44 protein-coding genes are annotated in these 57,671 nt (G+C 32.9%); 28 read left to right on the top strand and 16 right to left on the bottom strand.

Translation table 11 applies throughout. From position 1 onward, the window contains the following. Window positions 1–195: 195 nt before the first annotated feature. Together LI_RS06980 and LI_RS06975 are read left to right on the top strand one after the other, a co-directional pair. Window positions 196–1,710 (top strand): autotransporter outer membrane beta-barrel domain-containing protein, encoded by a 1,515-nt coding sequence (locus LI_RS06980; RefSeq protein ID WP_223604248.1) that lies wholly within the window; start codon window positions 196–198, stop codon window positions 1,708–1,710. A gap of 398 nt (window positions 1,711–2,108) precedes the next feature. Continuing rightward, complete coding sequence (locus LI_RS06975; RefSeq protein ID WP_223604249.1) at window positions 2,109–4,160, top strand: autotransporter outer membrane beta-barrel domain-containing protein; 2,052 nt, start codon at window positions 2,109–2,111, stop codon at window positions 4,158–4,160. A 301-nt stretch (window positions 4,161–4,461) separates the two neighbouring features. Here LI_RS06975 and LI_RS06970 read toward each other — a convergent pair whose 3' ends face one another. Together LI_RS06970 and LI_RS06965 are read right to left on the bottom strand one after the other, a co-directional pair. Then, on the bottom strand, window positions 4,462–5,583 hold the full coding sequence (locus LI_RS06970; protein ID WP_015353854.1) for a glycosyltransferase: 1,122 nt from the start codon (window positions 5,581–5,583) through the stop codon (window positions 4,462–4,464). Window positions 5,584–6,056: 473 nt separating this feature from the next. Next, window positions 6,057–10,880 carry an autotransporter outer membrane beta-barrel domain-containing protein gene (locus tag LI_RS06965; RefSeq protein WP_011527356.1) on the bottom strand — a complete coding sequence of 1,608 codons (4,824 nt, stop codon included), beginning with the start codon at window positions 10,878–10,880 and terminating at the stop codon, window positions 6,057–6,059. Window positions 10,881–11,811: 931 nt separating this feature from the next. Between LI_RS06965 and LI_RS06960 the strand changes: the two genes are divergently transcribed. Genes LI_RS06960 through terL form a run of 6 tightly spaced genes read left to right on the top strand, consistent with a single transcriptional unit; the run spans window position 11,812 to window position 15,818 of the window. Continuing rightward, a complete protein-coding gene (locus LI_RS06960) occupies window positions 11,812–12,429 on the top strand; it encodes a transglycosylase SLT domain-containing protein (RefSeq protein ID WP_011527355.1) in 618 nt (205 codons plus the stop codon). Beyond that, window positions 12,416–13,144, top strand: coding sequence for a hypothetical protein (locus LI_RS06955; protein WP_223604251.1), 729 nt, complete (start codon window positions 12,416–12,418; stop codon window positions 13,142–13,144). Before LI_RS06960 ends, LI_RS06955 begins: the two co-directional genes overlap by 14 nt. Next, on the top strand, window positions 13,141–13,437 hold the full coding sequence (locus tag LI_RS06950; RefSeq protein ID WP_041817121.1) for a hypothetical protein: 297 nt from the start codon (window positions 13,141–13,143) through the stop codon (window positions 13,435–13,437). Before LI_RS06955 ends, LI_RS06950 begins: the two co-directional genes overlap by 4 nt. A 17-nt stretch (window positions 13,438–13,454) precedes the next feature. Continuing rightward, complete coding sequence (locus LI_RS06945; RefSeq protein ID WP_011527353.1) at window positions 13,455–13,961, top strand: DUF1804 family protein; 507 nt, start codon at window positions 13,455–13,457, stop codon at window positions 13,959–13,961. Beyond that, window positions 13,958–14,788, top strand: coding sequence for a hypothetical protein (locus LI_RS07660; RefSeq protein ID WP_011527352.1), 831 nt, complete (start codon window positions 13,958–13,960; stop codon window positions 14,786–14,788). Before LI_RS06945 ends, LI_RS07660 begins: the two co-directional genes overlap by 4 nt. Further along, a complete protein-coding gene (gene terL / locus LI_RS06940) occupies window positions 14,757–15,818 on the top strand; it encodes a phage terminase large subunit (protein WP_050812179.1) in 1,062 nt (353 codons plus the stop codon). The genes LI_RS07660 and terL overlap by 32 nt, the downstream gene beginning before the upstream one ends. A 192-nt stretch (window positions 15,819–16,010) precedes the next feature. Here the strand turns inward: terL and LI_RS06935 are convergent, their stop codons facing one another. The 6 genes from LI_RS06935 to LI_RS06910 form a co-directional block, all read right to left on the bottom strand. Beyond that, the gene (locus LI_RS06935; protein WP_011527350.1) at window positions 16,011–16,292 is read right to left on the bottom strand and encodes a helix-turn-helix domain-containing protein; all 282 of its coding nucleotides are present in this window, start codon (window positions 16,290–16,292) and stop codon (window positions 16,011–16,013) included. A gap of 341 nt (window positions 16,293–16,633) precedes the next feature. Further along, window positions 16,634–18,109, bottom strand: a complete 1,476-nt coding sequence (locus LI_RS06930; RefSeq protein WP_015353852.1) for an MBOAT family O-acyltransferase — start codon at window positions 18,107–18,109, stop codon at window positions 16,634–16,636. Beyond that, window positions 18,109–19,722 carry an alginate O-acetyltransferase AlgX-related protein gene (locus tag LI_RS06925; protein ID WP_011527348.1) on the bottom strand — a complete coding sequence of 538 codons (1,614 nt, stop codon included), beginning with the start codon at window positions 19,720–19,722 and terminating at the stop codon, window positions 18,109–18,111. The genes LI_RS06930 and LI_RS06925 overlap by 1 nt, the downstream gene beginning before the upstream one ends. 182 nt (window positions 19,723–19,904) lie before the next feature. After that, window positions 19,905–20,207, bottom strand: coding sequence for a hypothetical protein (locus LI_RS06920; protein ID WP_041817120.1), 303 nt, complete (start codon window positions 20,205–20,207; stop codon window positions 19,905–19,907). A 70-nt stretch (window positions 20,208–20,277) separates the two neighbouring features. Then, window positions 20,278–21,501, bottom strand: coding sequence for an alginate O-acetyltransferase AlgX-related protein (locus LI_RS06915; RefSeq protein WP_011527347.1), 1,224 nt, complete (start codon window positions 21,499–21,501; stop codon window positions 20,278–20,280). A 343-nt stretch (window positions 21,502–21,844) separates the two neighbouring features. Beyond that, the gene (locus tag LI_RS06910; protein WP_011527346.1) at window positions 21,845–23,467 is read right to left on the bottom strand and encodes a hypothetical protein; all 1,623 of its coding nucleotides are present in this window, start codon (window positions 23,465–23,467) and stop codon (window positions 21,845–21,847) included. 440 nt (window positions 23,468–23,907) lie between these two features. Here LI_RS06910 and LI_RS06905 point away from each other — a divergent pair, with 440 nt between their 5' ends. The 18 genes from LI_RS06905 to LI_RS06830 all read left to right on the top strand — a co-directional run bounded on the left by LI_RS06905 (window position 23,908) and on the right by LI_RS06830 (window position 46,379). Then, window positions 23,908–24,753: a hypothetical protein gene (locus LI_RS06905; RefSeq protein ID WP_011527345.1), complete on the top strand. Its 846-nt coding sequence runs from the start codon at window positions 23,908–23,910 to the stop codon at window positions 24,751–24,753. After that, on the top strand, window positions 24,753–25,292 hold the full coding sequence (locus tag LI_RS06900) for a hypothetical protein (RefSeq protein WP_011527344.1): 540 nt from the start codon (window positions 24,753–24,755) through the stop codon (window positions 25,290–25,292). The genes LI_RS06905 and LI_RS06900 overlap by 1 nt, the downstream gene beginning before the upstream one ends. Window positions 25,293–25,769: 477 nt before the next feature. After that, a complete protein-coding gene (locus tag LI_RS06895) occupies window positions 25,770–26,504 on the top strand; it encodes a glycosyltransferase family 2 protein (RefSeq protein ID WP_011527343.1) in 735 nt (244 codons plus the stop codon). Window positions 26,505–26,549: 45 nt separating this feature from the next. Further along, window positions 26,550–27,515 (top strand): NAD-dependent epimerase/dehydratase family protein, encoded by a 966-nt coding sequence (locus LI_RS06890; RefSeq protein ID WP_011527342.1) that lies wholly within the window; start codon window positions 26,550–26,552, stop codon window positions 27,513–27,515. A 358-nt stretch (window positions 27,516–27,873) separates the two neighbouring features. Continuing rightward, window positions 27,874–28,482 (top strand): hypothetical protein, encoded by a 609-nt coding sequence (locus LI_RS07655; protein ID WP_011527341.1) that lies wholly within the window; start codon window positions 27,874–27,876, stop codon window positions 28,480–28,482. Between the two features lie 232 nt (window positions 28,483–28,714). Then, window positions 28,715–29,512 (top strand): hypothetical protein, encoded by a 798-nt coding sequence (locus LI_RS07650; protein ID WP_011527340.1) that lies wholly within the window; start codon window positions 28,715–28,717, stop codon window positions 29,510–29,512. Continuing rightward, window positions 29,485–30,954 (top strand): hypothetical protein, encoded by a 1,470-nt coding sequence (locus tag LI_RS07645; protein ID WP_011527339.1) that lies wholly within the window; start codon window positions 29,485–29,487, stop codon window positions 30,952–30,954. Before LI_RS07650 ends, LI_RS07645 begins: the two co-directional genes overlap by 28 nt. A gap of 319 nt (window positions 30,955–31,273) precedes the next feature. Continuing rightward, window positions 31,274–34,558 carry a hypothetical protein gene (locus LI_RS06880; RefSeq protein WP_011527338.1) on the top strand — a complete coding sequence of 1,095 codons (3,285 nt, stop codon included), beginning with the start codon at window positions 31,274–31,276 and terminating at the stop codon, window positions 34,556–34,558. A gap of 189 nt (window positions 34,559–34,747) precedes the next feature. Beyond that, window positions 34,748–35,347 (top strand): SIS domain-containing protein, encoded by a 600-nt coding sequence (locus LI_RS06875; RefSeq protein WP_011527337.1) that lies wholly within the window; start codon window positions 34,748–34,750, stop codon window positions 35,345–35,347. Beyond that, window positions 35,329–35,934, top strand: coding sequence for a D-glycero-alpha-D-manno-heptose-1,7-bisphosphate 7-phosphatase (locus LI_RS06870; RefSeq protein WP_011527336.1), 606 nt, complete (start codon window positions 35,329–35,331; stop codon window positions 35,932–35,934). The genes LI_RS06875 and LI_RS06870 overlap by 19 nt, the downstream gene beginning before the upstream one ends. 84 nt (window positions 35,935–36,018) lie before the next feature. Further along, a complete protein-coding gene (locus tag LI_RS06865; RefSeq protein ID WP_011527335.1) occupies window positions 36,019–36,738 on the top strand; it encodes a transaldolase in 720 nt (239 codons plus the stop codon). Next, on the top strand, window positions 36,716–37,699 hold the full coding sequence (locus LI_RS06860) for a lysylphosphatidylglycerol synthase transmembrane domain-containing protein (RefSeq protein ID WP_011527334.1): 984 nt from the start codon (window positions 36,716–36,718) through the stop codon (window positions 37,697–37,699). Before LI_RS06865 ends, LI_RS06860 begins: the two co-directional genes overlap by 23 nt. A gap of 100 nt (window positions 37,700–37,799) precedes the next feature. After that, entirely contained in the window at window positions 37,800–39,104 is a 1,305-nt protein-coding gene (locus LI_RS06855) for a UDP-glucose dehydrogenase family protein (protein WP_011527333.1), read from the top strand. 133 nt (window positions 39,105–39,237) lie between these two features. Next, complete coding sequence (locus LI_RS06850; RefSeq protein ID WP_011527332.1) at window positions 39,238–40,119, top strand: SDR family NAD(P)-dependent oxidoreductase; 882 nt, start codon at window positions 39,238–39,240, stop codon at window positions 40,117–40,119. After that, window positions 40,116–41,105, top strand: a complete 990-nt coding sequence (locus LI_RS06845) for a Gfo/Idh/MocA family protein (RefSeq protein ID WP_011527331.1) — start codon at window positions 40,116–40,118, stop codon at window positions 41,103–41,105. The genes LI_RS06850 and LI_RS06845 overlap by 4 nt, the downstream gene beginning before the upstream one ends. A gap of 309 nt (window positions 41,106–41,414) precedes the next feature. Further along, window positions 41,415–42,395, top strand: coding sequence for a GHMP family kinase ATP-binding protein (locus LI_RS06840; protein ID WP_011527330.1), 981 nt, complete (start codon window positions 41,415–41,417; stop codon window positions 42,393–42,395). Further along, entirely contained in the window at window positions 42,395–43,099 is a 705-nt protein-coding gene (locus LI_RS06835; RefSeq protein ID WP_011527329.1) for a nucleotidyltransferase family protein, read from the top strand. The genes LI_RS06840 and LI_RS06835 overlap by 1 nt, the downstream gene beginning before the upstream one ends. Before the next feature lie 10 nt (window positions 43,100–43,109). Further along, complete coding sequence (locus tag LI_RS06830; protein WP_011527328.1) at window positions 43,110–46,379, top strand: hypothetical protein; 3,270 nt, start codon at window positions 43,110–43,112, stop codon at window positions 46,377–46,379. 96 nt (window positions 46,380–46,475) lie between these two features. On the opposite strand, the gene LI_RS06825 is transcribed toward LI_RS06830, so the two are convergent. From LI_RS06825 to LI_RS06795, 7 genes are all read right to left on the bottom strand, one after another. After that, the gene (locus LI_RS06825) at window positions 46,476–47,207 is read right to left on the bottom strand and encodes a class I SAM-dependent methyltransferase (protein WP_011527327.1); all 732 of its coding nucleotides are present in this window, start codon (window positions 47,205–47,207) and stop codon (window positions 46,476–46,478) included. Between the two features lie 259 nt (window positions 47,208–47,466). Then, on the bottom strand, window positions 47,467–49,836 hold the full coding sequence (locus tag LI_RS06820) for a glycoside hydrolase family 99-like domain-containing protein (protein WP_011527326.1): 2,370 nt from the start codon (window positions 49,834–49,836) through the stop codon (window positions 47,467–47,469). Window positions 49,837–49,951: 115 nt separating this feature from the next. After that, window positions 49,952–50,839, bottom strand: coding sequence for a glycosyltransferase family 2 protein (locus LI_RS06815; RefSeq protein ID WP_011527325.1), 888 nt, complete (start codon window positions 50,837–50,839; stop codon window positions 49,952–49,954). Window positions 50,840–51,027: 188 nt separating this feature from the next. Then, window positions 51,028–51,831, bottom strand: a complete 804-nt coding sequence (locus LI_RS06810) for an ABC transporter permease (protein WP_011527324.1) — start codon at window positions 51,829–51,831, stop codon at window positions 51,028–51,030. A 183-nt stretch (window positions 51,832–52,014) separates the two neighbouring features. Then, on the bottom strand, window positions 52,015–52,557 hold the full coding sequence (gene rfbC, locus LI_RS06805) for a dTDP-4-dehydrorhamnose 3,5-epimerase (RefSeq protein ID WP_011527323.1): 543 nt from the start codon (window positions 52,555–52,557) through the stop codon (window positions 52,015–52,017). A gap of 242 nt (window positions 52,558–52,799) precedes the next feature. Then, the gene (locus LI_RS06800; protein ID WP_011527322.1) at window positions 52,800–53,918 is read right to left on the bottom strand and encodes a glycosyltransferase family 4 protein; all 1,119 of its coding nucleotides are present in this window, start codon (window positions 53,916–53,918) and stop codon (window positions 52,800–52,802) included. A 173-nt stretch (window positions 53,919–54,091) separates the two neighbouring features. After that, entirely contained in the window at window positions 54,092–55,015 is a 924-nt protein-coding gene (locus LI_RS06795; protein WP_011527321.1) for a hypothetical protein, read from the bottom strand. A gap of 190 nt (window positions 55,016–55,205) precedes the next feature. Between LI_RS06795 and LI_RS06790 the strand changes: the two genes are divergently transcribed. Together LI_RS06790 and LI_RS06785 are read left to right on the top strand one after the other, a co-directional pair. Continuing rightward, a complete protein-coding gene (locus LI_RS06790) occupies window positions 55,206–55,586 on the top strand; it encodes a class I SAM-dependent methyltransferase (RefSeq protein WP_041817119.1) in 381 nt (126 codons plus the stop codon). A 170-nt stretch (window positions 55,587–55,756) separates the two neighbouring features. Continuing rightward, window positions 55,757–56,041, top strand: coding sequence for an RNA-binding protein (locus tag LI_RS06785; RefSeq protein ID WP_041817118.1), 285 nt, complete (start codon window positions 55,757–55,759; stop codon window positions 56,039–56,041). Between the two features lie 20 nt (window positions 56,042–56,061). Here the strand turns inward: LI_RS06785 and LI_RS06780 are convergent, their stop codons facing one another. Beyond that, window positions 56,062–57,147: a tyrosine-type recombinase/integrase gene (locus LI_RS06780; protein ID WP_011527320.1), complete on the bottom strand. Its 1,086-nt coding sequence runs from the start codon at window positions 57,145–57,147 to the stop codon at window positions 56,062–56,064. Window positions 57,148–57,671 lie beyond the last annotated feature (524 nt).

Here is a 57,671-nt window from a genome sequence, read left to right as displayed (position 1 = left end):
ATATATGACTTACAAAAAATAGTACTTATACAATTTTTTTATTGTAAAAAATATACTACTATATTTTATAAAACTTTTATTATTGTATTTATTTGTTCTTGTGTATACATTTTTATTATTTATAAATATACATTTGCAACTGATAGTACTTATTCTAATAACACATATGAATCTCAAGATGAGATATTATCAGAGATGTCAATGCAACTAGAGTTAAGTGCTTTAGAATATGTAGAGCAACAATACATACAACAACAAGAACAAGAATTAATTCAACAACAGCTATTACAACAATTAATGTCTTTATATGGACAATTAGGAGATTTGGAAAATCAAGCTATGAGTTTAAAAGTTCAACAACAACAGTTAAGTGAACAATATAGAACTCTTTTACATATTCCTATAGTTGAACAATCAGCTGAAACTATAGAGCAAGCTCTTAGTATTACACACCAGCAAGAACAACTAGAAGAACAAGTAAATAGTACACAAAGTCAAATAGAAGTGCTGCAAGAGCAAATACTTCAAACTTTGTATCAACTAGGGATGATAGCACCACCAGGAGGCAATGCAGGTCAAGAAGAGGATGGTTTTAATATACAAGGCCCAGGAGGAGCAGGTGGGATAGCTACTTTTACTCATGGTTATGGATATTTAGACCAGTTTAGATCATTACAAGGATTACAGTATGTCCTTTTTGATACATCATCTCATGTATCACATGCATTAAGAGACATAGTTTCAAAGATTCAAATGAGTTCTAATTTTTCAAAGGTAAACACTATATATTTACCTCAAGATTTGAGGAGACATAAAAAGTTTCATAGAAATACAAAAGTTGTAGAAAAAAAAGAAAAGCTACACTATTTTTTATATCCAATAACTTTTTCCTGTAACCTATTTACTTCATTAGAAGAGTACAATATATATTTAGATAAACAACATAGTACACAAGTTGGAATAGTTGTAAATCCAATACCAAATGTAACTATGGGTTTTTCATATAATTATAAAGATTTATCTAATAAGTACAAGATAGTAGAGACAGATACATCTATTAATAAAGTAAATACAAAATCTAATATTACAAAATTTTTAGCTACTGTAGCTTGGAATACGGATGGACAAGGTTTTACAGGATTTTTTTCTAGTTGTTATGGTTGGGGTCATATAAAAACAATACGTTCTTTTAATCCTTCAGGAACTTCTTTTAAAGGTAACTCTGAAGCTACAATCTATGGTGCATTAGTACGATTAGGTTATAATGTTAGAATAGTGGAAGACATACTACTTACTCCTTATGTGGAAGGTGTAATGAGTATTGTTGAAAGAAAACCCTATGAAGAACAGAGAGGATATTTATTATCTAAGATAAACAACAATAAGGAAGTGCAGCTAGAAAGAGGAATAGGAATTACTTCTTTTTGGAAATGTACATACAATTCAGCTTTACAGACATGGCTTGGTTTTGGCTTGAATACTTGCAAGATAAACAAGCTGACGTCTAGACTGTCATATGGCCCTTTTTATCTTTGTTCCTTGTCTGTTCCAAGCGTTAGAAAAACATCCTTTTGGAAAGAAATAGGAATGTCTTATGATATACAACTCTCAGACAGAACACATATCAATATTAGTGGGAATCATCGGTTGGAAGCAGATAAACAACCTGGGAACAGTAGTATAAGAATGCACCTTCAATATAACTTTTGATATTTTATAACTATTTTTATGTTGTTATGCTTTTTTATAATACTTCTTGAAAATAAGAAAAAAATTTATTATTATAAATAGATAATTTTTTAATCTATTGTTTTTAATTATCAAGTTAAACATACTATACGTATTTAATATAGATTATATGTTTATAACATATATACGTATGTATTATTTCCTTTTTATGAATTTAAAGTGTCAATAAAAAATAGTTACTTTATGGATATTATTCATAAAGTAACTATTTTTACATATAATGTACGTTGTTATATAATGTATATTGCATACATTGCCTTATACTTATAAGGATAACCATTTTATTTTATGATTCAAGAATATAAAAATTTTTTATTTAATTATCTATATGTCATTATACCATTATGTATATTTTTTATATGTATAAAAATAAGGTTTTTTTACAAAATAAAGTCATACATAGATGGGATACTATTACTAATTCTTTTACTGTAGGGATACTATTATGTTTTTTTTGTATGTATACTCAACAGGTAGCATGTGCTGAGGATCCAGATCTATATGCAGAGCCAGAAGATTTAATGACAGAAGAGCTATTAGCACAACATGCCTTGGCAGCAGCAGCTATTGTTCAAGGGAATCAAAATGAAAATCCAGAAGTAGAGCAAGAAGAGTTTTCATTACTAGAAGATTTATTAGTTGCATTACCTAATTTAGATAGTACTTTAGATGATAGCCTAGCTTCTGGAGGACATCCAACCAGTTCTGGAGAGGATGTTGGTGAAGGAGCTTCAGGAGGGATTTTTTCTCAAGAAGAAGGGGCAACTGGTGGCTCTCACTTACTAGGTCTACTATGGGACGATTATGAAAAAGGGCCAAGTCAAGAGTGGCCAGAACATGTGCAAACAACAACAAATGAGGTAACATCTTTATTACAAAAGTCATTAGAAAGTTTAAATAATGTACATCAGTCAACAGTGAGAAATAGAACCTTATCTAGAATGAGTGTAGCTGCTGGAAATATTTGGCTTACAACAGTGATAAGTTCATTGCAAACGGAACTTTCTGACCTTATGGCAACATCTCGTCCTTTAAGGGGAATATTTATACAGAAAAGACTAGTTGAAATTCAGGAGCAAAAAGTTAATCAAGAAAAATTATTAGAAGAGCTACATGAAGTATTAGAAGAACATCCACAAGCACAGAGAGTTATTCAAGCACAAGAGATATTTTTACAACATTTAGCTAAGCTACTAGAGAAATTAGAAGCATTACTTGAAATAATTGAACCTAGTGATTCATCTGTGGAGCAAGGTAGGCCTCCTGGAAGCCCACCACCACCTGGAGGTGGTGCTATAGGATTTAGCTTTCCCATACAGACAAGATTTTTACTAAGTTATAACATTCAAGGGGAAATATCTTCGCTGCAAGGGATGCAATGTCTTTTGTCAGATACATCTGAGCAAGTTTCTACTATATTAAGGATGCTTGTCTTAAGATCGAAATCGTTTAATGCTCCAGCTGCATATCCTAAGAAAAGAGCAAAACAAATCTATAAGAATAAAAGTTATTTGTCATTGCAAAATAACTCTAAAAGTAGTCTTTCTTCAACGACATATAGAAGTCAATTACCATTATTAAAGTCATTTTATGTAAGTACACAATGGGATAGTTATACATCAAACTTAGAATATACATTACGAGCAGCTAATGTCGGATTTTTAGTAACTCCTACAGATATGCTTAATGTTGGTCTTACATATCAACATAACAAACATATTTCAAAAGAGTATTATGGGATGCAAAAAGGTTGGTCTTTTGGTGCAGCTAAAGCAATAACCAGTACAGATAGTCTTGCAGCTGTTGTTGCTTGGAATACAGGGGCTGTAGGATTCACTGGATATCTTTCAGGATGTTGTGGCTGGGGAAATATGAAAAATACAAGAATGGTTACTCATGCTGGAATTAAAACATATTCTAAAGGGAGTCCAAAAATTACATTACATGGTGGACTTATTCGACTTGGGTACAATTTTCAAATAGTAGATGGAATGTTACTTACGCCATATGTTGAAAGTATGTTTGTGTCATCAGGATGGAGTCCTTATGAAGAGATAACTGGCTTATTCCCTGCAAAAATAAGTGGTAATAACGAAAAAGTAGTAGAAAAGGTTATGGGACTAAGCCATTCTTGGGCTATTACTGATAATATGCATGTCCAAACATGGGTAGTAAGAAGCATAAAAAAACACAGAATGAAAGAATTACGCTCTCAAGTAGGTATTAGTCGTCAATATACCTTATCTATTCCTAAAAGACATAATCAGTATATTCGGAGTGAGGTTGGATTATCCTATGAAAATAAGTTATTAGAAACATTTTCTATACGTTTAGATAGCCTATGGCGCTTTGATCAAAAGAATAAATGTAAAGAACAGCAAACAGGTTTTTTCTTTCAATATAGTGTGTAGTCTTGTTATATCAAAAAGAAATAATGAACATATGCTGAGTAACCTGTTATTTTTTACAAGTGTCATTGGTAGGCTAGATATCATCATTTAGTTGTTAACTATTAAATAAGCAAGAGGATACGTATTCTGTACCTTAGTTTTTCTATCATAGATAGTGAGTAGTCAAATAAGTTTAAGTAATCATAGTTTTAGGATATCAAATAATATTTTGTTTCCTAGAACTATGATTACTATTGACGGAGGGGTGCTATGCAAAAGAGGTTATAGTATGTTTAGAGGTAGTTGTTATTCTTATATGGGACTATATTTCCTCTAAAAGAATATGTTCAATGTGTGTGCTATTTATTTCTGGATTAAAATGATCTTTTGCAAATTCAAATGCATTTTTACCCATTATTTCTAAGACAGTAGGTTCTTCTGAAAGAAGTGCAAGTATTTTGCCAAGGATTTTAACGTTCTTTGGTGGAAAGAGATAACCTGTTCTACCATTCTTTACAAAAACATCTTCTTCTCCAGATGCGATTGTAGGTCTACCTATAGACATAGCTTCAATGATATCTCTTCCCCAAGGTGAACCTGTTCGATCAGGTCGTATCATGCAGTGCATAGCTGCCATATGCTGTTCTACATTATTAACCCATCCCTCAAGATGAATGAAGTCTGTAAGTTTATAAGATTGAATAAAATCACTGATAGCTTGGGTACTCTTTGATGGCATATTTAAATTAATGCCAAAAAGATGCAAATGTACATTTCGTTCTTTTAATATAACGGCTTGGTCAGCATAAGCTAAAAGTAGGATATCAAGTCCTTTTGTAGGGATAAATTGAGCAAACATTCCAAAACGGGTAGGAGGAAATGAAGAAAAAGGTTCAAAATATGGTATATGTGAACTGCTATTATAAACAATAGAGTGAGGGATACCCATTGATTGTAATTGACTAGACTCTTGTGGCCCTATAGCAATAGCAAAATTAATATATTGCTTTAGCATAGAGGTACATTTTTTATAATTATGATAGTCTGACGTATCAATTATTTCCCTAGCAATAAGGACTTTTCGCTTTCCAGGAAAGTAAGGAGCTAAACTTGTTGGTGCATAACTATTAAAACAAATAACGTCTGCTGTTTCTCCAATATGTTTTACCTCTGGGAGATACTTACGTTGTCTACTGCATAGTTCTTGATGATGTTCAATATTGGGTTCACATCCAATAAAAGAAACTGGAAGCCATCCCCATGGGAAAAGATATAAAGATACTCCTAGCTGTTGATATAACAAAGCTGTTGGTTTTTCTGGTTCAGGTGAAATAAATGTTATGATACTGATTTTATGTCGTTTTACAAGCTGTTGTACTAATATAGATAAACTTCTTGCAGCTCCTCCACTATCAATATCATGCGTGACAAAAAGTAGATGCATGTGTTGATCCTTATATACCAACCAAAATTATAAGAAATACTATGACTATGGACTATTTTGAGTTTCTTCATGGTGTTCTAATGTCAGTTAACCGACATTAGAAGTTTACTTTACCGTTTAACAATACATACAGAATCAATCCACCTATTGGATGTTCCTTATTTTTACGGTATAAGTATAGCTTGTTACCATGACAGATAGCCCAAAATAAGTCCATAGTATTATGTTAAAAGACTAATAGATTACTATTTTTCACTACTACAGGAGCATATATTGGCAATATACCATGAAACAGATCATGATAAAAACACTGATATGACAAACAAGGCTGAAATCTTTTTGTTTTTGATTTATTAATGGTGTGTAACATGAGTTTAACAAGGTTTTTAATATTTCTTTTTATAGTCATGGTATTCATTTGCCTTCCTCCCATAGTTGCATGTGTTAGTATGTCTTCTATTCAGGATTCATGCCTAAAATGCATACCATATACTTGTGCCTATATATTGTGAGTCTAAGCCGACTTTTGAATTTGATTTTGTTCGTATACTTGTATTAAAACTTATACCAAAATGTTCAGTAGGTTTGATTGCAATAGCTGCCCCAATTTCACCCATGGACTGCTTTCTTGAATATTTTGAAACAGTCATATTTTCAGTATGATCATCAATTGTAAGAAGGGCTTCAATTCCTACACCATTTTTCTTTTTACTAGAAATATATGCTCCCCAAGCATAAATTTGACAGTTATCTACTATTTGCCATCGAGTTTCTATTCCTAGGCGTTCCTCACGTACAAGTTCTTTTGTACTACTTATGTTAGCTGGGAATTTCCCTTTATTTTCTGAGTAGTTATTCCATCGAGCACGAACAGCTGCAAGTTCTCCATATGGTGTGACAGCAATAGTTTCTGTTACTTTAAATCTATATCCAATTCTTGCTGTTCCTCCATCAGTATGTGTACGTGTTTTCCCTTTTGCAGTGAATGCAAGATTATCATATGCAAATTTACGAATAAGTGTAGCATCTCCAGTACCATATGCATATTCTAAAAAGCCTGTTAAGCCATATCCTTCAGGATTCCAAGCTGTAATGAGTGAGATGTGATTTGTTTGTAATTTCCCTGCTGCAGAACCTTCAAAAAGTGCGTCAGTGTTGGAAATATGGAAATCTTTAGTTGTATGTTGCGTATAGGTATATGCCACTCCAAGATTAATTGCTGAGAAAGGATTTGCAATAACACCAACAGTCACAGCATAAGGTTGATGTTTTTTAGGATAAGGTTTTTTTGTGCTTGCTGAACCAAAAATACGAAAACGTTTTGTTGTATCTGGATACCCAGTCGTTGTAGCAAGAGCTAGTGAACGCATAGCTTGTTGAGAACTTTGTGCAATAGCATGAATAGCTTGAGTAAGTGCTTTACATGCATTGCGATAACTATCTAAACTAGATATTGGCGGACGTTTGGCCTGGGTCGCTTGTAGATTTTTAGGTGTTTTAGATAGAACTTGCCTTACGTTAGCTCCTGAAGGGTTTCCTCTTCTTGGTGTAGCTCGTGCTGGGGGCATAGCTCCTAACATTACAGGACGTCTATACTGTAGAGAACTGTTCTCCCCATTTGAGCCACTAGAATTTGAGTAACCATCAGATAACTCGTCATTACCACTACGATTACCACCATCAGTATCATTGTTATTAGATTCACCTTCTGGATGACTGTCTGAATCAGATTTGCTTCCATCATCACCATTTTCAGAATTATTAGCAGACCCAGGCCAAGCTATCCCATCATCGCTACCATCGTGTTCAGACTCAGAGTTATTCCTAGGATTAGGCCAGTCTATCTCATCATCACTATTATGTTCATCTTCAGAATTATTAGCAGACCCAGGCCAAGCTATCCCATCATCGCTGTCATCGTGTTCAGGCTCAGAGTTATTCCTAGGATTAGGCCAGTCTATCCCATCATCACTATTATGTTCATCTCCAGAATTATTAGCAGATCCAGGCCAAGCTATCCCATCATTGACACCATCGTATTCAGACTCAGAGTTATTCCTAGAATTAGGCCAATCTATACTATCATTACTTGTAGAGAGAATTTGTATGCTGCTAGAAGAGGATGATTTGTTTCCTCCATCTTCAGATTGATGACCAGTATCTTCTTCATAGCTGTTGAAGTTATTACCTTGATTAGAATCAGTATATGAACTGTCTCTATTATTATTATAATGTTCACTGCTACTTTCTTCTAGAATTATAATAGAACTACTTGAACTAGAATTGCTTTTTGTGCTAGAGTGGCTTCCACCATGATTTCGTAGTATCCAACTAGCTGAACTATTTCCTAGCCTTTCAAAGCTACAACTGTAATCAGATTCACTATTACTGTCACTATTACGTTTACGTTTACATTCACGACCTAAACAGTCACCTTCATCATCCTCTGGTCCAGGATATTCAAGTAAACTGTCACCAGAACTACTGCCATTAAGAAGAATAATACTACTACCACTATTACTTCCAATGCTTGATGAACGAGATTTTGAAGAAGATTTACTTTTATCATTTAAAGAAGATTGCGATTGATGATGGGCTGAATGATCTTCAGTTTCATCTGGAGGATTTTGTTCATGCTCATTGTAGTGATCTCTATGTGATGGATGTGAATGGTTAGATCCACTACTTTTAGTAAAACATAAGACGTTTTCTCCATAGGAGGGTTCATTTTGCTGAATGCCACCATCTTCACCATTTGGATTTTCTGAGGGTTCAGAGTGAGGTTGTTTTGTATCGTTTTTTTTTGGAGGACGGTGAGGATGACCTCCGGTTTGTACAAGAAATATCTTTTTATTTTCTGAAGTTAGGTCAAAACTGTTAGAAGAGCTCCAGTCAGATGATTCATCATTATTACTGTCACCACCACTTTTTAGTGAGCCTTCTAAAGATTTACTGTCATCACTTGATGAAGGAGGCAAAAGTAGTCCAGTTCTTGTAGGACTAGGAGTTCCTTTGAATCCAGTTTGTACAGTTGGTTTAAATGGTGACACTTCTGCGCTATTCCCAGGACCATGTTCAACAACTTCAAAACCATCTAAAGAATTTCCATTTTCTGATGAAAAGTGATCAAAATTTCTTTCTTTTTCAAAACTAAACTCACTACTACTGTATTCACTACTAGCTTCATTTTCTGATTCATTATCATTTTTAGGATAAAAGGATTGTGATACTGGGGGACTGTTATTATGGGGCATTAAAGTGTGTTCTTCTTGCGTGTTTCCATTATTTTTAGATGACTCACCACTACTATGAGAGGCTTCATTTCCTACACTACTATAACAAAGGTGTAAGTATTTTTCGAAGCTAGAATTTGACGAGTTATTAGATGGAGTATGTTCAGATTCAGGTGATGAATTTATACTTTGTACTATTTCTTTTTTTGGACCAGATGGCTGATTAGATTCGTTATTAAAGTCAGATCCACTTTTGTTTAATTGCACAAAACAGCTAGACGAATGGTTTGAGGTTGACATTGGTCCTCTATGTTCACATCCTACTGATGGAGGATTTTGCTCACCATTTGAATGTTGATTATTTTCAACAGATGTATTTTGTTGTCCAGTTGATGATGAATGTGACATCAATGGTGCAATACTAACATTACTACTATTACTATGTTCTCCATCATTTTGTTCTTCTAAGTGCTTATTTTTTCCTCTATTACTTGATTGTCCAAAGTCTTTTTCCCATGAAAGGCCAAGTGATGATTGTTTTGATGAATTAGAGTGGTGACTGTTTTCTTTTTTGGAGTCTTCAATAGAATTGTTAGATGGCCTTTTGTATGGATCAAATTTTTGTTGTTCATTATTATTGCCACCATTATCTATAGAGGGATTTTTTGTTTGAAGATGTCTTCCTGGTAGTTCATTCATAAGTGGACCAGGCTTATTTTTGTTAGGTGATAATAGAGGGATTCCTATTTTATAATGATGATGTAGTGGATGATGATGATGTTGTTGTTGTTGGTGGTGGTAACGATGTTGGTGATGACTATGGTGGTGATGATGTATATACTTATAATGTTGAAACTGTGGCTCACAAAAATTTATTAATGGACGTATAAGGTCATCTCCAGGTCCTATAATCCCCATACTCATATCTTGTTTTGGTTGGTTAAACATAGGGGGATAGTGCTCTCCAAGTTCATACAGATCTTTAAGTGGCTTAGGTTCCGCATTGTTATCACTTTCATTTTTTTGTGTACTGTTTTCAGTATGTGATTCATGTGATGATTCATCGTCAACAACAATAAGTTTTTGCCATGGTTCAGAATGGTTATGAGAAGGGAGATCAAGAACTTCAAAGCCATTAGAGCCATCACTTTTATTACCATCTAGATTTGTAAAATTATCAGATGTACCTCCCACAGCTCCAACTAAATCTGATTTTTCCCCTTTATCTGTATGTTTATCCTGTTCATTTATCTCAGAGTCATAATGAGAATGATTTTTTTCTTCTTTTTCTTCATCATCAGAGGAACTATTGTTTCCTTCAGTTCCAGATGGTTTTTTATCACCTCCTGATGGTGCATCTCCTCTTTGCCCATATAGATTTACTGCATATAAAGGTAGGCCAGGGATACCTATTATAGCCTTTGCAACAGAAGAAGGACGATTTTTAGATGAATGCTGTGATGGTTTTATAATTTTTTTTAATAGTGAGATATGTTTTGAAGGTAATATGCTTACTACTTGTTGTTTTTGTGTAGCAAATTTTGGATTTGTAGCAGGTGATGCCTTGGATAATGTATCATTTGTTTGTTCTATTTCTGTTTCTTGTAATATATCATCTATTTGTTCTACTGTAGGATGATTCTCTTCAGAATCGTTTTTTTTGTTGCCTATTTCTGCTGTGGGTAAACTACAAGGTGTTTCATTTAAATTTTTCTTCAGTGGGCACATGTATACTGAATTAACCTGTGAGTTTATATCTTGCTCGAAGGTTGATTCATGTGTCTCAAGTAATGCAATATATTTTTTAGAGAGTATAGACCTATCATCTCCACCTTTATACATTTTTTTTAATAGCTTATTATCGTTAGCCTGTTTTTTTACATATTCTGCATCATAAAAAAATTTTTTATCTAAAAAATAATATAACTTAGTATATTCATTTTTTGTTATATAGCTATCTATACTATATAATTTAGTAATGCTGTATTTACTCAATATAAGTAACATAATTGACATACTAATAATAACTATAGAAATAAAAATAATTTTATTTTTTATTTTCATAAAAATTACCTTTTTTATAAAAAATAATTTTTAACTAATTAAAAAATATTGTTAAAAATAAAAAATATTCTTTTTAATTTTAACAAAATATCTATTTTTAATTTTATAAATTAATAAAATTTTTTTAATCTACATAGTTATATACTAAATTAGTAATTATATTATCTACATTTCACACTCCATATTGTTTTTTTTATTAAAAATTTAAAAGTTACATTTAGATATAATTCATTTATAATGTATGTACAGTCTGTCATACCTTCTCCTATGCCAGAATAAGCACGAAAAAAGTACTCCACCATATAAGGGGAAATGAAAGTACTTTTCGTAACTATCTTTACATATTTATAAAAACATAAATAGCTCAATGTATGGCTAACTATTAATTAGCACAAAAGGGATGCATAATTTATTGAGATCATTGCAACTAGACACTCCTCTTTTCACATATAATAATTGATGTGCAAGGGGTGTTCCATATGTGAAAGATCATAAAATAATCAGGTGTTATATTAAGACTACTATATTAAAAAATTTATCTAGATTATTGAAAAATATTTTGTGTCCCAAAATCGTCAATAAACCGACAACCTATCATAATTATTGATATATTAGGATAGCTCTTTGTAACTCCTACATATTAGGACTTTATACTTTCTGCATATTATAATTAAGATCTATATTATCTATATTAGATGACATCCCCTCATAAGGCATTAGAAGGTCATAAAAGGATAATTTGCCTTTAAATATAGATAATTAAGAATTAGATGTTTAAGAAGATGTCAATCTAATGAAACTGTATATTGTCTGATTATAAAAAGTGATTGTTGTAACCATTGTTAGTACCAACACTTTATTTGGCTGACAGTCTTCAATCTTTTTATTTGTTATATTTGGTATAGTATCAAGCTATAAGTAGGTTATAACAATGTTAAAAGTATGTTGTATTATTCTATTATTGTTATGTGGCTCCAAAGAGTGTCTTGGAGAAATTCCTTATGCAGCACAGCGTCATCGAAATGTGCTTATTAGGGTAGCTCGTGAAGTTTGGGGAATGGATGCACCTGTTGCGCTCTTTGCAGCTCAGATTCACACTGAATCCTTATGGCATGAAAATGCAGTAAGTCCTGTTGGTGCACAGGGATTAGCTCAGTTTATGCCAGAAACAGCTGCTTGGTTGCCAACTGTTGCTCCAGAAACAGGTGAGCCTCTACCTTTTAATCCTGCATGGAGTTTACGTGCATTGGTTACATATGATCTATGGCTTTGGGAGCGAGTAGATGCCATTTATCAATGTGACCAAATGGCGTTTATGCTCTCAGCATACAATGGCGGACTTGGATGGGTTCAAAAAGATAAACGTATGGCAAAAGATAATGGACTTGATCCAAATCGTTATTGGGATTGTGTTGAACGCATAAATGCAGGTCGTAGAAAATCAGCCTTTCAAGAAAATAGGAAGTATCCAAAAGTTATTCTGCATACCTATCAAAAAAAGTATGAAGATGCAGGATGGGGTAGAGGGGTTGAGTGTGATTATCGGTAAATATCTTTTTGTGATTATTGGCCTAATAGGTCTATTCATTTCTGGATACGAACGGGGAAAGTCAATAACAACTAATAAATATAAAGCAATTGTTGCTAAGTTGGAATCTGAATATGCTAAAAATGATCAAGCTCGTTATCAAGCTATTGCAGAAGCAGAACAACAAGCACGTATACGTCTTCAACAGCAAACAGAACATATACGTTCTCTTATGAAAGAATTAGGAGAAGTACGTAAAACTCTCACCAAAGAACGTAATGAGTTTAAAGGAAAGATTAATGAGGTATCTAAAAGGGCTGATTCTTACTGTCTTGGTTTACCTTCTGAGTGGGTGTCTACCTACAACCAGGTCCTTGGGCTCACCAGTTCCAGTAATAACACCAGAGGTAAAAACGCTCATACCAGGGGTTCTGCTTCAGATACCGGAACCGCCGGAACCACTAATGCCAGGATACAGCAAAACCAATTAGCATATTCGTCTTCACTTATACAACAACATACTAGCAAGCAGAATAACCAGTCCAATGTATTAGAAAAAGAGTCGTTTATAAAACAATCGTCTAATAATACTTTACCAGCATCTTCTTCACAAACTAATGAGTCTATAGTCACACCAAAAGATTTATTATCACACATACAGGATTATGGACTATATTGTCGTAGAATTGAAACACAACTACATGCTATTGGAGAACTTCTGGAGGCACAACAGTGACACTTTTTACTATTGATAATAATATTATTGGACTGCTTGGAGTTATCTGTGCTTTATTATCCTACTGGGCTATACGACTTGAAAACCGTATTACTTTAATTCTTACAGGTCTTATTGATATACGAGAACGTCTTCCTAAGGAGTATATTCCTAAGGAAGAATTTAAAGAACGAATAGAAGAAATTTGTGAATCCATAATACATAAAAAATGGGGACAGGTATCTCATGCTCCTGTACCACCTCTTTTATATAAAATTCTTGAAAAAGCATCACTTAATAATAATCAATCTTAAGAAGGAAAAGGATATATATGTCTGCATATGCTCCTGAAACAAAGGAAGCCATACGCAATGAGTATATTACATCCCGAAAAACTCTTGCAGAAGTTGCGTCTTCATTTAATGTAGCTCTGTCCACAGCAGCACGTTGGAAGGGAGAGGCAAAAAAACTTTCTGATGATTGGGATATCCTACGAGAACATTTTTTTCTTGTAGGAAGCGGTATGGAAAATATTACACGTCAAATGTTTATTGAGTATGTTTTACAGCATAAAAAAATCTTGGAAGAGATCCAAGAAGATATGGATATTTCTACATCTACTAAAGTACACATGTTAGCAAAATTGAGCTCTAGTTTATCAAAAACTGTTGAAGCAAGCCGTCATGCATTACCAAAAACAGATAGACTTGCTACTGCCCTTGATGTCATGAGAAAACTTGTACAATTCACACAGCATCGTTATCCTCAACATGCTTTATATCTTTTAGAAATCTTAGAACCATTTGGGAATATTCTTATTACAGAGTATGGTCAGTGAAACTTTCAGAAAAAGCATTTTCTAATGCTATAGGCTCACTTGCAAATACCCTTGCACGACAGATTGAAACAACCTGTCATGAGTTTGAAATAACGACTAATGCCACAAAAAAAAGGATAGAACGTGTTCAGTATGATTTTTCTTTTTTTAGAAAAACCTACTTTCCTCATTATGTACACAGAATACAACCTACTCAAAATAGACAACCCATATCATCAGTAGAGCAAAACAAGATATTCCAAAATACCATTTCTTCAGATAGTAGCTTAGAGTCATTAGGTATTATTAAACAGAATGTACAGGTAATAGATAAACAATTATCTGTTGTTTCAGTAGATAATATTCCACATAGATTGGATAATATATGCCCTATTTCAATTAATAGTGGTTCTACTACAAATCATCATAGACAACTATTCATGGATCATGATTCAGTCCTTCATCGTTGGCTTGATGAGACCTTACCAGGTATTCTTAATAACCCTAAAGGACAATGGTTAGCTATTGCAGCACCTCGTGGTGAGGCAAAGTCTACAATGGTATCTTTATTTTTTGTTATATGGGCTATAATAACCTATAAAAAACACTATATCTTACTTATAGCAGATACTATTGAACAAAGTGTTTCTTTACTAGAAGCTATAAAAGTTGAACTTACTTCTAATCCTCGATTACAACAAGATTTTCCTGAAAGTACAGGAGAGGGCAGTGTTTGGAATGAAGGAACAATTATTACATGTTCTAATGTCAAAGTTCAGGCCCTAAGTGCAGGAAAGCGTATGAGAGGACTTAGGCATGGAGCACATCGACCTGATTTTTATTCTTGATGATCTTGAGAATGATGAGCAAGTAAGAAAGCCTGAGCAGAGAGATAAATTGCAAGCTTGGCTTCAAAAAACAGTTTTAAATCTTGGCTCAGCAGATGATTCTATGGATGTCCTTTATATAGGTACCATCCTTCATTATGATTCAGTCCTTGCACGCACATTGACGAAATCTTTATGGCAAAAAAAAGTATTTAAAGCCATTCTTCAATGGCCTGACCGTATGGATTTATGGGATCAGTGGGAAGTTATTCTTTCTGAACAAGGAGAAAAAGAAGCCTGGCGTTTTTGGGAGGTACATCAAGAAGAAATGCTTCAGGGTTCCAAAGTAAGTTGGCCAAGTATGCGTCCATTGTATTTACTCATGAAGCGTAGAGCAGAAGATCATGCTGCATTTGATTCTGAATACCAAAATGATCCTTTATGTGGTGATGATGCACCATTTGCACAGTGTATTTACTATTGGTCGACCCCTTCGGATAGTTGGACTTTTTTTGGAGTTTGTGATCCTTCATTAGGTAAACATGGTGCTGGAAGGGATCCATCTGCTTTACTTGTTGGAGGATTTTGTCAAAAATCTATGACACTTCATGTGATAGAAGCATCTATTAGGAAACGTCATCCAGATAGGATTATTGAAGATATTATTGCTTTACATAGACAATACAAACCTGTTTTATGGGGAGTAGAAGCCGTGCAGTTTCAAGAGTTTTTTGCACATGTTCTTGTTCAACGGGCAGAGAAAAGCGGATTAGCTTTACCAGTTAAAGCAATTACACATAATTCAGATAAATTGTTACGTATTGAATCATTACAACCTCATATGGTTCAAAAACATATTCTTTTGCACCCATCACAACAAGAACTTATCCATCAACTTCGCCATTTCCCAAAAGCTGATCATGATGATGGTCCTGATGCATTAGAAATGTTATGGGAAATTGCTTGTTCTTCTGTATCTATCAAAGATGGATTTATACCTGTTTCTTCATCAAGTTACTCTGAACAAACTATGTATGACTCCTGGAGGTAACAGAATAGTAAAATAGAATACTGTTTATCCTGTCTTTATAAGAAAAGTACTATATAAAATGTGGTGATAGTTTTTTATTATAAACTGATAATGGAGAACATTTCTCTATATAGTGCTGAATAGTAAATCATACAAAAATGGTATGTATGATTAGTTACATGGTTAAGGTAACGATAACATGAAAAAGAAGAGCTATATACTGTCACTAGTTGTTCTATAGTTAGCTAGCCATGCATCTGGATTTTCAAGTGCTTGTTCGATTTTTGTAATAATAGTTGCTGCAGGAAGTTTTAATCCACGTGCAATTAAAATGAGTGTTTCAGTTCGAATTCCAGATTTTCCATCTTCTAATCTTCGTAACCAAGAAGAATCCAAACCACTTTCTTTTGCTACTATATACCGACTTAGCCCTTGTTCTTCTCTGAAGTTCTTTATAATAAGCCCTAGTACTTTTTTTATTAATTCTCTATCCATTGTTGCACATATTAACCTAATAAAAAGTAAATAGTGTTTATAAATAGTAACTGGTGTGTAATCACATTTATAAATAAAAATAATGTGTTGATTAATAAGACTACCATAGCTTGCTATATAGAACATATAGTAATTATGTGATTAACTGAGAAGTTTAAACTTACCAGTATGGTTATCTTATTTGTTATCTTAATGTATCCCTTAATCATTAACATAACATATTTATTTTTTTTATGAATAAGAGTTATTCAATAATAAAGATAAATAAGGATGTGCCTCTGATTGTTAATGTAGTCCTCCTTCCAATGACAGTCATTAACAATCAGAGGTTTCAACCTATATTAAAATCTGAAGTAAATAAATGGATTATAGGTAGAGCCAAAAAGAGGCATGATACATAGAAAAAATAATAGAAATAGCATAAAAAAACGTAACCCTTCTAATGAAATAGCAATAGACGTTTTTTGTTTTATAAGCAAGTGTTCCCATTTATTTTTTAAAAATGGAAAGATGGGTATAGAGCCTAATATACCAATGATAAGTGCAAGGTATACGTCTGTACTAAAGAGTTGTAACCATACATGGTTTGCTTGAATTCCTGGAGGATTTCCTGAAATGAGAGCATAAAAATATTCTTTAGCATGTGTAAGTGAAGTTGCTTTGAAAAAAATCCATCCTAATGTAACAACAAGAACTGCATATACATGTTGTAAGAATGTTGGGAATATACTAGGGAATTTAGGGAAAAAACGTTCAAAAACAAGGAAACAACCATGATATAACCCCCAAACAATAAAGACCCAATTAGATCCATGCCATAATCCACATAATGTGAAGACAATAAGAAGATTAATGACAGTTCGACCTAATCCATGTCTATTGCCTCCTAGAGGAATATAAAGATAATCTCTAAACCATGTAGAAAGAGTTATATGCCAACGACGCCAGAATTCTTTAATACTTTTTGAAATGTATGGATAATTAAAGTTTTCAGGAAAAGTAAAACCAAAAATATGTCCTAATCCTATAGCCATATCGGAGTATCCGCTAAAATCATAATAAATCTGTAGAGTATAACAAATAATTCCAGCCCATGCAGCAAGTGGAGATAAATGATCTGTAGGAATTGCAAAAGCTTGTTCTGATACTCTTCCAAGAGTATCTGCAATAAGAAGTTTTTTAGAAAGACCTATAATAAATCGACCAATACCACTTGATATGCGTTGTGGAGAAAGTTCTCTATGTTCAAGTTCTTTTTGTATAGAAATGTATCGTACAATAGGTCCTGCTACAAGTTGTGGAAACATTGTGAGGTAACATCCAAAATTAATGATATTGCGAGATACAGGGACTTCATTTCTATATACATCAATAAGATAGCTCATTGCTTGGAATGTATAAAAACTGATTCCTAAAGGAAGTGCAATAGTTTTTAGTTGTGATGAATTAATTGATGGTTCAAAGAAAATTTCTAGTAGAGCAAAACCACTTTCCATAAAAAAGGTTAAATATTTAAAGTAACCAAGTAACAAAAGGTTAAGAATTAACCCGGTAGATAGTCCAAAAATTCTCATGGATCTACTATTTGTAGGTGCAATGAGAAGTGCCATATGGAAGTTAAATATCATTGATACAATAAGCCAGATGACAAATTTTGGCTCGCCCCAAGCATAAAAGATAATACTTGCTATTAATAAAAACGTATTACACCAAAGCATGGTATGTTTTGGTGTATGCAGATGAAGATATAATAATAAGTAACTAATAAGAACAAGGGGTAAAAAAACTAAAACAAACGTAACAGAACTAAAAACCATTATGACTCTCTAGAATATGTATGTTGAACATGTTGGATTCCTTTTGGCATAGGGAGAACTTTATACGCTCCTGGATGACATCCAGGTTCAAAATAAAGAACCATTTCTTGTCCAGGCTCTGTATCAAATGACATATAGATAATATTTTCCCCTTCCTCGAGCTCTATAGATACAAAGTCCTCTTTATTTAAGGTACCTATACTTTTTGGTGTATAATATAGTCGTGCTGTAGTTTTAATAGGAGATTTCAAATATGTTGCAAACATAACACGTCCATCTTTACCTGCTATAACTGGGGCTAAGGTAAAAAGAGGTATGTCTGAAGAAGAATCAATAATGATTATTCCTTGTTCTTCTTGATCTATTTCTTTAGTTATACAACAATTTGATTCAGCTACTACCTTATGAAGATTATTTGGTGTTAAAATATATCCAGAGGTTCCTAAATGAATATCTCCATAAATTTTTAATACTGGATCAATATCTTGCATTAAATCTCTAGGAAGTCTTTCTACAAATGTTCTAATAACAATATCTGGAGAGTATGATGTTCCAAATGATTTTTCAATAAATGGTTGGGTAAATGTATTGAAATGCATTCTTAAGAATTTTTTTGTATGGTGTGCTAATGGAGAAATACCACCTATCCAAGGTTGGTAGTTATCAAATGCAAATAGAAAGTATGAATCTGAAACAAACCATAAGGTATAAGGTAACTTTGCTTTGTCATTTACAATAAGTTGAGGATCTGCCCAGCAAGGATTTTCTTTAGATAGTTCAGGTAAATGTTCTACATGGAGATTATGAGAGTATACGTTCATTAATGGTACACGTTCTCGAGTGTATAGACGAGGATATGGTCTACCAAAATAAATTTCATAAATTTCACCTGATGGCCTTGGCTCAAACCCTGTGTCAATATTTGTAAGGAAATTCCCCATGGCTTGATATGCAATTTCAAGTGCCCAGCCATTCCAGTGAGCAGTATCAAATCTTTTATTGTAGAGTTGATGTTCAGACTTTCTTGATTCAAGAATAGATAGCATATCTATATATGGTATACGTATTTCTTGAATAGCCTGTATAAGTTCATCATAATAACTTAACCCTTTAGCCCAAGAAGCCCAAAAGGGTAAATATTCTGGATATACATTAGTTTTGTCAGGAACAGGGACAACAATATAGGGAATACCTTCTGACTTAAAACGAGCATATATTCCTGCATGTAACAACTTAAAATTTGTAATTTGTTCTTTTGTATATGGATATAAACCCAAATAATTTTGTAAAACTGTTGCACCATTTAAAGTAGGAAATAATTCACCATTAAAGGTTATAGCATAGTCTTGTAGATTAGAGCCTAAGAATCTTCCCCATATCCAATGATAAAGACAAAGAAAGTGTGTTCGAAAGGCTAAATAATCTTTAAACCAAGGGTCAAGTCTTTTAGGCCAATTTCGAAGTGAATTTTGTTTCAACTTAGGAGGCCAAGCTAATACTCGATTTTCTTGATTATCAATAGGTTCTGGAGCACAATCACAAATTGTTAGTGTAAATGGAATAGATAAAAAAAGTAGGAATAAAAGAGTGAAACACGATTGGAGAATTTTCATGAAAAAGGATAGGCTAAATTTTAGTTATAGGTGTATAATATAGCAACAGGATTTTATAGTTTAACATTAGATATTGTCAACAGGAAACCCTATACAATTCTTTTTATAGCTTAAGCAATACAATGTTACATAACATTTTGTTATCAAAAGTATTGTTTTTTTATTTTTCATAAAAAGTCTATTTATCTATTTGCATCTGACATTTTTTTGATCCTTTGTATGTCTTCAGGCATAGGAAGAATTGTATATTCACTTTGAGCATATCCAAAGTGGACTCTTATATCCATTGCCTTATGGGGCTCTGTAATAAAAAAAAGATGGACAGTATTCTCCCCTGGTTGAACTTCTGCCCAAACAACATCTTTAAGATTAAATGTATTAGATTCTTTGGGTTTATAAAAAAGACCTATATATGTCTTTTTTGAAGAATGCACATGTGCTGCAATCATAGCACGACCATCAGCATCTGTTATGATAGATGGCAACTCTATGTATGGATCTCTTAATGTAGTGAATGTTATTTTATTTTTGTTTTTCTTATCTATGCTTATATCGTTATATATATATATAATTGTCTATAAGGGGTGGGGTAAGTAAATAGCCTGGTGTGTGTAAGTAAATGTCTCCAGCTATTCGTATAAATGGATCTTCCTTTGCCCTATCCATGGTAGTCCAATTCCTTTCAACAAGAGTTTCTATCAGAATATCAGGATAGGGACCTTTTTTTAAGAGTTCTTGAAAGAAAGGTGAAAGAAAATATTGAACATGTGTAGTAAAAAGATTTTTTGTATGATAGGCTAATAAAGGTATATCTCCCCTAAATACAGGATATTCTCTTTCTTGATGACCTGATAGCAAAAAATAAGAATCTGTAACAAGCCATACAGTAAGAGGTGAAAGGGGCTTATTATTATTAAGTCTTGGTTTGTGCCAATAGTTTGCTTCAAAATTTACTAATCCAGGAATTTCTATAGGTTGAAAGCGATCTGTATGTAATAATTGAAAGACTGGTACATTTTCTTTTATAAATTTAGAAATAACAATTTTATCCCAAGAAACTGTATAAAATTCATTTCTTGATGTTGGCATGAGCTCAGGGAATTGTAGTCTTTTTCCTATTTCCTGATAACATGTTTCAACGCCATATGCATTCATATGCATAGTATCATAATTTTTATTGTATACTTTATATGTAGCTTTCTTTTCTTTAAAAATAGGAAATAAGTCTATCCATGGAATACCAATTTCCTTAATAGCTTTTGTGAACTGATCGTACCAACTTTCTCCTTTACACCAATGTGCCCAAAAAGGCAGAAGTTCTGGATATAATGATGTTTTATCTGGAATGGTTATAAAAACATAAGGAATGTTTTTTGTTTTGAAAAAAGCATAAAGCCCTGCATGAGCAAGTTTAAAATATGCATATTTCTCTGGAGTAATTGGAGTTACACCTAGATAGTTTTTAAGAGAAGTAACATAGAATACATCATTCTCATAGCCTGTAGCATATTCTCCCACAGGGGCTGAAAGCCATTCTTCCCAGATTTTAAGATAGAGAGCAACATAATGACTTCGAAAAGCAAGACAGTCTTGAAACCTTGGATCAAGAACCTTTGGCCATTTTTGAAAGGGTGTGTCCTTAAGTGAAGGGTTTTCTGTTAATACTCTATTTTCTCTGAGAGTTACAGTTTTTGGAGAAAGATCAAGAAGAGATAAGCAAAAGGGCATTGTTGAAAAAAGAAGGAAAATAAAAATAAAGATTGATTGAATAACTTGCATCTATTTTATATATAGCTCAACTAGCTTATTATGTTGTTATATTGAGGATTGTGCTGTTTATACATGTAACTACAGTGAATAATATAATTTTATGCAAGGAGATATATAGAAAATAAAAGTAAGACATTGTCAAGTATATCCATTTAATATTATTGATGAATACTTTTTAAAGATAGCATGTTTTCATCACAATATGTTGTTATTAAAGAATACAGACACGTTCCTATTACATAAATGTTATTATGATGGAACACTATGATAACAATATTACTAATAACTAACTACATAATTGAAGAAGTATATACTAGACCTAGTTATGTATCTATATTCAGTGAGATGTAAATTAAATGCTATCAGATACAAATTTTTGCATCTGTTTTATTTCATCTGGTATAGGAAGAATACGATACTCATTATGATCAAAGCCTAAATGAAAACGGATAGATATTTCTTGATACGGATGAGTACTAATATATAGATGTACTAAATTTTCTCCTGGTTCTACTTTTACCCAGTTAATAGATGATTCTTGAACAAATCCTATATCTTTTGGTGTATAATACACACCAAAGTATGTTTGGATAGGAGAAAATATATTAGCAACAACTGCAGCACGTCCATTAGCATCTGTAACTAAAGAAGGTAACTCTATGTATGGATTCGCTGATGCCTTAAGAAAAATAGTATTGTTATATATATATATAGTAATATCATTAGAATCTTCTTTATTTGTTATATTCTTAATATATTCTGGAGTTAGAAAATAGATGGGTGTTTTTAAATAAATATCTCCAAAGGTACGGAGTAGAGAATCTTTCCTTGCTCGAGATGGAGTACCAATATTTCTTTCTGCAAGGGCTTCTATAACAACATCTGGTTTATACCCAGTATCAAAAAGTTGTTTGAGAAAGGGAATTGTAAGATATTGGATATTCATCTTTAAAAATTGTTTTGAATAATATGCTAAAAGAGGGAGATCTCCTGGCCATATACGGTGAGATGGAGCATATTGACATGAACATAAAAAATAAGAATCACCAGAGAATACTATATCCAATGGTGATAGAGGACGATTATTAATAATAAGCTGAGGTTCAAACCAGGTTTGAGGTTCTTTTTTAATAAGATTAGGTATCTCTTTTGATTGAAATCGTTCTATTTGTAATAACTCTATACTTGAAAGCCATTCACTAGAAAAAGCTGTATTATACCTTTTCGTTTCATATACTCTATAGGCTGGTTTACTAGCCGTTGATAGAAGAGCAGGAAAATATTTGCCCAGTGCTTCTATAAGATACTGATGGCATATTTCCATTCCATAACCATTCATGTGGCCAGGATCAAACTTTTTATTATAAAGAGCATGTTCGTATTTTTTTTCATGAAGAATAGGAAGTAAATCTATCCAAGGGATACCTATTTCTTGAATAGCTTTTACTTTTTGTTTGTGTACACTTTCTCCTTTACACCAACGTGTCCAAAATGGAAGGTATTCTGGATATAATGTTGGTTTATCCGGAATAGTTACAAGGAAATAGGGTATCCCCTTAGACTTTAAGAAAATATACATACCTGCATGGGCAAGTTGAAAATGTATATATTCATGAGGATCAATTGGCTTTAGACCAAGATAGTATTGAAGGACAGGTGCTGTAGAAAGGATAGGGAATAATTCTCCATTCTTACCTGTGGCAGCAGATTTAACAGGAGCTGAAAGCCATTCTTCCCATATTGTTAAATAAAGTCCAACACAATGACTACGAAAAGCAAGACCATCTTGAAACCAAGGATCAAGTACTGATGGCCATTTTTGTAAAGACGTTTTATTAAGTGCTGGTTTTTCTACTAATACTCTATTTTCTCTATTATCCATTCCTCTTATCTGAATACCACAAACTGTTAGCAAAAACGGTAAAGATAAAAACGTAATAAAAAGAAAACTAACACAACCATATAGTATATTCATAATGATACGTTAACTACCTATTAACACACTTAATTATACTTGTACTATTGTATACAATAATTGTTCTGATGTTAAGAATAACAAAACTATGTCTAATCGTTAGTCAATATAGGTAGATGGATTTATCCAAATACTATTTAACTAATTACTATTTAATGATGTAATCTATCTTCTTACAGTGTGAATGTACCTACCTTTTTATACTGACCCCAGTCAATCTTTCATTCCCCTTCTAACTTGCTATACATGGCTCATGGATACTTACAACACGTATACAAAAATGGCATACGACTGAGGATTTGTCTGTTATGGTTATTCAGAAGACCCCGGTATCCTTTGCTATACGTGTATCCTTTGTCAACAGCGTTGACAGGATAATCATAGAGGGGAGTGTAATTCTCCCCTCACTATCACTTATTCATACACTATAAGGAGGTTACATGTTTCGTATTGATACCCCAGATGCTACACCAAATAATCGATTCACAGAAGGCGATCCTACTATACCTATAGAAGCAACAACTGTTTCTGCTGATTGGCTCAATAGCGTACAAGAAGAACTTATTGCTGTTCTTGAGCATGCTGAAATTGAACCTAATAAACAATCTACAATTCAACTACGTGATGCCATAGATAAACTTATTGAACAGCGTCTATCCATTGCAACATCAATGAAACCAGGGTTAGTTCAACCAGACGGCGAACCTGTTCAAATAACAGATGAAGGTGTGATATCTATCATACCAACATTAAGCGAATTTAAAGATTTTTTTGAAAAAACACCACCTAAGGGTTGGGCTGTCCGAGATGGGTCCATACTTCCAGATGCCGACACTGCTTATCCTGATCTATGGAATTATTTAAGAAAAGAAAAAAATACTTGGAAATGTAAATCTCAAGCAGATTGGACAGCACTATCAACAGCTGCTGGTGGTATTGGTGGTGTTCCTTTTTTTGTATTAGACGAAGCAGCAAAGACTATAAAACTCCCAGATACAAGAACAGATCATATTTATGGAAATGTAGGTGACTCTATTGGGAAATGGGAAAATGATGCTATGCGAAATATTACAGCTTGGTTTTATAATAATATTATCGATTTTTCAAATTGTGGCGGGATATTTTATGCCAGTGGACATGGTACCGTCATACAAACTTTTAATCCTAGTGGCTATGCAAATCACCAAATTAACTTAGATGCTTCACGCGCAGTTCCTACTGCTGCACAATTTCGTCCACGTCGAATTGGTTTACTTCCTTGTGTCTATGTAGGAGGAATACACTAATGGAAACCGTATATCAATATGATTATCAAGGCTTTTTTGTTAGTGAAACATATGCCTATCAAGGATTACCTCATAATTGTACCAAAGTGAAACCTAAAATACAGTCTAACTTTATTCCTCAATGGAATGGTAGTACATGGAAACAAGTAGAAGATCATAGACAGAAAAAGGATGGGCGTGATCGTATTATTGAAGGAACAGGGACACCATACTGGTTGCCTGGTGATACATGGAAACCTGAACCATGTTATATGACTGAGCCAGGACCTCTTCCTAAAAATGCAATACTTACACGTCCTGAGCCAGATCCTGCTATACTATTAAAGGAAGCAAAAGAACAAGTATTTCTTGATATAGATACAGCCTATAATGAAACATTGATGAATGTTATTCTTGCTCCTACACCAGAATCTAGTGGTAAATCAATAGAAGAAATACGAACTATTCTTTCTACTCAAAGAGCTGAGTTTGAACTTCAGCTTCAACAAGCAACAACAGTTGAAGAAGTAAAATCTATTCATATAGTATATTCTTTATAAATAGTATATTTCATCTGGGGAATTCATAGTGTATTTTGGTAATAATCATCTATTACCAAATACACATGAATGTACTCATTCTACTCTATAATTTTTACCTTAAAATTATCTATTAATCTATTTTATTCTTTAAAATTTATACATATTATTAAAAGTATATCTGTTATACTATATAGGTATAACAAGAATCTATATAGTATGATTTCCAAAAGATATATACTTTCTATATACTACATCAATACTTTTTATACACAGAAATAATTAGAAGTATACTTCTAGTCAAAGTATATTATATAGCATAGGAGTATATTTTTTATAGACAAACATATTTGTAATATACTATATAGAAAATCTTTATAACTTCTCTCATAAGAAGCATAGGTTCTGATAGTAATGCTTTATCTTTTTAGTATCGTTATTAAACAACTCATATAGATAAAAACAAATTCTATCTTTCTTTTTATAATAGGTAACACCATGGAAAAACTAAGTATCATTATGCCTGCGTATGAAGAAGCAGCAACTATTCAAGAAGTCATTGATGGTGTCCTTAAGCTTCCTTTAGTTAATTTAAAAAAAGAACTTATTATTGTTGAGAGCAATTCAACAGATGGAACAAGAGAAGTTGTCCTACAGTATAAGGAACATCCTCAAGTAAAAGTTATCCTAGAAGAACAAGCAAAAGGCAAAGGACATGCTGTAAGAAAAGGACTACAAGTTGCAACAGGAGACTATATTCTTATTCAAGATGCAGATACAGAGTATGATCTTGATGACTATCCAAAACTCTTACAGCTACTGATAGACAAAAAAGCAGATTTTGTGTTGGGTTCAAGACACAGCCAAGAACGCCGCAGTTGGAAAATACGTCGATTTGCCAAAAGAGAACGATTTTCCCAATATTATTTTAACTTTGGACATCTATTATTTACATTTCTTTTTAACATTACTTACCAACAGAAATTAAAAGATCCTTTTACAATGTATAAAGTGTTTCGACGCTCTTGCATTCAAGGTTTGACTTTTACAGCAAATAGGTTTGATTTTGATTGGGAAATTGTAGGTAAATTATGCCGTAAGGGTTATAGGCCATTAGAGATTCCTGTTCATTATCATTCAAGATCTCTCAATGAAGGGAAAAAAGTTCATATTTTTAAAGATCCCTTGTTATGGATTATTGCTTGTTTTAAATATCGTTTTTGTAAGTTATGATATTTATTGTGAATAACTCATATTATCTTGGTTTATGGAGAGAAAATGCACTACATTATTACAGGTGTAGCCGGATTTATTGGTAGTACTCTAGCAGAGAAACTTTTATCTATAGGTCATCAGGTAACAGGAATTGATAATTTCTCTACAGGAAAACATACATTTCTTAATAAGGCAAAACAACATGAACGCTTTACACTAATAGAAGGAGATCTTCTTGATACTAAAGCATTGTCAAAAGCTTTTGCAACAGGCGAGCAAGTGATACATCTTTCAGCAAATGCAGATGTTCGATTTGGAGTAGAACATCCATCGAAAGATCTTGAACAAAATGCTATTGCCACACACAATGTGCTTGAAGCCATGCGTTTACATAATATTAAACGGATAGCCTTTGCTTCTACAGGGTCTGTATATGGTGAAGCTTCTATTATACCTACCCCAGAAGATGCTCCATTTCCTATACAAACATCTTTATATGCAGCATCGAAGTTGTCAGGAGAGGGATTCATTGAGGCCTATTGTGAATCTTTCGACTTTATTGGACATATCTTTCGTTTTGTTTCTATTCTTGGACCTCGCTACACACACGGACATGTTTTTGATTTTTGTAATCAATTAAGAAAAGATCCTTCAAAACTTACTGTTCTTGGAAATGGTACACAACGAAAATCCTATCTTCATGTAGATGATTGTATTGATGCAATGTTGCTAGCAATAGAAAAAGCACCTACAGATACAAAGGTTCATATCTATAACCTAGGTGTTGATAGTTATTGTACAGTAAAGGATTCTATTGGATGGATTTGCTCTTCATTAGGAGTAACACCAACTGTTCAATTTGGCGAGGGTGATCGTGGTTGGATAGGAGATAATCCTTTTATTTATCTTGCAACAGAAAAAATTCGTTCTCTAGGTTGGACGCCTAAGTATACCATAGAAGAAAGTGTAAAAACAACTGTCAGTTGGCTTATGGAAAACACATGGGTTTTTGATAATAAAGAAAAATAATTGTTTTTTATGCCTCTGATACGTGTTGGAACAATACTAGTTTACTCAGTAGAGAAAAAATAATTAGTAATGGGTTTAATATGTCAAATACTACTACATGTAATTTTTTAAAAATTTTTCCTCTTCCTCATAAAAAAATGATCTTTTTTTTGTATTTATTACAGCTATTGCTTTAGCATCATTAAGTATTTTTTATCTCTATTTATCGCTCTCTTTTGAATTAACTAGCTTCCCACATCGTGTACAAGGCATTGCTATCCTTGAACTTCATAATGTATTTATACGTCAATTCCTTTATTTTACTTTCCTTATAATATTTTTTTCTATTTTTACTACTGTTGTTTCACTTCTTTCAATAATGGTAAAACATTTTTTAGAGAACTATCAAAGTGATACAATCCTTTTTGAAAAACATGCTCTCACTGCTTTATCATTAATAGAGATCCTTTCTATCTTTTTTATATTAATAAATAAACCATGCTATGAAGTACAATATCATGTTTTTAATGGATTATTCTTTGGTATACTTTTTATTTTAATGTTTCGTTGGTTATTATCTACAATAGGTTATTCTTCTTTTGTCATTAGATGTAAACTAACACCAGTTACATTTGGTTTTTTCTTTCTATTAACAGCAATACACCTTTTCCTAAAGGTATATAAATATCCACTAGATACACCTATTGATATACGTATAGGTTATCCTCATGGGATAATGATTACCTTTATTCTAGGATGGATCATTTCTCTTTTTGATAAAAGACATCAATTAGTTAAGATTGGTGCACCTCTTCTTCTTTTACCTTTAACTATCCTTATTGCCAGCGAGACTCAGTATATAGGTCTGCTAAGAGGATACCAATGGTCTCTAAAAACATTATTATTTTTGTTTACAGGTAGTTTGTTAGGATTTGTAATATATATATATACTACAGCTCTTACAGAGGAAAAGAAAATTAACTTATAAACAATACTCAATACATTACAACAATCTTCTAAAGTATTGGTACATTCCTATCTGCCTTATTACTTTAACTACCTTTGTTTCATGGAAACTAACTCTTGATATTGGTTCAGACTTACAACATCCTGGAAATAGTATCACTATTGCACAACAAGTAATCAAATTTGATAAAATTCCTTTTGTTGATGTTTGGAGTCATAGAGGTTTAAAGGATATTTTTCCTTCTTTATGCTTTATGATTTTTGCAGGAGAAAATTATGCTGTATCCAGTCTTATATGGTTTGATATACTTTGGTCCATAACTTATATCATCTTACTATATGCTATATTTACAAAAGTTGTGCGTCCTATTTATGCATGTTTACTTACTTTACTTTTCTCGCAACTGACTTTTAATAATATGGCTTGTTATAATTCTCTTATTTTACTACCTCCTCTTTTTTTACCATGGGCAATGCAACAACTAACCTTTTATCGTATTGCATGGATATGGTTTTTAAGTGCTAGTGTATTTTTATGGATGCCATCTGCTGGGAAAGCATCTATTTTGGGATTATGGCTTGTCTTTTGTATTAGAGGACTACAGAATATAAAAATTTTACTGTATAAAGTAATCCCAGCATTCATTGCTGTATTTGGAATACTAGGAGTAAGCTACTTTCTTTTAGTGTTCTTAAGAGGGTGGAACATTTTTGACAGAATTTCTGAAATAGAAGCATTTACCTTTTTAGAATTTGGAGCACATACACTTAGTACTATTGCACCAAAAATTTCTATAGAAGCGCTTTCTTACTATGTTATTATGCCACTTTTTTTTGCAGGGATATGTTATATTTTTGCTTGGCGAAAACTCTCTTTTAAAACTATTCCTTTAGTTCACTGGATGTATCTTGGAATAGCTTCAAGTATGCTTTTTCTTGTTACACGTACTATGGGTAGACATTGTTTAGTTCAAAGCATGCTTAATACATGTATAGGACAATACGAATTACTTAATAATCAACGTTGGTTTATATTTTTTTTCCTACACTAGTACTTCTTCCACTCATTCGTCCTTTTAAACAAAAAATATTTTTCCCTACATGGCTTACTATACCTATTGTTACTGTTATACTTCTCTCTGGTGACTTTGTAATACTTCTTCCGGAAGCATTAAAAATTCCACTTGTAAATTGGAAAACTAAAAATCTTCAACGGGTTCACTATATAGCAGAGTATCGACCTATAGTGGAATTCTTACAATCCCAATTAAAAAACAATGAAACGTTTGTTGATGTTACTAATGGCCATGGGTTGTATGCATACACTAACAAAGAAAATCCATTATTTTTGTCACTAGTTAATGTTTATGTTACTGATAAGGTTCAAAAAATACTTGTACAACAACTTCAGGAACAATTTGATAAAGGTAAATTTCCATTAGCAATTGTAAGTAGTCCATTTTGGGGAAGCAACATTGATGGACTTAATACAACAATGTTGTATTACCATGTAGCAGAATTTATATATCAACATTATGTACCTTATAAAAATATCCATGGATTTGAAGTTTGGGCTGCTAAAGAAAGCCGATTTAGTCAAGAGACTTCACAAGTAGAAGTAGAAGAACAAGTTACAGTAGATGTTCCTATTGTAACACAAGGCCAATACTTTGGTCATAATGCTAATGTAACAACAAATAATAATACTATACATATTGATTATGGACCATATCTACCAATGGTCAAACCTTCTATTATAAACTTAATGACTGCAACCAATATGTCTCCAATAGAAATAGCTCCATATAAAACATGTAAATGTGAGTTGGAGATTACAAATGTATTACAAGGAACGTTACAACTTTCATTTTCATTTGATCATCAACCATATACTAGTGAATCTTCATGCTATATTTTTATTCCAGCCTATAAAGAAAAGACAAAAGTGCAGCTAACAAAAATTCTTCCAGAAGGAGCAAAAGCAATAACAGATATTCGTATTACTGCACCAGACCATACCTATATGGATATCTATTCTTTTTCAATGACCCTATTAAACACCTATCCATGTACTCTACTTATAGTTACACAAATAGATCAACACAACTATGGACCATACTTATGGGCAAATTATGATCCATATCATGGATTATCTAACAATACTGTATTAGCAACATTTACTAAAGATATAAAAATACATCCATCAGAAACTTATCATATAGTCATACCTTCTTATATAAAAGATGACATAGCAGAGTATTTACATTTTCGTATACTATCTCCTAACGGTGGATATTTAGTAGGCAATGTTCAAGATATAGACAATCATTCAGGAGAATTTAGATTTGCATTAAAAGAGAGTACAGAACCTATTGACTATTTGTTACGCATCAGTAGTCAATATGCATGGAAGAATAAACAACAATTTTCTCTTACATCACATTCAATATATCCTATACATATAGAAAGTATTTGTGCAATAAAAGGAGATTAGCTGTATTTTTCATTATATTTACTCTATCTAAATAAAAGCTTCTATCAATATATGGATTAACATTTGTTTAATGAAAGATATAACTATGCTAGACAGAAAAGTAACTTTCTGTTAATAAACACCTTGCTATACGCCATTTACTTCAAACTATTATTTGATATTATATAGCTATTCAAAAAGATACTTTTTACTGTACATTAAAATGGTACTCTAATACTGTAGAGAGTATAGCATATTTTTTTACATTAACTATCTATGTATCCTATTACTATACTCCTGATATGTATTTATATACTACTATAAACATGGGATCTAAGATATGCCGTCATCCTATTTAAGTGGACTGTCAAAATTTTTCCCTTTCCCTGAAAAAAGAAATGATTCCTTTTGTGTCTTTATCACAGCGATTGCAATAGCTCTACTAAGTACTTTTTTATTCTATACATCACAATCTTTTGAGCTTATGGCCTTTCCAGATCGCATTCATGGAGGAGGTATTTTCAATGGGCATAATGCATTTAAACGTCCTACTCTTTATTTTACCTTATTAGGCATTTTTTTTATTATCTTTAGTTGTATTGTTTCTCTTTTGTCTATCATAATACAACAGTTTACTGACTTATATAAACGTGATGTCATCCTTTTTGAAAAACATACGCTTATTTCTGTATCTTCCATATTAATCATATCAATACCAATGGTTCTTATAAATGAACCTCTCTATGAAATACAATATGATCTTTTTAAAGCATTAACGCTTGGCGTATTTCTTATTGTAACATTACGTTGGCTTTTATGTATAAATGAAAGATATACAATTTCTGAAAAACTACGATTAACACCAGCAGCATTTGGATTCTTTTTTCTATTTTCTGGAATATATCTTTCTTCTAAAGCATTACGGTACCCTCTAGATGGACTTCTTAATACACGTATGGGGTATCTTCATAATATCTTATATTTCTTTCTATTAGGATGGATTGTATCTATTCTGGACAAAAAACATCGTTTTCTTAAAAGCTGTACACCACTTCTTCTCCTCCCCTTAACTTTTATTATTGCTAGTGAAACACAATATATACTTCTGACTCATGGTTATGAAGTCTCACTACAATCAATTCTTTTTTATTTTACAATTGTCCTATGCGCTATTACTGTTTTTCTTTTTTTAACAACAAAGAAACATATATCTATTAGCTATAATAAGGTGATGAAGTATTGGTATTTCCCCTTATGTATTATTACGCTAACAGTTTTTATGTTGTGGCAACCATCACTAAATATAGACGATGACTTGCTTCATCCAGCTAATTCATTTGAGCCAGCACAACAACTTATTCAGTTTGGCAAAATACCATTTGTAGATACATGGATTACAAGAGGACTTCGTGATAGTCTACCATGTACACTCTTCATGCTGTTAGCTGGCGAACAGCATACAGTAGATAGTTTTATTTGGTTCCAGGTATTCTCATACCTTACATATCTCATCATTCTTTATTGTACATTTACAAAAATTGTTCGTCCTGCCTATGCTTTTTTTCTTACCTTCTTTTTTGCTCAAGTATTAGTTGAATACTCTGGCTGGTATAATAGTTTAATGTTATTGCCATTGATATTTTTACCATGGGCAATGCGTAATATAACTTTTATACGATCAGCTTGTATTTGGCTCTTAGCTGCTACAGTTTTTATATGGATGCCATCTGCTGGTAAATCTACAATTTTAGGTTTATGGCTTGTTTTTTTCATCAAAGGATTACAGGACATAAAAGTTATATTTCGTAAAGTAATTCCAGCATTTTTTACTGTTTTTGGAATGTTAGGAGTCATTTACATAAGCTTTCTTTTACTTAAAGACGGAAACGTTCTTGATAGAATTACAGAAATACATGGAGTTACCTGTTTAGAATATGGAGCCCATGCTTATGAGGCTATTACAAAACCCTCACTAACTGTTGTCTGGTATTATATTGTTACACCATTATTTTTTGCTAGCATCTGCTGGTTGTTTATATGGCGTAGTCTATCATTACAATCCATTTCTTCAATCCACTGGATGTATTTAGGAATGGCAACCAGTATGCTTTTTCTTTTTACACGATCCATTGGTAGACATTGTTTATTAGAAAATGCTTACTTAATGGTATTTACATTCATTTTAATAGGCCTTCTTCCTCTTATTCGTCCATTTAAGCAACGAATCTATTTACCAGCCTGGCTATTTATTCCTGCTATTATCATCTTACTTACTTATAATAATTTTGTATTTATCTCTCCTGAAGCATTAAAAATTCCCCTTGTATCATGGAATAAAGAGACATTAGAACGAGTTACTTATACTGATAACTATAAACCTGTGATACAATTCTTACAGCAAAAACTTAAAGAGAAAGAAACTTTTATAGAACTTCTTAATGGTCATGGACTTTATACCTATACACATAAAAAAAATCCTTTTTATCTACCAAATATCTCATTATACGCCACAGATAACGCACAAAAAGTACTTGTAAAAAATTTAGAACAACAATTTAATGAAGGTAAAATTCCACTAGCTATTGTTGCTTCTCCATTTTGGGGAGGATGTATAGATGGCATGCCTTCAACAGCTAATCACTATCGTATAGCAGAGTTTATTTATAAACATTATGTTCCCTATAGAAATATCCTTGGATTTGAAATATGGGCTGCAAAGGGAAGTCGTTTTGAAAAAGAGGCTCTCCCAATATTACAGTCACCTGCTGAAGTAATGATTCCCATTAATGCTAAAGGAACATACTATGGGAAAAACTCTAATATAACAGTTACAGACAATATTCTTAGTATTAATTATGGTCCATATCTTCCAATGGTTAGTCCATCTGTCATAAATATGATGACAGCAACAAATATGGATCCTATAGATATATCTTCCTATAAAGTTTGTACTTTTGAACTAGAATTAACTAATGTTGTCCCAGGGTGGCTGCAAATCTTTTTCTCTTTTGATAACCAACCATACACAGAAAGATATTCTTGTAAGATGTTAATACCAACATATACTGAAAAAACGACAGTTACATTAGATCATGTGCTACCTAATAATGTAAAAAAATTAACTGATATTCAGCTTATATTTCCAGACTATACATTTATAAATCTTTCTTCCTTTAAGCTTCAATTATTCAAAGAGTATCTTATTCAACCATTATGTGTAAGCCAAACTCATAACGTAAAATGTGGAGCTCACTTATGGGCAAATTATGATCCCTATCATGCTGCTTATAACAAATCATTAGTAACATTATTAAATAATGTAACACTTAAACCAAACGAAACACACTATGTTTCAATTCCTCAATATAAAACTGATCAGCATGCAGAATATCTATCGTTCCGTATTACTTCTCCTTCTGGAGGTCAGATAAAAGGAACCATAAAAGATAAAAACAATCATTCAGGAATATTTTTCTTTACACTTAAAAAAAATACAGAACCTGAAGATTACCTTATACGAGTTAGTAACCAATATGCATGGAAAAACAAAAAAGACTTTTCTTTTACATCACATTCTCAAGAAGATATTCATATAGAATATATAAACATCCTTGAAGGTGATTAATAGTAATACAGTATATGTGTATCATCTGATTAGGCTACTGCATTACCATATAAGCTATTCTAGACAATCCCTACACTTTATAGTAGCTACAGCTAGCTATAACTAACTATTAGTTAATAGTTTAGTTAAATATTGTTTATATCTTCTTTATAATTATATGAGAAATTAAGACTGTTAGGATATTATATAATGAAAACATATAGTTCAACTTATCTTCAACAAACTATAGATATCGCCTCCCAATTAGATCCAGCTCACATTGAAGATATTGCAACAAAATTACGCCAAATCCGTGATGGTGGAGGACGTTTATTTTTTATAGGTGTTGGAGGAGGCGCTGGCCATGCAAGCCACGCAGTAAATGACTTTCGTAAAATCTGTGGATTTGAAGCATATGCTCCTACAGACAACATTTCAGAATTAACAGCAAGAATCAATGATGATGGATGGTCTTCTTCATTTGCATCTTGGTTAAGAGGTTCACGTCTACGTAGTGGAGATGCTCTTTTTGTCTTTTCTGTTGGTGGCGGGAATAAAGAAAAAAATATTAGTGCAAATATCGTAGCTGCACTAGAACTTGCTAAAGAAGTTGGAGCTTCTATTTTTGGCATAGTTGGTAGAGACGGAGGGTATACAGCTATGGTTGCTGATGCTTGCGTCATCATACCCATAGTAGGAGAAAATGAAGTAACTCAACATACAGAAGCCTTTCAAGCAGTTGTTTGGCACTTACTTGTAGGACATCCATTACTTAAAGCACAGGAAATGAAGTGGGAATCCGTCAAGTAAAACCTGCTGTATTTTTTGATCGTGATGGGGTACTCACAGCAAATGTGTATTATCCTCAATGGGATGAATGGGAAGCACCAATGCATGTAGAAGATATTACCATTCTTCCTGGAGTGATTGAAGCATTATCCCTTTTAAAAGAAGCAAATATTCCTTTTTTTCTTATTTCAAATCAAGGAGCATATGCAAAAGGAAAAACATCTCTTGAAAACTTACTAGCTGTAAAAAATACCTTTAATAACTATCTGTTAGAACATGGGATTACCTTTATGGAAAGTTTTTATTCATATACCCATCCAAAAGGTATTACCCCTGGCTTTTCAGGCCCGTCTTTAGAAAGAAAACCTGGTACATATTTTTTACATTTAGCAGCAGCAACATATTCTATTGATTTATCACAATCATGGATAATAGGTGATCGAGATACAGATATCCTTTGTGGACAACATGCAGGACTAAAAACAATTCTTATAGCAGATTCATCTCTTGACAAAAAAGATAAATCGCTCAACCCTAACCATGTAGTTTCTGTAGTGAAAGATGCTGTAACGTATATACTCAACCAAATGGAATTTTCTGTATTATAACTAAAAATTACTAGTAACAAAAATAAATTCTTACATAACAATTTAACTTTATTGATTATTTAGTCACATGTTGGAGATATAAGCATGCCTCAAGCAATGGATTTACAAGTAAAACTCTTTATGGATGGAGCAAATATAGACAAAATGAGGGATGCCTTAGAGAATAACCCTCTTATCAAAGGTTTCACCACAAACCCAACTCTAATGCGTAAAGCTGGCGTAACTGACTATGTTTCCTTTGCCAAAAAAGCACTTACTGTTGTTCAAGGATTACCAATTTCCTTTGAGGTTTTTTCTGATGACCTTGAATCTATGGAGCGTGAAGCACGTATTATTGCTGGATGGGGTAAAAATGCAAATGTTAAGATTCCAATAACAAATACAAAAGGGGAAAGTTGTTGTCCTCTTATTCAAAAATTATCTAGTGAAGGTATCATTGTAAACATAACAGCTGTAATGAACCTTAAACAGGTACAAGCAGTTGCAGATGTCCTTACACCAGATGTTCCAGCTATTGTTTCTGTTTTTGCTGGACGTATTGCTGATACTGGCCGTAATCCTATTCCTTACATGGAGGCTAGTTTAAAAATTCTTAAAGATCTTCCTGAAGCAAAGCTTTTATGGGCAAGTCCTCGAGAAGTCTTAAATATCTATCAAGCTGCCGAAATTGGTTGCCATATTATTACAGCTACTCCTGAGTTAATTGATAAGCTATCTTTAGCAAATAAAGACTTAGAACAATATTCTCTTGAAACCGTTGAAATGTTTTATAAAGACGCACATGCAGCAAATTTCTCTATCTAAGAGACAATATTCGTTTTTAGCTAAAGTTACTGTTTGGCTTATAAGCATTCTTTGCTTTATTTATGCGATTTATAATGTAAACATTGGACAGATGTGGACAGCAATAAAGCAATATTCAATGACGTCTATTGTTTTATTATTTCTTTTTTCAATCATTATTTGTATTGTTAATGGACTTCGGAAATATTTTTTATTTAACAAACAACTCTCTCTTTCTCAATCTATCCAGTCAGCCTTTTTTGGTCTTGGTGGAAATAATATTTTTCCAGCTAAAGCTGGCGAATTTATCCATGCTTTTTATATCGCACGAGTAACAGGTAAACCAAGCACAGAAGTTTTCCCTGTTATTTTTATGGAACGTTTTGCAGATATTAATCTGTTAGCCATCCTCAGTTTATTCATGCTCTCTATCTTTGAACCATCTAAATGGACAATTTTACTTACATGTAGTGCAATTGCTTTTATCTGGTTAGGCATACTACTTTTATCTTATAAATCTTCATGGATTTTCTTTATGTTGAGATATATTCCATGGGAATATCCTCGTAATATTGCTAATCATCTTTGCAGTGCATTACATAGTAACCTCTTACTTCATTGGATGATACGTTTATTTATAACAACTATCCTTGTATGGGTAATAAGCATTGGATATTACTACTTTGCTTTTACAATAGTTGCAAAGTTAGATCTCACTATCATTAATACTATGTGTGCTTCTTTTATCTTATGCTTTGGAGCTATTATTCCTTCATCTCCAGGCTCTCTTGGCGTATTTGAAGCAAGTGCAGTATTTGCTCTTGGTCTTTTTGGTGTTCCTCATTCTGAGGCTTTAGCCATTGGGCTTGTTTGTCACTTTTTTATGTTTTTTGTCCCTGTAGCTGGTATGGTTATAATTATGAGTATCAACAAACAAGTTAAACAAATTGTCCTTACAGCAGAACAAGAATTAAAAACATAAACATCTATTCTATATTGAATAGTTGAATAAAAATATGTATTATTCAATACTTAAGAAGTATGCACTTAGTATCCACCAGAAATAAACTCAGGGAAACATAATGAATATAGCAATAATAGGCTTATGGCATCTTGGATGTGTTTATGCGTCTGGTTGTGCAGCAGTAGGTCATACAGTAACTGCATGGGATCCTGATGAAAAAACACTTGAACAACTATCTCAAGGTATTCCTCCTATTTTAGAAGAAGGCTTAGAAGAACAGATCAAGCAAGGGATATCTACCGGAAAACTTTGTTTCAAATCAACATATGAAGAAGCTGTTCAAAATGCTGATGTTGTATGGATAACATTTGATACGCCTGTTGATGCAGATGATAATGCTGACTGTACATTTGTTACTACACATATCACCAAACTTCTGCCAGTTTGTAAGCAAGATGCTGTTGTTTTAATCTCATCACAACTTCCAGTAGGCAGCATTAAACAACTTGAGCAAACAGCAAATGACCTTCAACGACAAGATCTACATTTTGCATGTTCTCCTGAAAATCTCCGTCTAGGACAAGCAGTAAAACTTTTTGCTAATCCTGATCGAGTGATATGTGGTGTACGCTCACCTAAAGTACAAACAATCCTTTCTACTCTTTGGGAACCCATCACATCTCGAATAGAGTGGATGGGAGTAGAATCTGCAGAAATGACAAAACATGCTATCAATACTTTTTTAGCAACCTCCATTGCATTTGCAAATGAGCTTGCTGTGTTATGTGAACACACTGGCGCTGATGCAAAAGAAGTTGAACGTGGTTTAAAAACAGATATTCGTATCGGCGAAAAAGCTTATTTAGGTCCTGGAATGGCGTTCTCTGGTGGAACATTAGCCAGAGATCTTCAATTTTTATCTTCAATTTATAAAAATAAAAAACAAGAAGAGGTTTCTTCTGTACTTACTGGTGTCCAAAAGTCTAATAATCATCACAAACTGTGGGTTATTCATAAACTAAACGAACTACTTGGGAGAGTTAAAGATAAACATATTGCATTATGGGGTTTAACATACAAACCTGGCACAGATACACTCCGACGCTCAATAGCTCTTGAGTATGCGACACACCTTATTCAAGCAGGAGCAAAAGTGTCTGCGCATGATCCTGCTGTAAGTGTATTGCCAGACATATATATATATAATCGCCATATATCTCTCAAACCTTCACCACAGGAAGTTATTGAGAATACAGATGCTTTAGTTGTATGTACTTGTTGGGATTTTTATAAAGAACAGGTAACTCCTGGTTTCTTTTCCTCTATGAAGACACCGTTAGTTATTGATCCTACAAGATTTTTACACCCCATTCTTAAAAAGGATACATCTATCCGCTATGTTGCCATAGGGCTATCTTCTTGATGTAAACTGTTCAAGGGTTACCAGGTAACATATGATAGTGTTATGGTAACAATTGAACGACAATTGGCTTTACATACAAGACTATTTATAACAACACGAACTATTATTATATCTATATAAAAAAGGTACCCCTATGGAAGGAAAACTTACAGAACAGTCTGCTATTATTACAGGTGGTAATCAAGGATTAGGCTTAGCTATTGCAAAAGCTTTTGTACAAGAAGGAGCCAATATATGTATTTGTGCCCGCAACAAACAACAACTTGTAGTAGCTGTCGATGAACTTAAAACACTTAGAATCTCTGATAAACAACAAATAATAAGCCTTGCAATAGATGTCTCTATTCCTGCAGAAGTTGAATCACTTATACAACAAGCTATTAAAAAATTTAAGCAAGTCCATATTTTAGTGAATAATGCTGGTATTTATGGTCCTATGGGTCCAATTGATACTGTTGATTGGGAACAATGGAAAAAAACTATAGAAATTAATCTTTATGGTTCTGTATTACCTTGTCGTATGTTGTTACCTCACTTTCGTCAGCACAAATATGGTAAAATTATCCAAATATCTGGAGGGGGAGCGACAAATCCTATGCCACGAATTGAAGCCTATGCAGCAAGCAAAAGTGCTGTTGTACGTACAATGGAATCAATTGCTCAAGAGTGTATAGCCGATAATATCACCGTTAACTGTGTAGCACCAGGATTGCTAAATACTCGACTATTAGATGAAGTTCTTGCTAATGGACCTGAACGTGCAGGCGAACAATTTTATCAACAAATGCTCAAAGCAAAAGAAACAAATAAAACAACATCATTTGATTTTGCTACAGAACTTTGTATATTTTTAGCTTCTAAAGCTTCTAATGGCATTACAGGACGTTTAATAAGTGCTGTATGGGATAACTATTATGCATGGCCAGACCATATAGAAGAACTTCAACAAAGCGATCTTTATACATTACGACGAATCACTGGTAGAGAACGTAGTATAACTTGGGGAGACAAATGAAGATAGGTATTATTGGATGTGGCCTTATTGGGCATAAACGAGCGCAATCCATTGGGGATACTCACCAACTTATTGCTTGTTCAGATCTCTATTTTGAACGTGCTGAAAAACTTGCATCTATGTATCCTCATTGCCATGCTTACGTCTCTTGGCAAGAGGTCATTGCTAACCCTTCTATAGATATCATTATCATATCAACACTTCATGATAGTCTATCAAATCTTACAGTAGAAGCATTACAAGCAGGTAAACATGTCCTTGTAGAAAAACCTGCTGGTCGTAATCTCCAAGAACTATTGAGTATTCAACAAGCCGCCAAAGCTAGCGGAAAGCTTGTACGAGTAGGGTTTAATCATAGATATCATAAAGCTGTACTTAAAGCACATGAACTTGTTCAAGCTGGTTATACAGGAGAATTAATGTTTATCCGTGCTCGGTATGGACATGGCGGAAGAATTGGCTATGAAAAAGAATGGCGAGCAGATCCACATCGCTCTGGAGGAGGAGAGCTTCTTGATCAAGGTCCACATCTTATTGATCTTGCTCGGTGGTTTTTAGGAGACTTTACTTCAATCTCTGGTTCTGTCCAAACATGCTATTGGGACATGCCTGTAGATGACAATGCCTTTATGTTACTACAAACAAATACAAAAAAAACAGCATTTTTACATGTTAGTTGTTCTGAATGGAAAAATCTTTTCTCGTTTGAAATCTATGGCCGTCAAGCAAAAATAGATATCTCTGGATTAGGAGGTAGCTATGGAGTAGAAAAAGTTACTCTTTACCAAATGCTCCCTGAAATGGGCCCTCCAGAAACAACAACATGGGAATATCCTATGTTAGATAAATCATGGGCTACAGAACTCCAAGAGTTTTATGAAGATATTCAACATAATCGAACGCCAGCAGCCGGTATACCTGAAGCTATTGCTGTACATGAAGTTGTTGAAAAACTGTATAAACAATCTGGATATACATTTTTATAACTATTACATAATTGTAATATAATTTAAATATACATTGTAGCATACTAAAAATTTACCATTTCTACTATTATAATATAACAAATAGTATAATAACTATTTGTTATATTATTACATTTTCATTCTTTTTATATATAATATACTACTATTAGTATAGTAATAATGATTGTATATTACATTTTTATATCTCTTTTGTATTAACTACTCATGAGTATATACCATAATAGTAAATGATTCTTATCTCATCAGAATGATTGACATAATATAATCTATCTACTAGATATAACCAGCCTTTAGGAGAATACATAATCTATGATTATTGCACGTAGTCCATTAAGAATAAGTCTTGGAGGAGGAGGAACAGATCTTCCTTCTTACTATCGTGAACATGAAGGATTTCTTATAGCTGGAGCTATCAATAAATATGTTTATGTAACCATTATGTATCCGTTTATAGAAGGAATCTCTCTCAAGTATTCAGATATTGAACATTGCTCTAAAGCAGAAGAAATTAATCACCGAATTATTCGCGAAGTCCTTCTTATGCAGGAACTCAAAACTCCACAAATAGAAATCACAACATTAGCTGACATCCCCGCAGGAACAGGACTTGGTTCTTCTGGAAGCTTTACTACAGCATTACTTAAAGCTATTTATATGCATAGAAGAAAACTCCTTTTACCACACGATTTAGCTGAACTTGCCTGCCATATAGAAATTGATCGTCTTGGAGAACCAATTGGAAAACAAGATCAATATATTGCTGCCTTTGGTGGGTTAACGTGTTTCACTTTCCATAAAGATGACACTGTTAGTGCATATCCTCTACAAATACCTATTGAAGCACAATTTGAACTTGAAGAACGTTTACTTCTCTTTTTTACAGGTTTTTCTAGAAGTGCAAGTAACATTTTAGCAGATCAACATGTTCGCTCTCAAAAGGGCGATAAAGAAATGATAGATAATCTTCACTATGTTAAAGATCTTGGCTATCGTAGCAAAGCTTGCCTTGAAGCAGGAGATATCAATGGTTTTGGAACAATTATGAATGAACATTGGCAACATAAAAAGCAACGTTCAGGTGGTATGTCAAACTCTCAAATAGATGAATGGTATCTATTAGGCATGAATAATGGAGCTATAGGTGGCAAACTTGTTGGGGCTGGAGGTGGAGGATTTCTTCTATTTGTTGCCGAGGATAAAGTACGATTATGCAAAGCTATGAGTCAAGCAGGATTATCTAGAGTCCGTTTTCAATTTGATTATGAAGGAACAAAGGTGGTATTATCCTAATGTTACCTGTAGTCATTCTTGCTGGTGGACTTGCTACTCGTATGCATCCACACACAAAAACATTACCCAAAGCACTTTTATCTATACATGGTCAGCCATTTATTGAACACCAACTATGTTTACTTGCTGAGAAGGGTATCCAAGATATCGTCTTGTGCCTAGGACACTTAGGGGAACAAGTTATAGAATATGTTGAAAAAAAAAATAAATATGGACTCAATATCCAATGGTCTATGGATGGGCCTCACCTATTAGGTACAGGGGGAGCTATTTATAATGCATTACCTTTACTCAGTGAACAGTTTATGGTCCTATATGGAGATAGTTATCTTGATATAGACTACAAAGTAATAGCTGATGCATACCAAAAAAGCTCTCAACCAGCCTTACTCACCATTTATAAAAATAACAATCAGTTTGATACAAGTAATATTCAATATGAAAATGGTTGTATCATAGACTATAATAAAACACATAAAACAGACAAAATGCAGTATATAGACTATGGATTATCATGTCTCCACAAAAAAATCTTTACTGATTGGAAGAATACTACATTTGATCTCTCTGATGTATATACATTTCTTGTAAAGAATCGAGCTATTGTTGGATATGAAGTTACACAACGCTTTTATGAAATAGGTTCTCCTCATGGACTAGCAGCGCTTGAAACATATCTTTCACAAAAAACATGTTTTATTTAGGATAAAGACCATGACAGCATACTATAAAAAAATAGTGAAACTCTTTCCATTACCTAATAATAGAAATGATCTTTTTTGTCTTTACCTTACTGCAGTTACATTAAGTTTATATATTATCCTTAGAGTATTTAAAGTACAGTCTTTTGAACTCAGTTCTTTTGTAGGACGTATTTATGGCTTGGCTATTTCTGAAGGTATAGATACCTGCAAAAGACAATCACTATATTTTATTTTATTACTTATCTTTACACTCTCATTTTCTGGTATTGTTTCAGTACTTTCTAATATTTTCTCTACCTTTTCTAAACGATTCACTCATGATGTCATTACCTTTGAAAAGGCTGCTCTAATTGGCATAGCCTCAATGATGTGTGTTACAGAAATCCTTTTTTTGATGTATCCATCCTATCGGCTACAATTTTATACATTTGTAGAACTCACATTATCTATCTGTGGGATCCTACTCATACGATGGTTTTTTGTATTAACACATCAAAAAAAACTTTCTACCTTGCTAACACTTAAACCCTCTGCGTTTGGATTTTATTTTCTATCACTAAGTGTCTATCTAACTATACAATTCCTCTTATTATCACATCATAAAATTAATACACCTGTATATATTCACTGGCCACTTCATACAACACCTTTTTTTATTCTAGGATGGCTTATATCTATCTTAGACAAAAAACATCTTTTTCTTAAGTGTGGTGCGCCATTACTAATACTTCCTATAGCCATTATTATTACAGGAGAAGCACAATATTTAATGCTCCTTAATGATTGGCAGGTTTGTTCAAAAATACTATTTCTCTATCTTTTAGTTCCTCTTCTTCTACTGTGTTATTGTATTTATCAACATACCACTATTCACAAGAAGTTGATTAGACAAAATACTCTTATGAAATATTGGTATTTCCCTATATGTCTTACTACTCTGACAGCCATGCTCTTTTGGCATTTTCAGTGGACATCAAGAGACTTACTACATCCTGCTAATAGTATTACACCTGCTCATGGTCTTATAGCTTTTGGACAAATTCCTTTTATTGATATCTGGCCTACAAGAGGACTTTGGGATTACTTCTTCCCAACACTATTTATGCTTTTTGGAGGACAAGAGCAGGCAACAAGTAGCTTTATCTGGAATGTAATGCCTAATAAAGTCATTGCTAACCTTATAATATATGCTGTTTTTACAAGATTTGTCCGTCCAGGGTATGCATTACTTTTAGTCTTATTATTATACCCATTTAGCCTATTTACCACTTATGATTCATTATACTATGCTATGGGTTTATTACCTGCACTCTTTCTACCTTGGGTTATAAAAAACTTCACTTTTAAACGTATTGTAACCTTATGGGCCATTACTGCATTCACATTTTTTTGGATGCCCTCAATAGGTAAAGCTACAATCCTTGGAACATGGATTGTACTTATTATAGCTTCTCTTCGTAGACCTCAACACATTATACGTATTGTTTTACCTTCATTTCTTCTTATCTTTGGTACATTAAGTATTATCTATGCTGTATTAGTAAGCCTCCATGGAGGAAATGTTTTTGATAATATTGAATGGATACGAGGATTTGCTTTATGTGAATTTATGAATCAAGGAAGGATAGCATTTGTTGACTCTATTACTCCATTGACTATATGGTATTATGTTGCACGACCTTTACTTCTTATTGGTATTTGTATCCTCTTTTCATGGAGGATTCTTTCACATCAACATATCAAGCCTAAGCAATGGATCATTCTTGGCATTTCTGTTTCTATGCTTTTCTTACTTACACGATCTTTAGGAAGACATACATTAGCCGCAGGCTATATGCCACTATATAGTTTTCTTATCCTTGGGCTTGTTCCTTTTTTAGCTCCTTGGAAAATACGCTTTTATCTACCTGCATGGATTCTTTTTCTTGGGATTATACTTAACATCTTTCAAGGAGAACGTACCACAGCTATACCAAATCATTTAGGCCTTCCTACAATGAATTGGAAAAAACCTGTACCTGAACGACTTACTTATACTGATACATTCAAACCATTGATAAATATATTATATTCGGAGCTTAGTGGGAATGAAACATTCTTAGATTTTCTGAATGGCCATGGCCTTTATGCTGCTTCAGGAAAAAGGAATCCTTTATACTTATCTATTCTATCCTTATATAACTCTGATAAAGGGCAAAAAAGCCTTGTAAAACAATTAGATCAATTATTTAAAAAAGGAGAACTTCCTTTAGTTATTATGGAAGGTCCTGCATCAGATAGTCGTATAGACTATCTCCCACTAAACTCACAACTGTATCGTGTTACAGAATTTACATACCAAAACTATGAACCTAGTGTAAATATAGGTGGATTTGAATTATGGGCTGCAAAAGATAGTTGCCTTTCAACAATGTTACCTGTTTGTGATACAGTCGATTATCTACATATACCTATTGTTAATGTTCATGACTATATTACACAAAACGCATCTATAACAGTTAGAGATAATGTATTAAAAATAGTTGGTGGTCCATATGATCCATTTGTATATAATCTTATGTCAGCAGCAAAAATACAGCCTATTTCTGTTTGTTTAAATAAGTGGTGTTTATTCTCTATTGATATAACAAATTCTCATATGGGTACGTTTCAACTCTTTTTTAACTTTGATGACAAAGGATATAACGAGAATAATTCTGTAACATTCCGAATTCCTGCTTTTGAAAAACCAATGACTTTCCAAGCAATGTTACCTATTCCTCATGATGCACAAACTTTAACAGATCTTCGTCTTGATTGTCCTGATAATACACATATGGAAGTTCACTCAATGAAAATTGCTATGTTAGATCGTCCAAATATACCACTTACTGTTTCTCAAATATTCGAAACAAGACAAATACCCTATTTGTGGGCTCAATATAATAAAAAACATGCAATAACAAATCAAAGACTCATAACATTAGCAAGAAATATTACATTACAAAAAAATATTACATATGATGTCCCATTACCAAAATATACAAGTGATTCTATAGCACAATATTTAGATTTCTCCATTACTTCTCCAGTAGGAGGAACTATAACCCTTTATATAAAAGATACTAATGATAATGTAGGACAGTTTTCGTTTAACCTAAAGGTAAGCAATAAACCTGTTGAATATCTTGTACGAATAAGTACACTTTATGCATGGATACATAAAAAAACACTGTCTATTAGTGTTAATACAGAAGTACCTATTACTATACATCATGTCGATGTACTTATGGCTGATTAGTACAATACACTTCTTTTTTCATAAAAAGTTGTTATACTTATAGCATACCTAAAGAACTACATAGTAGTAGGGTGACTATATAATAAATAGCAATAACTAATTGTTATGAATAATTGGAGAAAACGTAGCTCCAATTATAAGATTACAAAAAGCTAATGGTACAAATAATGGGAAATAGTTTGTTGACTCTTTTTTAAAATAAGGAGCAATTTCTTCAAAAATTTCACTTGGTGTATTTATATGTTCACGTTTAATAAACCAATCATATGACTGATTATATCTTTTTTTAAAAATACGCTTTGTGGAAATCATTCTTGCAAAAGAATATGCTAAACTTCCCTCACATGGTATCACTATAGAAAAAGAGCCAGATTGTTTATTACAAAGTCTATGTATTTCACGGATAGCTGCAGGGAGATTAGGTAAATGTTCAAGAACATGAATAGCAATAATTCGATCAAAATGTCCATCTTCAAAAGGCAACCTATCTTGGCAGTCTCCACATAAAACTTTTATCTGTGGATGAATATTACGAATCTTTTCAATAAAACTTTCACGTACATCTACTGCAACATAATTTTTTGTTTGTTCCTCAGAAAGATTTTCATAATACAAATGTTCCCCAATACCAGCCCCAATTTCAAGAGTATGACAAAAACCAGGGGTTGCAGCTTTAACTACATAACCATGATTAAATTTTTCTAGCATATTGTATTTTGAAGCAAGTAACTCTAACCAATAATGGTAAAAATCAAGGCTAATAGCTTCTTGTTCAGGTGTAAGAGGTGGAATTACTTTAGGCCATTTTTTTGATGTATTACTAGACATACATAACTTTCTATTCCAAATAAAAAACAACCCTTATTATTGGTTGTTCAATACCTAGATTTCTATCTAATTTTCTCTATTTCTAATTTTCTGAAAAAAACAAAACGCTAGCTTATAATTTTCATCTGAAAACAGATTTTATAGCGTCTACTTTCCTTAACCACTTTAATTAACTTAATCCTGATTTTGCAACAATTATCTATAGGTATAAAATAAATATCCTATCTTAATCAGAACCAATTACACTAAGTTAACAATATTATCTACAAATTTTTATAGCCTGTTGTAACACAGTAATTATACGTGGCACTGCAACTTCTGTTGTATAATGCAATAATACTTTTTTTCTTCCAGGTATTCCAAGTTGTTCACATAATTGTTTATTTTTTATCAATTGGATACATGCCTTTGACATGGCGCTACTATCCCCATAAGGAACAACAATCCCAGAGTTATTTGAAACAAATGAAGGAATTCCTCCTGCATCAGCAAAACAAATAATAGGATTCTGACATAATGCAGCCATAAGTGCTACAAGTGGAAAGGGATCTTCACGAGAAGGCAGTAAAAATACATCAGAAGCTTGAAAGTATGGTCCTGGATTTTCAACTTCATCTATAAAAATAAGATTATTATGGATATCTTTTTTTAACTGTTTGTATAAAGGAGAAGAGTGGAGAAGTGGTACTTCTTGTTTTCCTACCCAACAAAAAATAGGAAGCTCATGAGATGTATTTTTTAATGTAGTTATAGCTACTTCAATAAAGAGATCAAAACCTTTTCTCCAATCTCTGGTTCCACATCCCATAAAAAGACAACCATTTTGTGGAAGATTCAATGACTCACGTAATTGTTTCTTCTTTTTTTGAGATAGTGGATAGAGACGTGGCTCAAGAAACGCAGGTATTGTTATACAATCTTGTGGATTCACTCCATGAGTAGAAATAAGATTTTGTCGTACTGGTTCAGATGCTGTAATAAAATAACTTGAATATTTCAACATAGAAGCAATATTTTGCTCACCTGCAAAACGTTGAAGAGCTGCTTCAAGTTCATGAACAAATGAAACAATAGGAACATTCCATGAAGAAAGCATGTTATATACTTGAGCTGAAACAGCTGTATTACCTAAAATACAATCTGGAATCCCTCCACAAAAATCTTCTAGCTTTGATAACTGCAATGTATCTGCTGAACATAGCATCACAGGTACAGACTGCATATATTCATCTAATAAAACACCATCACCAAGTAAAAGAAGCCTACAATCTATATTTGTATTTCTTTTAATCCACTGTAATGTTTCAAGTAATAATCGTTGTGCACCAGCAAGAAATGCATCATGTCCTACTACTAATACTTTATGAGGATTGTTTTCTGCTGTAGAAGGAGGTACTGCAAAATTTTCCACAACACGTGACGTTGCATTAAGATATGCATACCCATAAGCTTTGTTTGGTTCAAGATGTGCTCCTTCTGCCCATTCATTCCAAGCATTAATAAATACAAAACGATTGTCTTTTTCATGTGTTGTGGAAGCAAATGTACATGCATCAGTTAACCATTGACGGTATGCTTGAGGTGTTGAGCATGCAAAAATACTTGAAAAATAAAGACGCCGAGGTGTATTATCCCACCCAGGAAAAACACAAGGATACAATGTATATTTTGTAGTATAATCTTTTACAACAGCCTCAGCAAACATACTATAGTGTCGTATTCTTCCTTTAAAACGTTTATGAAGACCCTTTAACCCAATATCAATAGGAAAATTCCAAGATGGTAAATGGGGAGGAAATTGCACAGCAGCATCAAAGTCATAGTCTTGTGGGTCTATGTTTCGAAAGCTTTGTACAAGCATAAGATAGGGCTTTTCTTCGCCATGCTCTTTACATACAGCTTCCCAACGTTTTACAGTTGCCTTAAGATCTGGAAGCAATGATGCATGATATAGTTGTAATACAGGTCGATTGTTAATACGGATATATCGAGGATCTTTAAAATATCTTAACAAATCTTTCATGAACGCAATATCATCTTCTGGTGAATGTGTTTGAGCAATTAATACTTTTTGATCTTCACCATCCCAACGTCTTGTCCAATTTTCATTAGCCCAATTCAGACAAAAGGGGATATCCAATTCTGAATGCTTAAGGAGCATATCTACAGGCTTTTCCATTAATCGCTTACCAGCAAACCAGTAATGATGAAAACAAAATCCGTAAATACCATGTTGTTTTGCCATTGCTACTTGTTTACGTAGCACTTCTATATTTGAAAGGTCATAGAAACCTATGTCAGGATGAGGATAATTAGGTTGAATATGCCCTTCAAACATAGGTTTTGAACGACAGACATTTGTCCATTCTGTAAATCCTTTTCCCCACCATTCATCATTTTCAGGAAATTGATGAAATTGGGGTAAATAGTAAGCAATAAGCTTGATATCTGTAGTAACTTTTGGATCTATAGGATATGGAGGTTCATAAGGAATCGTAGGTAAGAAATAAGAAACAGCATAACTTGGTAGAAATTTACGAAAATATTGTCTAGTTTTTATAGCTGCTGCTTGGAACCCATATTTTTTATATATAATAAAAAATTTTTTTATAAGACGTATATACTTCATATATGTTTTTTCCAATAAAAAAATTTTATTCTAACTACAAAACAATTAAAATTATTTAGTAATAGATAATTTTCATAAAGAAAAGTTGTAGTTTAAAGCATATAACCATACCTTACTACATACTATAACGTTTTCTAAAACGTTGGAGTATTGGCTTTAACCAAGAAATAAATGGAGAATGTACAGACCAGGTTTTTACCATATATAGAAAAGGTATTATATACCTATGGATCTGATATGGATATTGTTTAAACGCTTGTTTTGTCATATTCCAACACACAGATAGATAGAATGGCATCCAACATTTTTTAAAAAGCTGATCATTTTGTGTATTATAACTTGATGGATGAATACGCCAAAGGGTAAGGGGTTTAGGAGAATAAGCAAAGGTTGAACCAATAGAAAGTTGAGACCAGAGCCAATAATCTAACCAAGATGGTCGTGGTGGTGTAAAAGTACATTGAAGTAGAGGTGCTTTTTTTAGAAGAACACAAGAGAAGGTAGGAATTAAATTAGTTGTGGTTAGATAACATGTAAATAAAGAAAAAGGTGGGGTAAGTTGAGACATTGTTTCATGAATAAGTGATAAATATCCATGAACATCTCTAGATACAGATGTCACATCGCCAATGGGTTTACACTGGTTAAAAACAACATCTGCTTGTGTTTTATTCATTACAACTAATCGCTCTTGAAGACTATCTGGTGTCCACATATCATCAGATTCAAGAAAAGCTATATAGTCATATTGTGCATGAAGGATACCAAGATAGACCGTTGTTGGCAGTCCATAATTCTTACCATCTGGATGTTGTATAAGATGAATTCGTGAGTCTTTTTCAGTATATTGTTTTATAATCTCAAGAGACGTATCCGTAGAGCCGTCGTCTACAATAATGAGTTCCCAATATGGATAGGTTTGAGCAATAACAGATTCAATAGTGTCAGCTAGATACGCTGCATAGTTATAGCTTGTAGTGATAATAGATACGTATTGAGTCATGAATAATGAATATACTCAAATAATGTCAAAGAGATAGGCTACTGTCCTTTCGTATACATGTTAGTTTGTTCACCATATAGAAGATATTCTTTGTTGTCATCTATTATTTCTTATAAGAAACTATCCATCTTTCATGATAGGGACATCGTTACTTTAAAAGAAGACAAATAAATCTCTCTTCAAATACGTTAAAGGACGTCTGCAAAGTGTGGGCGAAGTCTTTTAAATGTATATATACCAATAAGAAAGAGTATAGCTAACCAAAGCCCAAAAAATATATGCTCTTCTAGTGGACGTTCCCAAATCCATTGTTGTTCAAGAAACGTATCTCTATAACCTTGAACTATATAGTAAGCAGGATTAACAAGAAAGATCCAATGCCAAGAAGAGGGCAACATAGAAGCATGCCACAGAATAGGTGTTCCCCAAAATCCAAGGTTGATAATAATACTTAGCAAATTGAGAATATCTGGAATAAAAACAGAAATAGCAGAAGTAAATAGTGCTACACCTAAAAGCAATAGATAGAGAAAAAAAAGATATACAGGGAATTGCAACCAATAAAGAGATGGGCTTATATTATAATAAAATAAAAGGATAAGTAAAAAAAGAACAAGCACACAGTGGATGATACCAGAAGCAGCTAAACGAATAATAGGAAGAATAGCCAGACGAAATCTGCCAACTTTCCGCACAAGGAAGGAATAAGAGGTAACAGAACTAGCACCAACTGTTAGTCCATCAGCAATATAAAGCCAAGGGACCATCCCACAGGCTAGCCATACAACAAAAGGGACACCACTTACATCAATAGGAGGAACTCTAAAGCCTACTTGAAATACAATAGCTAAAACAGAAAGTGTTACCAATGGTCCTAAAAATGCCCAAATAAAGCCAAGGTAAGAGGAAAGATAATTTTGTGTAAAATCTCCTATAACAAGTCTTAAGACATTTCTACGTTGATGCCAGAGGTAATAAAAAATATTTACCATAAATTCCACCTGATAAAAAGGTTCTACTTAGACATATCAACTCTACTCATTGTCTTTCTGATAAAAAAGATTATCTAGCTTTATTTTCATACAGATATTAGTCATTAGATATAGTTCTATTCTAAACATGGTCCTATTACCATGCCTTCCATTACAATATTCATTCTTTATAACAAAAGAAGACTATGTTATAGAAGCAACATAATCTGCCCAAGATTGAGCTATTTTATCTTTGTGTGAAAGATTTGGATGCTGTACAGGCCAATCAATACCAATGTCTGGATCATTCCAGCAAATACAGCTTTCATCTTGTGGATAATAGTATTCCGTACATTTATAGTGAAAATGGGCACGTTCTGAAAGAACACAGAAACCATGAGCTAAGCCTGGTGGAATCCACATTTGATAATGATTCTTCTCTGAAAGAATCACACCAAACCATGATCCAAAGGTAGGAGAATTTATACGAAGATCTACAGCAACGTCAAAAACTTCTCCTAATGAGACACTTACAAGTTTCCCTTGAGGATACTGTTGTTGAAAGTGAAGACCTCTAAGTGTATGAAGCGTTGAAGAAGAATGATTGTCCTGAACAAAGGGTAGTTGTAGTCCAATTTCAATATAGCGTTGTTTATTCCATGTCTCTAGAAAGTATCCTCGGCTGTCTTCCCATACTTTTGGTTTAATCAGTAATACGCCTTCTAAAGACGTCTTTTCCACTTCCATTATAGATTCTCCATTAGCTCTTATAAAGACAACTAAAAAAATAAGATTAAACAATAGTATTTAATATAGTTTCAACTAGTTATCTGATTCAATATAAAAGAGCAAGCCATCTATCCACTATTTTTACTAGGCTTAATATCTATTAGCTGGATAGATCAGGAGGTTCTAGTATAATAGAAGCATTCTGAAAAAAGAAGACGTTTTAAAAATATAAACAAAAAACTACACGTTAATAATTAAAGTTATAAAGAAAGATATTGTTGTTTTGCAATATCATCATAAAGAAGCATAAGAGAAGCAATCATTTGTTGTATAGAGTAAAATTTTCGAACACGTTCTCTAGCAGCTTGACTGAACTGTTTTACCATTTTGGGAGAATTCATTAAACAAATTAAGGCCTTAGATGCTTCATAGGCATTATTGTAAGGATAGAGGAATCCTGTTTCTTCATGTTCTACAGCATCACAATTACCTTTAACATCTGAAGCAACCACAGGTAAACCATAAGACATAGCTTCTAACACACCTAATGGCATACCTTCCCAGCATGACGTACTTAAATATACATTTGCTTTTTGCAGATAGGGAGCTGAAGAGAGTACATTCCCTGTAAAGATAACATATTGTGAAAGATCCTCTGATTTTAATCGTTCTTCAAGTACTTTCCTCTCAGGTCCATCACCAATTAACACTAGTTGGACTTGATGTATTTGTTGTTCTTCTTTTAATCTATGTAGAATAGGAATGACAAATTCTGTATTTTTATATTTATCAAACCGTGTAATAGAAATAATTTGAAAACGCTCATGTTTTTCCTCTGTATCTATTTTTTCAGGAAAAACAACACCATTTGGAATATAAGTAAGCCGTTCTGTGGGAATTAATTTTTCTTGTAACACATATTCCTGTTCACTTGGCGAAACAACAATAGCACGTTGTGTAACATTACCCATAAGCTGTTCATAGAGTCTATAAAGTTTAGACTTTACTGCTGAATATGAGTTTATATTTGAACCATGATACGTATGCACACAAGGAATATTTGTTAATACATGTAATAAGCGAGAATAAACACCTGCACCTTTACCGTGGGAATGAATAAGATCTATTGCATTTTTTTTGATGAATTGTCTAAGATCCCATAGGGTTTTTACTGAAAACTTTCTATGAGGAATAAAACAAATGCCATTTATTCCTAATAGATTTTTATATCGTTCAGCATATGGTCTATCTAAAGGACAAGCAACAAAATTGTTCCACTGTCCTGGACTGTGTCGTAAAATCTGATAGACATGCTCTGGTCCACCACCAAAGTCAGCTCTTGATGTTATATGAAGCACATGTAATTTTCGTGGCGACATAACTCATCCTCCTCCAGAGGAGTTCTATCCAATAATTATTACAGCAGTGAATAGAATATATTTTATATTTATTGTTATTTCATATGGATAATAAACTTACAATGTCGTATTAGAATCATATGCTTTATATAATCATTTATCATTAATCAGCAACTCTAACTTTTAAGTCATCTTTAGAGTCCTCTCATATAAGCTATAGCTTCAGGAATATGAATCACACAACCATAGGTACTTGCCGACCATTTTTGTGTTAGTTCTTCTTTCCCAGGGATAACAGGATATGTTCTTAATCTTTCACTATACACAAATTCTCCTGTTTTTTTACCGTGTAATTCTTTTGCAATAAGCAACATAGATTCACCTATCCCAGATATGGATAAGCCATCAATAGTTACAAATTGTAAACGTGGATATGTTTCATTTACCATCTGTTGTAACAATTTTTTGGTATGTTTTTGACCTAAATAAGTATCTAACTGAGCTGAAATGCAAAGAACTGTAGGAGTTTCAAGCGTTACATGATTAAAGGTTTGACGTTGAAGTGTCTTATATAATTCATCAATATCTTTATACCATTGTTCTACATCTTTTTTGGACCACAAAGGAGACGAATTTTCTCCTGTAGGAAGTGGTGCAATGGGTTGAAATAGTGTAGGATAATTTAATAATCCATATATTTTTCTTCCTCCAATACCAAAAAGGTATATTTCATTGATATAGTCGTAGATTCCTTTAGCAACTTGTTGTTGTACTTCATATATGAAATGTACTCTTGAAGATAATGTACCTCCAGCACTCATAAATTGAGGATCACCATATCGAACAGAAACACCAAAGTTATGTTGTTTGGCCTCAAGACAGCTTTTTTTTACCTCTGGGAATATGCTCCGAACACCTTGTATTTCTGTAAGAATATTTGGTACTTCTTGATTCATATAAGAACAAAGAATTTCTAAATTCTCTAGTGTATGTTTATCTGTGTGATCTGGTTCTCCTTTTGTATTTAGAAGGGTATGATGAGAAGAAATCCAACCACGAAAACCAGAGTCAAAGAAAAATCCTTCATCTTCTAGCTGTGCATGAGTCAATATTTTCATAATTCAATCCTTCTATTATGTTAGAAATAAAGAAAGATCCTATATAAAATAGAGACATAAAAATTTGAAGTATAATCAATAAAATAGATAGATTATTTTTACTTGTTTTAACCTATATATATATATATACTGGCTACTCACTACAACATAAGGCAGCTCTTTCCTTAAGAGCCATCTGTAGGAGAGTACATTGGAACATACTTTTGGCGATATTGGTTGGAATAAAACAGTCTGGAATAATAAAGAATGGTCTGAAGAAGGCGAGGAGTGGTCTAAAAAGTGGGGTTCCTCAGAATCTCAATGGATTACAACTATTTTACCACGTATTCACCCTTTTTCCCCTGAAAAAATAGCCTTAAAACAATCTCTTCACTCTAATCAGCTCCCAAAATTTCTTTTTTCTTTTATCCCTAAAAATAGTATTTTAGAAATTGCACCAGGATTTGGACGCTGGACAAAATTTCTTCTATCTTATCCTTATAGAAGTTATTGTGGTATAGATTTAGCTTCTCCTTGCATAGCTCATTGTAAAAAAAATTTATATGGTATAAAAATTGTAAATTTTTTGTAAACGATGGGTTATCTCTTCAAGCAGCTGCTTACCAAAAATATGACTTTATTTTTTCTTTTGATTCTCTTGTCCATGTAGATCTTGATGTTCTTAATGCATATATCCAACAAATACTTACACAGTTACTTACATCTAATGGTGTATGTTTTATACACCATTCAAATTTTAAAATGACTCTTGCAGACTCGCTGGCTACTTTAGAGGAGAATCCACATTATAGAAACCCAAATGTTTCTGCTGCTGATGTTGCTTATTTAATTAAGCAATATGGAGGAAAAATTATTTGTCAAGAAATCATCACATGGGGAAGAAGTCCAATAGCAGATTGTTTCACATTATTTTCACATAAGGCTTCACCATACAATGAAAAAGGACAATTTTATAATCTAGACTTTAATAGTGAAGCTGCATATTCTCAAAAAATATTGAATAATTATTGCAACATAGTTAAATAGTTATAATATATATTATGTTTTTATTTTTCAAATAGAATACCAGCAGGCTGCATTAATTGTGCAGCTTCATTATATTGCATAGTTGTCTCAACAGACTCATGACCTGCAAGAGCTTTAATGCTCTCAAGACTAGCACCCTTATGAGCAAGTTGGGTAAAGCAACTATGACGGAACCAATGTGGAGAAACGTCCGTTCTACCTAACAGTCTCTTGCACCATTTTTTTACTAATACATAGAGTCCATGCCGACTAATATGTTCATTAGGTCTCCGTAAATGAGCAAAGAGGGGTTTTGAGTTACTTGCTAATCCTAATTCAATGCCCAATAGTTTGCCATACTCTTGAATAACTGTAAGTGCTTGTATAGGTAAATACACTCTACGTCTTTTACTTCCTTTCCCAAATACATCCAAATACCATCTTGATTGCCATGTTACTATATGACTCCATTTTAAACGTACAGCTTCTTCTGCACGAATTCCTGTAAGAAACAACACTTGCATTAATGCTTGATCACGTAATGATGCGCCTTGTTCTATCATCCCGTCAAAAAGACGTTGTAACTCTGATTCACTTAAACTATGAGATAGATGTCCTGGTAAATTTTGTTTAGTATCATTACGCCTTTTCTTTAAAAAGGCAGTGGGATTCAATGTTAAAATACCTGCATCTACTAAATGACGAAAAAAACTTTTTAATGCGCCTATAATAGTATTAATTGTAGCAGGCTTTGATCCATTAAGTTGTCTGTAACGAATAAATGCGTCTACATCTTGTGAAGTAATATGATGAAAGTCTTTTTGGACATAATTTATAAGATCAGTAATATACCGTGCATATAATTCCATAGTAGCAAAAGAATCATCATAGACTGCATGTAAAAAGAATAAAATAACACGCTCATTAGGTAATAAGTCTTCTTGAATGTTAATATAATCAATAACACGTTCATATTGTCGACTAGATCTGAAATGTACTAATATTCTTTTTATACTAAGAGGACTCCAAGTTTGTTCCACTTCTTGTAAGGTATGTAACAAAGGTACATCTGATGAAATCTGCCCAATAAGCTTTCCTTGTGTATCTGAAGAAAAATAATTTTTCATACGTTCTCTATACTGCAATATTACCTATTTTTACTATCTTACTTACTAAAAATGCTAAAAAAATATAGAACTCTTTCAACAGAAAACATTATCTACAATATATCTATTAGACAAACAATATATTCTATTACATATGTTATCCAAAACTGGATATGAGTAAAGTTTCTAGTTGTAAAACAAAATAGCTTCATATTTTGGGTATAAGCCTTTTTTTTTCTTCACAGGTGTTTTTACCTGTATTGTATAAAAAAATGCTTTATACGTCTTTTTTGAAGTACATTTTTTCTTATAAAAAATTCTCTTTAATTCCAAGCCATTACTGACAATCTGAATAATATCTACTGTTCTTTACCTCCTCTAGTTAACTTAATCAGGATTAAGTTAACTAGAGGAGGTAAACTAACAATCTATTAAAGACATGTTGTTATATATAAAAATATATTGACAATTAATCAATATTTCCCATAAGTTACCCCACTTAGTATAAATAATAAGATAAGTAGAAAACAATATAACTAAGATAT

This window comes from Lawsonia intracellularis PHE/MN1-00 (assembly GCF_000055945.1).
Classification (GTDB): domain Bacteria; phylum Desulfobacterota; class Desulfovibrionia; order Desulfovibrionales; family Desulfovibrionaceae; genus Bilophila; species Bilophila intracellularis.
The sequence above is the reverse complement of the archived record's forward strand: the minus strand, read 5'-3'. Positions and strand labels throughout refer to the sequence as shown.

Excerpts from the sequence above, each read along its gene's own strand:
- LI_RS06875 (WP_011527337.1), top strand. The coding sequence starts at position 34,748 with ATGAAAACATATAGTTCAACTTATCTTCAACAAACTATAGATATCGCC.
- LI_RS06890 (WP_011527342.1), top strand. The coding sequence starts at position 26,550 with ATGCACTACATTATTACAGGTGTAGCCGGATTTATTGGTAGTACTCTA.
- LI_RS06895 (WP_011527343.1), top strand. The coding sequence starts at position 25,770 with ATGGAAAAACTAAGTATCATTATGCCTGCGTATGAAGAAGCAGCAACT.
- LI_RS07655 (WP_011527341.1), top strand. The coding sequence starts at position 27,874 with ATGGTAAAACATTTTTTAGAGAACTATCAAAGTGATACAATCCTTTTT.
- LI_RS06785 (WP_041817118.1), top strand. The coding sequence starts at position 55,757 with ATGACTCTTGCAGACTCGCTGGCTACTTTAGAGGAGAATCCACATTAT.
- LI_RS06910 (WP_011527346.1), bottom strand. The coding sequence starts at position 23,467 with ATGAATATACTATATGGTTGTGTTAGTTTTCTTTTTATTACGTTTTTA.
- terL (WP_050812179.1), top strand. The coding sequence starts at position 14,757 with ATGGAGCACATCGACCTGATTTTTATTCTTGATGATCTTGAGAATGAT.
- LI_RS06845 (WP_011527331.1), top strand. The coding sequence starts at position 40,116 with ATGAAGATAGGTATTATTGGATGTGGCCTTATTGGGCATAAACGAGCG.
- LI_RS06860 (WP_011527334.1), top strand. The coding sequence starts at position 36,716 with ATGCAGCAAATTTCTCTATCTAAGAGACAATATTCGTTTTTAGCTAAA.
- LI_RS06865 (WP_011527335.1), top strand. The coding sequence starts at position 36,019 with ATGCCTCAAGCAATGGATTTACAAGTAAAACTCTTTATGGATGGAGCA.
- LI_RS06925 (WP_011527348.1), bottom strand. The coding sequence starts at position 19,722 with ATGAAAATTCTCCAATCGTGTTTCACTCTTTTATTCCTACTTTTTTTA.
- LI_RS06945 (WP_011527353.1), top strand. The coding sequence starts at position 13,455 with ATGTCTGCATATGCTCCTGAAACAAAGGAAGCCATACGCAATGAGTAT.
- LI_RS06780 (WP_011527320.1), bottom strand. The coding sequence starts at position 57,147 with ATGAAAAATTATTTTTCTTCAGATACACAAGGAAAGCTTATTGGGCAG.
- LI_RS06935 (WP_011527350.1), bottom strand. The coding sequence starts at position 16,292 with ATGGATAGAGAATTAATAAAAAAAGTACTAGGGCTTATTATAAAGAAC.
- LI_RS06880 (WP_011527338.1), top strand. The coding sequence starts at position 31,274 with ATGCCGTCATCCTATTTAAGTGGACTGTCAAAATTTTTCCCTTTCCCT.
- LI_RS06850 (WP_011527332.1), top strand. The coding sequence starts at position 39,238 with ATGGAAGGAAAACTTACAGAACAGTCTGCTATTATTACAGGTGGTAAT.
- LI_RS06835 (WP_011527329.1), top strand. The coding sequence starts at position 42,395 with ATGTTACCTGTAGTCATTCTTGCTGGTGGACTTGCTACTCGTATGCAT.
- LI_RS06815 (WP_011527325.1), bottom strand. The coding sequence starts at position 50,839 with ATGACTCAATACGTATCTATTATCACTACAAGCTATAACTATGCAGCG.
- LI_RS06905 (WP_011527345.1), top strand. The coding sequence starts at position 23,908 with ATGTTTCGTATTGATACCCCAGATGCTACACCAAATAATCGATTCACA.
- LI_RS06825 (WP_011527327.1), bottom strand. The coding sequence starts at position 47,207 with ATGTCTAGTAATACATCAAAAAAATGGCCTAAAGTAATTCCACCTCTT.
- LI_RS06900 (WP_011527344.1), top strand. The coding sequence starts at position 24,753 with ATGGAAACCGTATATCAATATGATTATCAAGGCTTTTTTGTTAGTGAA.
- LI_RS06960 (WP_011527355.1), top strand. The coding sequence starts at position 11,812 with ATGTTAAAAGTATGTTGTATTATTCTATTATTGTTATGTGGCTCCAAA.
- LI_RS06830 (WP_011527328.1), top strand. The coding sequence starts at position 43,110 with ATGACAGCATACTATAAAAAAATAGTGAAACTCTTTCCATTACCTAAT.
- LI_RS06820 (WP_011527326.1), bottom strand. The coding sequence starts at position 49,836 with ATGAAGTATATACGTCTTATAAAAAAATTTTTTATTATATATAAAAAA.
- LI_RS07650 (WP_011527340.1), top strand. The coding sequence starts at position 28,715 with ATGATTTTTGCAGGAGAAAATTATGCTGTATCCAGTCTTATATGGTTT.
- LI_RS06840 (WP_011527330.1), top strand. The coding sequence starts at position 41,415 with ATGATTATTGCACGTAGTCCATTAAGAATAAGTCTTGGAGGAGGAGGA.
- LI_RS06965 (WP_011527356.1), bottom strand. The coding sequence starts at position 10,880 with ATGAAAATAAAAAATAAAATTATTTTTATTTCTATAGTTATTATTAGT.
- LI_RS06980 (WP_223604248.1), top strand. The coding sequence starts at position 196 with ATGTCAATGCAACTAGAGTTAAGTGCTTTAGAATATGTAGAGCAACAA.
- LI_RS06800 (WP_011527322.1), bottom strand. The coding sequence starts at position 53,918 with ATGTCGCCACGAAAATTACATGTGCTTCATATAACATCAAGAGCTGAC.
- LI_RS06975 (WP_223604249.1), top strand. The coding sequence starts at position 2,109 with ATGTATAAAAATAAGGTTTTTTTACAAAATAAAGTCATACATAGATGG.
- LI_RS06970 (WP_015353854.1), bottom strand. The coding sequence starts at position 5,583 with ATGCATCTACTTTTTGTCACGCATGATATTGATAGTGGAGGAGCTGCA.
- LI_RS06810 (WP_011527324.1), bottom strand. The coding sequence starts at position 51,831 with ATGGTAAATATTTTTTATTACCTCTGGCATCAACGTAGAAATGTCTTA.
- LI_RS06915 (WP_011527347.1), bottom strand. The coding sequence starts at position 21,501 with ATGCAAGTTATTCAATCAATCTTTATTTTTATTTTCCTTCTTTTTTCA.
- LI_RS06930 (WP_015353852.1), bottom strand. The coding sequence starts at position 18,109 with ATGGTTTTTAGTTCTGTTACGTTTGTTTTAGTTTTTTTACCCCTTGTT.
- rfbC (WP_011527323.1), bottom strand. The coding sequence starts at position 52,557 with ATGGAAGTGGAAAAGACGTCTTTAGAAGGCGTATTACTGATTAAACCA.
- LI_RS06795 (WP_011527321.1), bottom strand. The coding sequence starts at position 55,015 with ATGAAAATATTGACTCATGCACAGCTAGAAGATGAAGGATTTTTCTTT.
- LI_RS06855 (WP_011527333.1), top strand. The coding sequence starts at position 37,800 with ATGAATATAGCAATAATAGGCTTATGGCATCTTGGATGTGTTTATGCG.